This is a genomic window from Sphingomonas colocasiae, assembly GCF_019880585.1.
Taxonomy (GTDB): Bacteria; Pseudomonadota; Alphaproteobacteria; order Sphingomonadales; family Sphingomonadaceae; genus Sphingobium_A; species Sphingobium_A colocasiae.
Window position 1 is genome coordinate 461373 of sequence record NZ_JAINVV010000008.1, and the last position, 57671, is coordinate 519043.

50 protein-coding genes and 1 pseudogene (2 of these 51 cut by a window edge) are annotated in these 57671 nt (G+C 65.3%); 15 read left to right on the plus strand and 36 right to left on the minus strand.

Annotated elements, in window-relative coordinates:
* Both K7G82_RS17770 and K7G82_RS17775 read right to left on the minus strand, forming a co-directional pair.
* Positions 1-875 carry the 5' portion of an NADP-dependent oxidoreductase gene (locus K7G82_RS17770; protein WP_222991245.1) on the minus strand. 154 nt of this gene lie to the left of the window's left edge, so only the first 875 of its 1029 coding nucleotides appear in the window; it begins with the start codon at positions 873-875; its stop codon lies off the left edge, out of view.
* Positions 876-885: 10 nt separating this feature from the next.
* Complete coding sequence (locus tag K7G82_RS17775; RefSeq protein ID WP_222991246.1) at positions 886-1725, minus strand: hypothetical protein; 840 nt, start codon at positions 1723-1725, stop codon at positions 886-888.
* Positions 1726-1976: 251 nt separating this feature from the next.
* Between K7G82_RS17775 and K7G82_RS17780 the strand changes: the two genes are divergently transcribed.
* A complete protein-coding gene (locus tag K7G82_RS17780) occupies positions 1977-3425 on the plus strand; it encodes a spinster family MFS transporter (RefSeq protein ID WP_222991247.1) in 1449 nt (482 codons plus the stop codon).
* Here the strand turns inward: K7G82_RS17780 and K7G82_RS17785 are convergent.
* From K7G82_RS17785 to K7G82_RS17800, 5 genes are all read right to left on the minus strand, one after another.
* A complete protein-coding gene (locus K7G82_RS17785; protein WP_343228599.1) occupies positions 3410-4159 on the minus strand; it encodes an SDR family NAD(P)-dependent oxidoreductase in 750 nt (249 codons plus the stop codon). The genes K7G82_RS17780 and K7G82_RS17785 overlap by 16 nt on opposite strands.
* Positions 4156-4743 (minus strand): isochorismatase family protein, encoded by a 588-nt coding sequence (locus tag K7G82_RS17790; protein WP_343228600.1) that lies wholly within the window; start codon positions 4741-4743, stop codon positions 4156-4158. Before K7G82_RS17790 ends, K7G82_RS17785 begins: the two co-directional genes overlap by 4 nt.
* Positions 4740-6464, minus strand: coding sequence for an N-acyl-D-amino-acid deacylase family protein (locus K7G82_RS29855; RefSeq protein ID WP_246623650.1), 1725 nt, complete (start codon positions 6462-6464; stop codon positions 4740-4742). Before K7G82_RS29855 ends, K7G82_RS17790 begins: the two co-directional genes overlap by 4 nt.
* 52 nt (positions 6465-6516) lie before the next feature.
* A complete protein-coding gene (locus K7G82_RS17795; RefSeq protein WP_222991249.1) occupies positions 6517-8718 on the minus strand; it encodes a TonB-dependent receptor in 2202 nt (733 codons plus the stop codon).
* Between the two features lie 206 nt (positions 8719-8924).
* Complete coding sequence (locus tag K7G82_RS17800) at positions 8925-9737, minus strand: hypothetical protein (RefSeq protein WP_222991250.1); 813 nt, start codon at positions 9735-9737, stop codon at positions 8925-8927.
* A 166-nt stretch (positions 9738-9903) separates the two neighbouring features.
* Here K7G82_RS17800 and K7G82_RS17805 point away from each other — a divergent pair, with 166 nt between their 5' ends.
* The 4 genes and pseudogenes from K7G82_RS17805 (at position 9904) to K7G82_RS17820 (ending at position 12839) form a co-directional block, all read left to right on the plus strand.
* Complete coding sequence (locus tag K7G82_RS17805; RefSeq protein WP_222991251.1) at positions 9904-10524, plus strand: TetR/AcrR family transcriptional regulator; 621 nt, start codon at positions 9904-9906, stop codon at positions 10522-10524.
* Positions 10525-10591: 67 nt separating this feature from the next.
* Positions 10592-11338 (plus strand): annotated as a pseudogene (locus K7G82_RS30045) (MFS transporter); the annotation flags it as partial.
* Between the two features lie 56 nt (positions 11339-11394).
* On the plus strand, positions 11395-12108 hold the full coding sequence (locus K7G82_RS30050) for an MFS transporter (RefSeq protein WP_281423017.1): 714 nt from the start codon (positions 11395-11397) through the stop codon (positions 12106-12108).
* Entirely contained in the window at positions 12105-12839 is a 735-nt protein-coding gene (locus K7G82_RS17820) for an SDR family NAD(P)-dependent oxidoreductase (protein ID WP_222991254.1), read from the plus strand. The genes K7G82_RS30050 and K7G82_RS17820 overlap by 4 nt, the downstream gene beginning before the upstream one ends.
* Here K7G82_RS17820 and K7G82_RS17825 read toward each other — a convergent pair whose 3' ends face one another.
* The 5 genes from K7G82_RS17825 to K7G82_RS17845 form a co-directional block, all read right to left on the minus strand.
* Positions 12840-14096: a thiolase family protein gene (locus K7G82_RS17825; RefSeq protein WP_222991255.1), complete on the minus strand. Its 1257-nt coding sequence runs from the start codon at positions 14094-14096 to the stop codon at positions 12840-12842.
* Positions 14086-15681: an AMP-binding protein gene (locus K7G82_RS17830; RefSeq protein ID WP_222991256.1), complete on the minus strand. Its 1596-nt coding sequence runs from the start codon at positions 15679-15681 to the stop codon at positions 14086-14088. The genes K7G82_RS17825 and K7G82_RS17830 overlap by 11 nt, the downstream gene beginning before the upstream one ends.
* 268 nt (positions 15682-15949) lie before the next feature.
* A complete protein-coding gene (locus K7G82_RS17835; protein ID WP_222991257.1) occupies positions 15950-17416 on the minus strand; it encodes an amidohydrolase family protein in 1467 nt (488 codons plus the stop codon).
* A gap of 237 nt (positions 17417-17653) precedes the next feature.
* Positions 17654-18928 carry an MFS transporter gene (locus tag K7G82_RS17840; protein WP_222991258.1) on the minus strand — a complete coding sequence of 425 codons (1275 nt, stop codon included), beginning with the start codon at positions 18926-18928 and terminating at the stop codon, positions 17654-17656.
* Between the two features lie 13 nt (positions 18929-18941).
* Positions 18942-19739, minus strand: a complete 798-nt coding sequence (locus K7G82_RS17845; RefSeq protein WP_222991259.1) for a 2-keto-4-pentenoate hydratase — start codon at positions 19737-19739, stop codon at positions 18942-18944.
* A gap of 102 nt (positions 19740-19841) precedes the next feature.
* On the opposite strand from K7G82_RS17845, the gene K7G82_RS17850 reads away from it, so the two are divergent.
* The 5 genes from K7G82_RS17850 to K7G82_RS17870 all read left to right on the plus strand — a co-directional run bounded on the left by K7G82_RS17850 (position 19842) and on the right by K7G82_RS17870 (position 25494).
* Positions 19842-20900: a LacI family DNA-binding transcriptional regulator gene (locus tag K7G82_RS17850; protein ID WP_222991260.1), complete on the plus strand. Its 1059-nt coding sequence runs from the start codon at positions 19842-19844 to the stop codon at positions 20898-20900.
* 88 nt (positions 20901-20988) lie between these two features.
* Positions 20989-21831 carry a 5-dehydro-4-deoxy-D-glucuronate isomerase gene (kduI, locus tag K7G82_RS17855; protein ID WP_222991261.1) on the plus strand — a complete coding sequence of 281 codons (843 nt, stop codon included), beginning with the start codon at positions 20989-20991 and terminating at the stop codon, positions 21829-21831.
* Positions 21831-22586 carry a 2-dehydro-3-deoxy-D-gluconate 5-dehydrogenase KduD gene (gene kduD / locus K7G82_RS17860; protein ID WP_222991262.1) on the plus strand — a complete coding sequence of 252 codons (756 nt, stop codon included), beginning with the start codon at positions 21831-21833 and terminating at the stop codon, positions 22584-22586. The genes kduI and kduD overlap by 1 nt, the downstream gene beginning before the upstream one ends.
* Before the next feature lie 4 nt (positions 22587-22590).
* Positions 22591-23598 (plus strand): sugar kinase, encoded by a 1008-nt coding sequence (locus tag K7G82_RS17865; protein ID WP_222991263.1) that lies wholly within the window; start codon positions 22591-22593, stop codon positions 23596-23598.
* A 432-nt stretch (positions 23599-24030) separates the two neighbouring features.
* On the plus strand, positions 24031-25494 hold the full coding sequence (locus K7G82_RS17870) for a serine hydrolase (RefSeq protein ID WP_222991264.1): 1464 nt from the start codon (positions 24031-24033) through the stop codon (positions 25492-25494).
* Between the two features lie 197 nt (positions 25495-25691).
* On the opposite strand, the gene K7G82_RS17875 is transcribed toward K7G82_RS17870, so the two are convergent.
* Genes K7G82_RS17875 through K7G82_RS17885 form a run of 3 tightly spaced genes read right to left on the minus strand, consistent with a single transcriptional unit; the run spans position 25692 to position 27708 of the window.
* A complete protein-coding gene (locus K7G82_RS17875) occupies positions 25692-25853 on the minus strand; it encodes a hypothetical protein (RefSeq protein ID WP_222991265.1) in 162 nt (53 codons plus the stop codon).
* Positions 25854-25867: 14 nt separating this feature from the next.
* The gene (locus K7G82_RS17880; RefSeq protein WP_222991456.1) at positions 25868-26284 is read right to left on the minus strand and encodes a cupin domain-containing protein; all 417 of its coding nucleotides are present in this window, start codon (positions 26282-26284) and stop codon (positions 25868-25870) included.
* A 41-nt stretch (positions 26285-26325) separates the two neighbouring features.
* Entirely contained in the window at positions 26326-27708 is a 1383-nt protein-coding gene (locus K7G82_RS17885) for a pectate lyase family protein (protein ID WP_222991266.1), read from the minus strand.
* 249 nt (positions 27709-27957) lie between these two features.
* Here K7G82_RS17885 and K7G82_RS17890 point away from each other — a divergent pair, with 249 nt between their 5' ends.
* On the plus strand, positions 27958-30795 hold the full coding sequence (locus K7G82_RS17890) for a TonB-dependent receptor (RefSeq protein ID WP_222991267.1): 2838 nt from the start codon (positions 27958-27960) through the stop codon (positions 30793-30795).
* Between the two features lie 109 nt (positions 30796-30904).
* Here the strand turns inward: K7G82_RS17890 and K7G82_RS17895 are convergent, their stop codons facing one another.
* The 9 genes from K7G82_RS17895 to K7G82_RS17935 all read right to left on the minus strand — a co-directional run bounded on the left by K7G82_RS17895 (position 30905) and on the right by K7G82_RS17935 (position 40207).
* Positions 30905-31732 (minus strand): NAD-dependent epimerase/dehydratase family protein, encoded by an 828-nt coding sequence (locus K7G82_RS17895; protein WP_222991268.1) that lies wholly within the window; start codon positions 31730-31732, stop codon positions 30905-30907.
* Entirely contained in the window at positions 31729-32835 is a 1107-nt protein-coding gene (locus K7G82_RS17900) for a lactonase family protein (RefSeq protein ID WP_222991269.1), read from the minus strand. Before K7G82_RS17900 ends, K7G82_RS17895 begins: the two co-directional genes overlap by 4 nt.
* A 1-nt stretch (position 32836) precedes the next feature.
* Complete coding sequence (locus K7G82_RS17905; RefSeq protein ID WP_222991270.1) at positions 32837-33550, minus strand: ribonuclease activity regulator RraA; 714 nt, start codon at positions 33548-33550, stop codon at positions 32837-32839.
* A 22-nt stretch (positions 33551-33572) separates the two neighbouring features.
* The gene (locus K7G82_RS17910; protein WP_222991271.1) at positions 33573-34358 is read right to left on the minus strand and encodes an SDR family oxidoreductase; all 786 of its coding nucleotides are present in this window, start codon (positions 34356-34358) and stop codon (positions 33573-33575) included.
* A gap of 34 nt (positions 34359-34392) precedes the next feature.
* On the minus strand, positions 34393-35511 hold the full coding sequence (locus K7G82_RS17915; protein WP_222991272.1) for a mandelate racemase/muconate lactonizing enzyme family protein: 1119 nt from the start codon (positions 35509-35511) through the stop codon (positions 34393-34395).
* Positions 35512-35619: 108 nt separating this feature from the next.
* On the minus strand, positions 35620-36492 hold the full coding sequence (locus tag K7G82_RS17920) for a TauD/TfdA dioxygenase family protein (RefSeq protein WP_222991273.1): 873 nt from the start codon (positions 36490-36492) through the stop codon (positions 35620-35622).
* 109 nt (positions 36493-36601) lie between these two features.
* Positions 36602-37903: an MFS transporter gene (locus K7G82_RS17925; protein WP_222991274.1), complete on the minus strand. Its 1302-nt coding sequence runs from the start codon at positions 37901-37903 to the stop codon at positions 36602-36604.
* 96 nt (positions 37904-37999) lie between these two features.
* The gene (locus K7G82_RS17930) at positions 38000-38908 is read right to left on the minus strand and encodes a helix-turn-helix domain-containing protein (protein WP_222991275.1); all 909 of its coding nucleotides are present in this window, start codon (positions 38906-38908) and stop codon (positions 38000-38002) included.
* Positions 38909-39067: 159 nt separating this feature from the next.
* Entirely contained in the window at positions 39068-40207 is a 1140-nt protein-coding gene (locus K7G82_RS17935) for an aromatic ring-hydroxylating oxygenase subunit alpha (RefSeq protein WP_343228601.1), read from the minus strand.
* A gap of 268 nt (positions 40208-40475) precedes the next feature.
* On the opposite strand from K7G82_RS17935, the gene K7G82_RS17940 reads away from it, so the two are divergent.
* From K7G82_RS17940 to K7G82_RS17950, 3 genes are read left to right on the plus strand one after another with little or no spacing between them, the layout of a single operon-like run.
* Positions 40476-41636 (plus strand): thiolase domain-containing protein, encoded by a 1161-nt coding sequence (locus K7G82_RS17940; RefSeq protein ID WP_222991276.1) that lies wholly within the window; start codon positions 40476-40478, stop codon positions 41634-41636.
* Entirely contained in the window at positions 41633-42340 is a 708-nt protein-coding gene (locus K7G82_RS17945) for a CoA transferase subunit A (protein ID WP_222991277.1), read from the plus strand. The genes K7G82_RS17940 and K7G82_RS17945 overlap by 4 nt, the downstream gene beginning before the upstream one ends.
* On the plus strand, positions 42340-42975 hold the full coding sequence (locus K7G82_RS17950) for a 3-oxoacid CoA-transferase subunit B (protein WP_222991278.1): 636 nt from the start codon (positions 42340-42342) through the stop codon (positions 42973-42975). Before K7G82_RS17945 ends, K7G82_RS17950 begins: the two co-directional genes overlap by 1 nt.
* Here the strand turns inward: K7G82_RS17950 and K7G82_RS17955 are convergent.
* The 7 genes from K7G82_RS17955 to K7G82_RS17985 all read right to left on the minus strand — a co-directional run bounded on the left by K7G82_RS17955 (position 42900) and on the right by K7G82_RS17985 (position 51804).
* Positions 42900-43577 carry a helix-turn-helix transcriptional regulator gene (locus K7G82_RS17955; RefSeq protein ID WP_222991279.1) on the minus strand — a complete coding sequence of 226 codons (678 nt, stop codon included), beginning with the start codon at positions 43575-43577 and terminating at the stop codon, positions 42900-42902. The two genes, K7G82_RS17950 and K7G82_RS17955, sit on opposite strands and share 76 nt — an antisense overlap.
* Positions 43578-43622: 45 nt before the next feature.
* Complete coding sequence (locus tag K7G82_RS17960) at positions 43623-46079, minus strand: TonB-dependent siderophore receptor (protein ID WP_222991280.1); 2457 nt, start codon at positions 46077-46079, stop codon at positions 43623-43625.
* Between the two features lie 258 nt (positions 46080-46337).
* Positions 46338-46829, minus strand: a complete 492-nt coding sequence (locus K7G82_RS17965) for a VOC family protein (protein ID WP_222991281.1) — start codon at positions 46827-46829, stop codon at positions 46338-46340.
* Between the two features lie 19 nt (positions 46830-46848).
* Positions 46849-47193, minus strand: a complete 345-nt coding sequence (locus K7G82_RS17970; protein WP_222991282.1) for a cupin domain-containing protein — start codon at positions 47191-47193, stop codon at positions 46849-46851.
* 11 nt (positions 47194-47204) lie between these two features.
* Entirely contained in the window at positions 47205-48749 is a 1545-nt protein-coding gene (locus K7G82_RS17975) for a hydantoinase B/oxoprolinase family protein (RefSeq protein WP_222991283.1), read from the minus strand.
* Positions 48750-48751: 2 nt separating this feature from the next.
* Positions 48752-50818: a hydantoinase/oxoprolinase family protein gene (locus tag K7G82_RS17980; RefSeq protein WP_222991284.1), complete on the minus strand. Its 2067-nt coding sequence runs from the start codon at positions 50816-50818 to the stop codon at positions 48752-48754.
* Complete coding sequence (locus K7G82_RS17985) at positions 50815-51804, minus strand: IclR family transcriptional regulator (protein ID WP_222991285.1); 990 nt, start codon at positions 51802-51804, stop codon at positions 50815-50817. The genes K7G82_RS17980 and K7G82_RS17985 overlap by 4 nt, the downstream gene beginning before the upstream one ends.
* Before the next feature lie 16 nt (positions 51805-51820).
* On the opposite strand from K7G82_RS17985, the gene K7G82_RS17990 reads away from it, so the two are divergent.
* Entirely contained in the window at positions 51821-52606 is a 786-nt protein-coding gene (locus tag K7G82_RS17990) for an HpcH/HpaI aldolase family protein (RefSeq protein ID WP_222991286.1), read from the plus strand.
* 16 nt (positions 52607-52622) lie between these two features.
* Here the strand turns inward: K7G82_RS17990 and K7G82_RS17995 are convergent, their stop codons facing one another.
* The 5 genes from K7G82_RS17995 to K7G82_RS18015 all read right to left on the minus strand — a co-directional run.
* Positions 52623-53102: a VOC family protein gene (locus K7G82_RS17995; protein WP_222991287.1), complete on the minus strand. Its 480-nt coding sequence runs from the start codon at positions 53100-53102 to the stop codon at positions 52623-52625.
* Positions 53103-53248: 146 nt separating this feature from the next.
* Positions 53249-55021 (minus strand): allophanate hydrolase, encoded by a 1773-nt coding sequence (gene atzF, locus K7G82_RS18000; RefSeq protein ID WP_222991288.1) that lies wholly within the window; start codon positions 55019-55021, stop codon positions 53249-53251.
* On the minus strand, positions 55018-55524 hold the full coding sequence (locus tag K7G82_RS18005; protein ID WP_222991289.1) for a flavin reductase family protein: 507 nt from the start codon (positions 55522-55524) through the stop codon (positions 55018-55020). Before K7G82_RS18005 ends, atzF begins: the two co-directional genes overlap by 4 nt.
* The gene (locus K7G82_RS18010) at positions 55509-56900 is read right to left on the minus strand and encodes an amidohydrolase family protein (protein ID WP_222991290.1); all 1392 of its coding nucleotides are present in this window, start codon (positions 56898-56900) and stop codon (positions 55509-55511) included. Before K7G82_RS18010 ends, K7G82_RS18005 begins: the two co-directional genes overlap by 16 nt.
* A gap of 35 nt (positions 56901-56935) precedes the next feature.
* Positions 56936-57671, minus strand: partial view of a DODA-type extradiol aromatic ring-opening family dioxygenase gene (locus K7G82_RS18015; RefSeq protein WP_222991291.1) — the 3' portion only. It continues 110 nt past the right edge of the window; 736 of the gene's 846 nt are visible here — the last part of the coding sequence; its start codon lies off the right edge, out of view; the stop codon is at positions 56936-56938.

Below are 57671 nucleotides of genomic sequence, written 5' to 3' on the forward strand. Positions count from 1 at the left end.
GCAGCGGCATATTCGGACGCGTAGTTGCGCACGATGAAGCCCTCCATGCGGATCGAGCGGGCGACCAGCTTGAACAGATTGGTCAGCGGCGGCGGGGGTTCGGTGGCGTTGTACTGGCTGATCAGGCCGCACACCGCGATCCGGCCGCGCTCGTTCATGCAATCGATCGCGGCGTCGAGCTGGATGCCGCCGACATTCTCGAACAACAGATCGATGCCTTCGGGCGCGGCATCGCGGATCGCGGCGGTCAGGCCCGCCAGGGTCTTGTCGCGATAGTCGATCCCGGCATCGAAACCATATTCCCCCGTAAGCCTCGCCGCCTTGTCGGCGCCACCCGCGATCCCGATGACCCGGCAGCCTGACAGCCTGGCGATCTGCCCGGCGACCGACCCCACCGCGCCCGCGGCCCCGGTCACCAGCAGCGTCTCCCCCGCACGCGGGCGCGCCACGCGCGTGATGCCGAAATAGGCGGTGAGCCCGGTCGGCCCAAGCACGCTCAGGAAATGGCTGAGCGAGGATGCGGCCGACGGGTCGATCGTCCGCGTCACCGGCCCCGCCGCCGTAAGCCAGTAATCGGCGATGCCATGATGGCCGACGACATGGCTGCCGACCGGGTAAGCGGGATCACGCGAGGCCGCGACCACCCCCACCGTGGTCGCGGTCAGCACCTCGCCGAGCTCGATGCGCGGCACATAGCTGTCGGTCAGCGTCAGGCGCTGGCGGAGCGCGGGGTCGAGCGACGCATAGAGATTGCGGACGACGAACTGCCCCGGCCCGGGCTCGGGCATCGGCGCGTGTTCGACGGCGAAGTCGCCGACATGCGGCAGGCCGTCCCGCCGGGCACGCAGCACCAGCCGGCGATTGATCTCGGTCATGTCGGAGACCTCAGCCCAGATCGGGCAATGTGAAGATCAGGATCTCCGAGGCTTCGTCACGGCCGGTGAAGCCGACCACATCCGCCTCCTCGGCGAAGGTTCCGGACCATTTGGGAAGCACGGCCCCCTGCACCGCGACCTCGCCGGTCAGCACGAAGCCGACCACCAGCCGGCCCGGCTTGTCGACGATGGCGGTGGCGCCCTTCGGAACCTGCAGAGCCTCGATCGTGAAATCGCGCTCGCCGAACCGGCCGAGCGTCTTGCGCATCGTGCCGCCATCGGCCGGCAGCCATTCGAACGAGTCGATATTCATGTAGATCGCGTCCACGAAGCGCGGCGGATCGACATAGATCATCTTGCGGCCGGTGACGTGTTCCCACGACGCCTGATAGCCGTCGATCTTCGGGCTGCCGTCATCGGGATAATAGAAGCCCTTTTCGAACTTGCCCTTCCGGCGCAGGACCTCGGTCGCCTCGTCCATCCGCGCCAAGGTCACATAACCGCCATGGCTGGCGCCGTCGAATTGCATGATGGCGCTGACCGACGGGCCGTCACAGGCCATCGGGCCATACCAGGTGCCCTCCGGATAATAAGCGACCGTGCGCGGCATCAGGCGGCTGCGCGTCCCGTATTTCATGACACCGTCGAGGCCGATGCGGATCTGATCGAAATTGTGCCGATGCGCCGGGCTCCAGAACTCATCGCCGTTGAACGCCGTGATGTTGAACTCGACGCTGCGATTCTCGACATCGCGCTGGAACACGTTCTGGACGGTGATGCCACGGGAGCGGTGCGGCGAATTGACCACCCATTCAGCGTCCGGCCGGATTTCCTTGATCAGCACCGCCATTCGATCTCTCCCAAATCCCGCGGACATGCCGTCCGATATGTGAAACGATTTTTGCCTTTCTGGTACCAGTTATGGCCTCGTGTCAACCCTGGATGTGGACGACATGCCCGTCTTATCGGCCTCATATTGCATGCGCAGCATAGACCGCCGGCCGTATATGGGAACCAGAATCACGATTCTGTTACCATTTGAGCTTGCGGGCAGGCACCGCCCCTGCCACAACGGCCGCAACGAGCGGGAGAGGAGCACGCATGGCGCATCCGGGCGCGACGCCGAATATGAGCCGCGGCTATCGCGGCTGCGTCCTGTTGCTGCTGATGCTGTACAGCCTGTGCAGCTGGGCCGACCGCACCGTGCTTTCCACCATCGGCCAGGCGATCAAGGTCGATCTGAAGCTGAGCGACGTCGAACTCGGCTTCCTGCACGGATTCGCGTTCAGCATCCTGTATGTGACCCTGTCGGTGCCCGCGGCGCGGCTGTCCGAGCGCTTCAACCGGGTCAACATCATCGCCGGCAGCATCGCTCTCTGGTCGCTGTTCACTTCGTTGTCGGGCTTCGCGCGCACATTCGGGCAATTGCTGCTGTGCCGGATCGGCGTCGGCGTCGGCGAGGCGTGCGGCAATCCCCCGGCCTATTCGTTGATCACCGATTATTTCGGACCGCGCCGGCGCGCGACCGCGCTTGCGATCTATCAGCTCGGCCTGCCGCTGGGCATCATGGCTGGCGCCATCGCGGGCGGCGTGCTTACCCAATATCATGGCTGGCGAACCGCCTTCATGGTGCTGGGCCTGCCCGGCCTCGTCCTGGCCCTGCTGCTCAAGCTGATCGTCCGCGAAGTGCCGCGCGGCCATTCGGACGCGCTTGCCGGCCGCGTCGCGACATCCGACGTCTCACCCTCGACATGGCAGACCGCCAGGCGCGTCTTCTCCATCCCGACCGCGCGCCACATGATCATGGGCGTCACCCTGTTCACCTTCGTCAATTATGGCGCGGGGGCCTTCATCGCGCCCTTCCTGGTGCGCGCCTATGCGCTCAACTATGCCGAGGTCGGGCTCATCATCGGCTTCGCGATCGGCGCGTCCAATGCGGTCGGCACCTTCGCCGGCGGTTATCTCGCCGACCATTTCGGCCGCTCGAACCCCCGCGCCTATGCCTATGTCCCGCTCATCGGCCTTGTCGTCGCGACACCGCTCGCCATCGCCGCCTATCTCCAGTCGGACTGGCGGATCGCGGTGGCGCTGCTGGCGGCGGCGGGGGTGATCCAGTTCGTCTATTTCAGCCCGACCTATGCCGCGATCTACAATATGGTCGATGCGCGGATGCGCGCCACGACGACCGCGCTGATCTCGCTGGTCGCGAGCCTGGCCGCGCTGGTGATCGGCACGGTCGCCGCCGGCGCGCTCATCGACGCGCTTTCGGGCTATTATTTCGGCACGGTCGAAGGCGCCGGCTTCGCGACATTATGCCCGGGCGGCGTCGCCGCACCGGATGCACCGGCGCTGATCCAGGCCAGCTGCCGCGCGGCGATCGATCAGGCGACGCGCACCGGACTGGCCTTCTGCACGCTCGGCCTGCTGTGGGCGGCAGTGCATTTCATTCTCGCTTCGCGGACGATCACACAGGATTTCGCGCGTGCGACCGGCGGCCCGCAGCCCCGATCGGACGAGCCCCCGGCCGAAGCCGCTCAGGCGGCGGTATAACCGCCGTCGACGAGCAGGCTGGCGCCGGTCACGAAGCTTGCCGCATCGCTTGCGAGAAACGCGATCGCTTCCGCCACCTCTTCGGGTTCGCCGAGCCGGCCGATCGGATGAAGCGCGATCAGCGCCTCGGCCTGCGCCGGACTGTTATGCGCCACCAGCGGCGTGCGGATGACACCGGGGCAGACGGCGTTCACGCGGATGCCGCGTGCGCCATATTCGAGCGCGAGCGCGCGCGTCAGATTGACCACCCCCGCCTTGGCCGCACTGTATGCGGCACGCTCCCCCAGGCCGACATGGCCGAAGATCGATGCGACGCTGACGATCGCGCCGGCGCCCGAGGCGACCATCGGCCGAAGCGCTGCACGGCTCATGTAGAAGACAGCGTCGAGATCGAGCCCGATCACGCGGCGCCAGTCGGCGTCGGTGAGCTCATGGCTCGGCCCGCGCCCGCCGATCCCGGCATTGTTGACGAGGATATCGAGTCGCCCGAACCGGGCAAGCGCGGCGGCAACGGCGGCATCGGCGCTCGCCGACCGCGTCAGATCCGCCGCAAATGCTTCCGCCGTGCCGCCGCGTGCGGCGATATCATCGCATATCCGTCGCGCGCCGTCGCCATCGATATCGGCCACCAGAATCGACGCCCCGCGCGCGGCGAGCAGCCGCACCGTCGCCGCACCGATACCCGAGGCCGCGCCGGTGACGAGCGCCACGCGGCCGGCGAACCCATGGCTCACCCGTCCCGCCCGAAGGAGATCACCGAACTTGCGCGGACGCGACCAACACGGCGCAGCACCTCTTCCACCGCGAAATCGTGCATCCGCTCGGTGAAGCTTGTCGTCAGATCCTGCGCCACCACCACGGCATAGCCATGTTCGAATGCTTGGCGGGCGGTCGATTCGACGCCGAAATTGGTGGCGATCCCGCCCAGTATCAACGTGTCCAGCCCGCGCCGGCGCAACTGGAGATCGAGATCGGTGCCGTAGAATCCGCCCCATTGCCGCTTGGTGACGATCACGTCGCCGGGCTCGGCCAGCCCATCGACCAGTTCGGCCCAATCGTCGGGCAAGGGCCCTTCGGGATGCGCGATCGGCGTATCGACCGGCTGGTGAAGCGCCGCGCGCGGATCACCGCTCATGTCCGCGCGCACCAGGATCACCGTTCCGCCCGCCGCGCGCATCCGCGCGGCGAAGGCGATGGCGCGCGCCGCCAGCGCCCGCCCAGCCAGCGGCGCGAGCGGCAGATCGACGATCAGAGTCTGCAGGTCGACCAGCACCAGCGCGGTGCGGGACGGATCGAGCAGGAGCGGCGCGTCTTTCACAGGACCGGCGTGTGCGTATCCTGCCCCGAACGCAGGATGCGCCCGGGATGGTTTCCGACGAAGTCCTGGCCGCGGATGATCTCGGTCCCGTTGACGATGACATGGGCGATGCCCAGCGCATCGGCGTAGAGCCGCGCCGCGCCGCCGGGCAGATCGTCGCGCATCTCCACCGGACCGCATGCGATGGTGTCGGGATCGAAGATGACGAGATCGGCCCAGGCGCCTTCGCGGATTTCGCCGCGATCGTTGAGGCCGAGATGGTGCGCGGGGATCGAGGTGATCTGCCGCACGCCTTCCTCAAGGCTGAAGATGCCGCGTTCGCGCACGCCCTCGCCCAGGACCATGGTCGAGAAGGCGAAGGTGTCGATCATGTCCAGATGCGCGCCGGCGTCGGAACCGCCGACGATGGTGCGGTCGTCCCGCCAGGATTCGGCGCGCAGCCGCCAGCTCTCCTCATCCTCGCCGGCCGGCGGCGGCAGGAACGATGTCTTGAGATCCTCGGCGACGGCGATATCGAGCAGGGCGTCGAGCGGGGTCTTGCCTTGCGCCGCCGCGATCTCGCCCATGGTCTGTCCCTTGAGCGCCTGGTTCTGCGACGTGAACGCCTGATCGATCCTCCATTTGGAGAAATCGGTCATCATCGCCATCATGCCGCTCTGATTGGCGGCGCCTTCGGCCAGGCGCCGGCGCACCGCGGGATCCTGGAGCGCGCGCTTCCGTTCGGCGACAGGCAGACGCATCGTCGGCTCCCAGCCATCGAACAGATCGAAGATGAAACCGCTGAACAGATTGATGCGCGTCGTCATCGGCTGGCACGACGCCAGCGCGGTGACATGCGCCCCATGCGCCTTTGCATGATCGCTCGCGGCCAGTTGCGAGACATGGCGCTCATATTGGTCGCCCACGCTCAGGAACAGGTTCCAGTTGAGCGGGCGCTGCCCGACCACCGCGACCCTGGTCATCCGCTCGACCTCAGCCTCGCTGAACGGCCCCAGATTATTGGGCTGGAACTCCAGGCATGTGCCCTCGAACTCGCTCACGACCGAAGCCAGGGCATAGACTTCCTCGTCGGTCGCCCAACGCGAGGGGATGGGTTGCCCCTCGCCGTCGGTGTGGACCGGCGCGACCGTCGTCGAGAAGCCGAGCCCTCCTTCGCGGATCGATGCGCGCAGCAGATCCTGCATCGCGGAAACATCCTGCTCGCTCGCCTGTTCGCCGACCGCCCGCGCGCCCATCACGGAACGGCGAAGCGCGCAATGCCCCACCATGAAGCCGGCATTGACCGCGAGCTTGCCGTCGAGCTTGCCGAGATAGGATCCGAACGACGTCCAGTCCCACGGCACGCCGGTCTGCAGGCTTTCGAGCGGCATGCCCTCGACGCGTGAGAGCATGCGGACGAGATATTGCGCGTCCTCGGCATTGCCGTTGAGCGGCGCGATGCTGAAACCGCAATTGCCGCCGACGATGGTGGTGACGCCATGGAAGGAGGATGGACCGACGGTCGGATCCCAGAACACCTGCGCGTCATAATGGGTGTGGATATCGACAAAGCCCGGCGCCACGACCTGGCCCTTGGCATCGATTTCCTGTTGGCCGGCTGCCTCGATCGTGCCGATCGCTGCGATCCGGCCGTCGCGCACGCCCACATCGGCGCGGAAGCGCGTCTTGCCGGTTCCGTCGATCACCCACCCGTTGCGGACGACCAGATCATAATTCGCCATGCACATTCTCCCGTCCGCGCCGCCATGCGTGTGGCGGCGCGGCCCGCAATGATCAGAATCTGAAGCTGAGCTTGGCGCCGAAGGTCCGGCCGATATCGTCGATCTGGAACGCGATCAGGTTCGACGGTTCATTGCCATAGGCCAGGAAGCGCTGATCGAGGAGATTGTTGGCATAGACGCCGAAGCTGATTCCACGGGCGTTGATGAGATCGGCCGACAGATCGACCGTCGCGAAGGAGGGCTGATGACCGACCGGGCTGGGCGGCACCGCCGAGGAAATCTCATATTCGTCGGTGAAGCGCAGCCGTGCACCGATCCGCGCCTTTTCGAAGCCCAGCCCCTCCGACAGATGCCACTCATAGGTGGGGTTGACCGATACAACATATTTGGGCGCGAACTGGAAGGGCAGGCCCGACAGGTCGATGGAGTTGCCCGCCGCATCCTGGCTCAGATAATCCTTGTAATAGGCGTCGAGATAGGACGCGCTGATCGACACGTTGAAGCCGTTGATCGGGCGCAGGACCGCCTCGATTTCGACACCCTGGGTCACGGCATCGGCGGCATTATCGATGACCTGGACCAGCGTGCCGCCCGCCCCTGTACGCGCGACCTGCTTCTGCAGATCGGTGAATTCGGTGCGGAACAGCGTCAGGTTGAACTGGAAGGCGCGATCGAGCCATTCGCTCTTGAGGCCCACTTCGTAGGAGCGCGAGGTTTCCGGACGATAGGAGCGCGCGGCCGCAACCGAGGCGGGCGTGCCGAGGAAGCCGCCGCCGCGATAGCCTTCGGCGTAGCGCAGATACAGCATCTTGGTGGAATCGAACTTGTATTGCGCACCCGCCTCGATCGAGGTGTTCTCCCATTTGCCCTGTTCGCGATTGATCGGGTCGGGCGGCGTGGTGCCCGGGATCGCCGGCGCGAAATAATGGACCGTCTTGTCCCAGCTGTGGCGGATGCCGCCGGAAACCGTCAGCTTGTCGGTCAGATCGAAATCGAGCCGGCCGAACAGCGCGAAGGTGTCGCGCACGGACCGCTGCGCCACCATCAACTGGTTGCCGAAGACGTTCTGGCCATTGTTCTGATAGGCGTCGCTATGGCTGTAATAGCCCGCGAGCAACCAGGCGAGCCGGCCGTCAAGATCGAGCCCACCCATCTCCTCCGAGGTGATGCGCACTTCCTGCGAGAACATCTCGAGCGTGGTATCGGCACGATAGAGCTCGAGCGCCGGAAACGGCGTCTTGTCGAAGTCGTTGGCGTTGAACTCGTCGAAGTTGCGATAGCCGGTGATGCTGGAGATCTTGACCCCACCCAGTTTCCAGTCGCCGACACCGGTGATGTTGATATCGTCGACGCGCGGCTTGATCGTGTTGCCCGACCGGGTCGTGCCCAGGCGGAAATCCTGGGTGCATTCGCCATAGACCGCGCAGATGCGGTCGCGCGGCAGCGGCACCGGCCGGCCGCCCATTTGCGACGAACGGTCCCAGATATAGTCGGCGGTCAGATAATAGGTGAAATCCGCGCTGGGGGTGAAGAGCAGCGCGGCACGCACCGAACCGCGCTTCTCCCCGCCCATGTCGCCGCCCGGTACCGCGAGATTCTTGACCCAGTCGTCGCGGCGGCGGAAATTCGCATAGACCTTGCCCGCCAGCACGCCTTCGGCGATCGGGAAGTTGATAAGGCCCTGCGCCTGAAAGAGATTATAGCTGCCATATTCGACGTTGAGACGCCCGTCGAATTCGCCGGTCGGGCGCGAGCGCGTGACGAGCACGGCGCCGGCCGAGGCATTCTTTCCGAGCGTGGTGCCCTGCGGGCCGCGCAGCACCTCGATCCGATCGACATCGAAGAGATCGGACATCGAGCCCGAGATGATCGGCTGATAGACGCCATCGATATAGACGGGCACGCCCGGTTCGATCGAGATGTCGGCCGCCTGGGTCAGGAAGCCGCGCAGGCTGATCACCGGGTTGGCGGGTGCGGTGCCGAGCGTGGAAACGGTAAGATTGGGCACATTGCCGCTGAGCGCGATGAGGTTCGAGCCATTGAGCGCCTCGACCTGGGCGCTCGAGAGCACCGCGACCGCGACGGGGGTCTCCTGAACCGATTCCTGCCGCAGCCGAGATCCGGTGACGACGATATCCGACCCGGCTTCGTCAACGGTCGCGTCAGCCGCGGCCGCCTGGGGCTCGGCCTGCGCGAACACCGGCACGGGCAGCATGATCGCGGCTCCGAGGCATAGTTTCGCAATGCGTGTCATCTTTGATCCTCCCCATTCCGCCGACATCACCGGATCCTTTTGGGTACCAAATGAGGACGATACGTCTCCATCGATACTCCAGCGAACACCCCCTTTGTGTTGGGATATTCTGCTGATCCGGTCGATTATCGGTAACAGTTTTCTATTGTTGGTACCGTATATGGACAAGCGACATTGTCAAGCACCGATTGCGTGAACGGCAAAACTCAGCCGCGCGCGGGCGCCAGACGGGCGATCGAATCGATCAGATTGCAGCTCGGGCAGTTCGAACGCCCGAACAGCGCATCGACCCCGGCGCGCGCCGAAACGAGCGCCCGGCCGAGCGGCCCCGGCGCATCGGCAGACTCAAGCCTTGCCGCATCCGCGCGACCATGGTCGCAGGTCTCCGCCGCGTGAAGGTGATGGCCGGGCAGATCGGGCGGCCAGCGCGTGCCGGGAAAGATCGTCGCCGGCGGAAACAGGCTGGGCCAGCAGGTTTTTTCCTCGACATCGTAATAGAGCCGGTCCTCCACCTTCATCGGCTCCGCCGCGGTGAAGATCAGTTCGCAATTGAGCGCGCCGGTTTCGTTGTTGTGCGAATGGATCGAGCGCGGCGGCGGCGGCATCCATGTCGTCCGCCCGCGCGGCAGGAAGATCTGGTCGACAAGCTCGAGATCGGCATAGCCGGCGATCGATCCATCGTCCTTGCGCTCGTACATGTCCCAGCGATCGACCCCGCGCCAGCCACAGGCGATCACCCAGAAATCGCCATGCTCGTGCACGGGCGAGAGATAATGCGGATCGAACTGGGAAAGGCCCAGCAAGGTGAAGGGCGGTTCGAAGCCAAGCAGGAAATTCTGGGTCGATCCATCGGCCGGACCGATCGGAATCGCGAAGCGTGTGAGATCGTCGCGCTGCGAGAGCAGCGACATGCGGTCGGCGATCTCCGCCTGCTTCTCGGCCAGAGGCAGATCGGTCTCCAGGATACGCTTGGCATCCTGCATGAAGCCGGCCACCGTATATTTGCCCGACCTGCTCATCTCACCCTCCACGAACTGGTACCATTATTGATATCTGGTACCAATGCGCGAGCGCGGCGCCACTGTCAAGCTGGCACGCCGCTCCGATCGACACGAGCAGATGACAGCATGGGAAATTGCGGGTACCCGTTCACCCAATGGATAACCGGACGGGGCAGGGGACGCGATGGCGGTGACGAACGGCGCAACATCGGATCGCAAGGCGTCGGCGGCGGAACGCCGGCTCGACAAGCTCGAGCAAGTGTTTCGACGCGAAGGATTTCGTCATCTCAACGTGTCGGACATGGCCGCCAAGCTGCAATGCTCCAAACGCTCGCTTTACGAACTCGCCGCAAGCAAGCAGGCGCTGATCGAACTGGTACTCAAACGGCGCTTCGCGAAAATCCGCCAGGCCGGATGGGATGCGGCGGCGCTGCATTCGTCACCGATCGCGCGGACCTGGGCGTTCCTGGAAGTGGGCACAAACGCATTGGTCGAGATGGGCGACCGGCTGCTCATGGACATCGAAAAAGACCCGGCGGCCTCCCAGATCTTCAGCGAGCACCAGCGGCGGCGTGCCGACGGCATCCGCGCGATGATCGAGGAAGGCGTGCGCGAAGGCTATTTCACGGGTTATCACCCGCATCTGGTCGCCGAGGTGATCATGATCTCGTTCCGCCGGATGCGCGACCCGACATTCCTGCAGGAAGTCGGCATCTCGCTCGCCGACGCATGGGACGAACTCACGCGCCTCATCCAGAACGGCCTGTTCCCCAGAACCGAGGCGGACATCGCCAAGCGCGATTGACTCCGGTACCATTTAATATGTTATAGTACCCCAAGGGCGACCGCCGCGTCGCGCTTGAGGGGACGGGATGAGCACGGCTTCGGCGATCGCGCCGCTCATGATTGCGCGCTTCCGCCGGTTATGGTCCGCGAACCTGCTCGCCAATATCGGCGCCATGGCGCAAGCGGTGACCGCCGCCTGGCTGATGACCGAGATGACGGCCGGCGACCCGACATTGGTGGCCGCCGTCCAGACATGCGCCTCGCTGCCGCTTGTCCTGCTCTCGTTGCCCGGCGGCGCGCTCGCCGACCTGTTCACGCCCCGCCACGTCATGCTCGCCGCGCAGGTGCTTGTGCTGTGCGCGGGCGTCACGCTTCTCGCGCTGGCCGCCAGCGGGCGGATCGGCCCGGCTGCGCTACTGTGCTGCGTCTTTGCCAGCGGCGCCGGTTTCGCGCTCGCCAATCCGGCGTGGCACGCGTCGATCCGCGACCAGACCGGTGATGACCGACTACTCGAACCCGCGGTGCTGCTCAACGCCGTCGGCTTCAATCTCGCCCGCAGCCTCGGCCCGGCGGTGGGCGGTTGGCTTATCGCGCTTGCCGGGCCGCTGGTGGCGCTTGCGGCCAGCGTCACCGCCGTCGTTCCGCTGATCGCGGCCCTGTGGGCATGGCGGCCGGCCATCGCCGGACCGATACAGCGCGAACCGCTGCGTGCGGCGATCCACGCCGGAATCCGATACGTCCGCTGGCGGCCGAGCCTGGCGGCGCTGATCCTGAGGGCCTGTCTTTTCACCTTTTCGGGCGCCAGCATCTGGGCACTCGCGCCACTGGTCGCACATCAGCGGCTGAGCGGCGGCGCGGCGGCGCGGCGATGCTGGGCGTGCTGGTCGCCATGTTCGGGCTCGGCGCCTTCGCCGGTGCGCTGGTGCGTGCACGGTTCGTACATTGGCGTCGCGCGACATTCCTGTCGGCCTGCACATTGCTTTACGCGCTCGCCACGATCCTGCTCGGCCTGGCCCAATCCCCCGCCCCCGCGATGCTGGCGATGGCCCTCGCCGGCGGCGGCTGGGTGGCGGGGCTGAGCGGCCTCAATGTCGCGATCCAGGTCCATGCCGCGCGCTGGGTCGCCGCGCGCGCCATCGCGCTGCTCCAGGCCGCGCTGTTCCTTGGCCTCGCATCCGGCAGCCTGATCTGGGGCCTGCTCGCCGACCGGTTCGGGCTGGGCGGCGCCCTGATCCTTTCGGGAGCATCCATGCTCGCGACATTGGTGCTCGGCCGCTGGCTCCCGATCGTCTCGAACGATGCGGTCGACCTGTCCCCCGCCCCCATTCCTGCCTCCGACGCCCCGGTCGCGCAGCGCCGAACCTACCGGCCGCGCGCGGCACGGCAGGCCGAATTCCAGGACCGCATGCGGCAGCTCGAACGGGCCCGTCGCCGCGACGGCGCCGTGCATTGGTCGCTCAGGCAGATGGCGGATGGCGGCTGGGTCGAAGAGTTCGCGTTCAACCACGCGGACGACGCGCGGCGCCACGCCGCGCGCCGGACGCGCGAGGACGAGCGACTGGAACAGGACATCGCTGAACTGCTGGAAGGATGTGGCGAATGAACGAGATGAACGGCAAGGTCGCAGTGGTCACCGGCGCGGCAAGCGGTATCGGCGCCGCGACGGCGGCGCTGCTGGCAAGCCATGGCGTGAGCGTCTGGCGATTGGACCGGGCGGCGGCATCGGACGCGCAGAGCCTGGCGGTCGACGTCACCGATCCCGCCGCGATCGCCGCGGCGATCGCCACGATCACCATGCACGGCCGGCACATCGACATACTGGTGAACAGCGCGGGGGTTTACGGCCTGCAGGGCTGGGGCGAGATCGATGAGGCGGATTATCGCCGCATCTTCGACGTCAATGTGCTTGGACTGACGCTGATGACGCAGGCGGCACTGCCCCATCTGCCGCGCGGCGCGAGCATCGTCAACATCGCCTCGGTCGCCGGTCGCAAGGGCAATGCCAGCTCAGTCCTTTATGCCGCGAGCAAGGCGGCGGTGATCAGCCTCACCCAATCGGCGGCGCTCGCATTCGCCGCGGCGGGCATCCGCGCCAACGCGATCGCGCCCGGCCGCGTCGAAACCGCGATGTGGGATGACGTCATGCGCCGGCGCGCCGATGCGACGGGCAAGCCGGTCGCGGAACTCAGCCGGACCATGGCCGACGGCATTCCGCTCGAACGCATGGCCACCGCCGACGACATCGCGCGCGCGGCGCTGTTCCTGGCCGGACCGGCCAGCGCCTATGTCACCGGCCAGACGCTCAACGTCGACGGCGGGCTCCAGCTCAACTGATCAGCGTTCGAGGATCGTGACCGCGCAGGCGCCCTCGTCGAAACCGACGACGCCGCCGCCGGTTTCGGCCAAGGCGATGCGGTGTCGCACGGCCTGACGCGCGCCCGCTTCTCCGCGCAGTTGGCGCACCAGTTCCTCGATCATCATCAGGCCCGTCGCGCCAACCGGATGCCCCTTGGATTCGAGGCCGCCGGACAGGTTGATCGGCAGGCTGCCGCCCAGCGCGGTCGCGCCGCTCCCGGCCAGCGCCCCGCCCTCGCCCGGCGCGCAGAAGCCCAGCATCTCGCTCTGGTAGATCTCGCTGAACGCCGTCGCGTCATGAACTTCGGCGAGGTCGATCCGGGCCGGCCCGATTCCCGCCATGGCATAGGCGCGCTGCGCGGCGACATGGCTGAGGCTCGGCTCGTCGAGGCCGCGATATTTGCCGCTGGTGAGCGCGGTGCCCGCGATCCGCACCGCCCGCGCCTGCACAGTCGCGGGCGCCCGATCGAGCCAGGCCTGCGAACACAGGATCGCGGCCGCCGCGCCGTCCCCCAGCGGCGCGCACATCGCGCGGGTGAGCGGATAGCTTACCGGGCGGTCCGCGAGCACCTGCTCCACCGTCATGGGGAAGCGATATTGCGCCTTGGGATTGTCGACCGCGATGCTGTGGTTCTTGGCGGCGACCGCCGCGATCTGCTCGATCGTCGTGCCATAGCGCGCCATATGGTGCGCCGCCTGCATCGCATAGGTGTCCATGAACACCGTGCGGTCCGCACCCGTTTCGAACCGCTTGCCCGCCACTTCGCCGGCGCGCGCATAATAATCGTGCCATTCATGGGGATCGAACTGATCGATGCCGCCATTGAACAGCGCCGCCGTGCGTTCGGGCGCGTCGGGATAGAAGGTGCGTTCGGCCGCGACCGCGAGCGCGAGGTCGACGTCGCCGGCCGCGATATCCTTGCGCGCGCCCTGCAGCGCCATCGCCGCGCTCGCACAGCCGCCCTCGATGTTGAAGATCGGCAGGCGTTCGGCGAGCAATCCGTCGCGGATCAGCGGCGTCAGCATCACCTGGCCACGAATGCTGCCCTGCCCTTCGACCCACATGCCGCAATTGGCGAACCAGGCGCTTCCGATCTCGCGGCTTTGCTCCAGCCCGGCATCGGCGACCGCCCCCTCGACCGCTTCGCGCGTCAGCGACTTGAGGCTGCGATCGGCGAAGCGCCCCACCGCGGTCGCGTGGACGCCGACGACATAGACGGCGCGACTAGCCGACATTGCGGCGCGCATCCTGCCAATAGGGCGCGCGCAGCGCCTGCTTGTCGGGCTTGCCGAGCGCGGTCTGCGGCATCGCATCGAGGATATCGATCGACTTCGGCGTGCCGACCGCGCCCTTGCTGCGGCGAACGAAGGCGATGATCTCCGCGACATCGGGCGTGCGGCCCGGCCATGGTACGATCGCCGCCTTCACCGCCTCCCCCCATTTGGCATCGGGAATGCCGAACACCGCCGCCTGCGCGACATCGGGGTGGCTGGCGAGAACGTCCTCGACCTCCTTGGGGTAGACGTTGAACCCGCCGGTGATGATCATGTCCTTCTTGCGATCGACGATATAGAGATAGCCGCGCTCGTCCTCGCGCGCGAGGTCGCCCGTCCGCAACCATCCGTCGCGAAGCGCGGCGGCGGTTTCCTGCGGCCGCCCCCAATAGCCGTCCATCACCAGCGGCCCGCGGACGCAGATCTCGCCGATCTCGCCGAGCGGCACCGCCGCACCGGCATCGTCGAGCAGTTTCACCTGCACGCCGACCATCGGAAAGCCGCATGACAGCAATTGCCCCGGCCTGTCCGGATCGTGATCGGCGCGCGACAGCGTCGTCACCGTCATCGGCGCTTCGGATTGCGCATAGAGCTGAAGGAAGATCGGCCCGAAAATCTCCATCGCCTCTGCGAGCAGCGAAGGACTGATTGGCGCGGCGCCGTAAATGACCAGCTTGAGGCTCGACAGATCGGCATCGCGGATGCGCGGATGCGTGGTGAGCGCATAGACCATCGTCGGCACGAGAAAGGCGGCCGAGATCCGCTGGCGCTCGACCAGGTCGATAAAGGCGCCGGCATCGAAGCCGTCGGTCAGGAACACGCAACCGCCCTTCACGAACACCGGCGTCGTCAGGAGGCCGGCCGCATGCGCCAGCGGCGTCGTCAGCAGAATCCGGGGCGCGGGCGGCCAATCCCATTCGGCGAGGCACATCAGCACATTGGCGACGAGCGTCCGGTGCGTATGGATGATGCCCTTGGGCCGCCCGGTCGTACCGCCGGTATAGGTGAGCCCGGCAATGCCCGCGGGATCGGCGCGACATGCGAGCGGCTCCGCCGGGCACGCATCGGCCAGATCGAGCAGATCCGGCATCTCGCCCGCAGGCCCGACCGACAATGTGCAGCGGACCCCACCGGCGGCAACGATCCCGGCGGCCTCACCGGCGAAACGATCCTCCACGATCAGAAAGGCCGCCTGCGAATCGCCGGTGATGAACTGATGGTCGGCACTGCTTCCCAGCGGGTTGAGCGGGGTGAAGCGGGCGCCGAGCAATTGCACGGCCAGGCGCAGATAGATGGTTTCCGGGCGGTTCGACATGAGCACGCAAACGCCCATGTCCGACCCGACGCCCCTGGCGGACAAAGCCTGGACGAATTGGCTGACCCGAACGCCCATATCGGCGTAGCTGATCATTTCATTCCGGTACCAGATCGCCGGGCTTCGTGCATAGCGACGGATGGCACGAACGGTCAGCTCGCCAAATGACGGCCCGTCATGCAATCGATCGGGTACGCTCCCATCCGGTGACAATTGCGCAATACCCTTCATAACGAGCGCTCGCTCCTTGCTTCGGACATCGCCTCGCGATCCGAAGCCAACGCGGCCGCCTCAAACTCCGCCATCACACCCCCAAAGTGGTACCATATTTTTCTTCTGGTACCGTTACACTGCAAGGGGCGGCTGTCAATATGGATCGGCGCTTACGCGCGACGACCTGCGGGCACGGCGCCTCCACCGCCTCGCCGGCAAGGGACGACCGGGACACGCTTTCGCGATGGCAGAGTGGCAAGGATCAAGGCGCCCGATGCGCGCGCCGTCACGCGCGACGGATATCACCCCCGGGATGCAGCCCGTCGACGAACCTGCCGCGATCATAGACAAGCGCGCCGTTCACCAGCACCGCCGCTATGCCCGCCGAGGGCTGGTTGGGCTGCTGATAGGTGGCGCGATCGGCGATGGTGGCGGGATCGAACACCGTGATGTCGGCATAGGCGCCCAGCCGGATCCGGCCGCGATCCCGCATCGCCGGCGCCGACTGCTCCATCCGCTGCGCGGGCAGCAGGGTCATCCGGCGCAACCCGTCCATCAACGGCAGGATCTTCTTCTCGCGCACATGCACGCCAAGAATGCGGGAGAAGGTGCCGGCACCGCGCGGATGGCCACGGCCGCCGGGGTCGATCCAGCCATCGCTGCCGACCGCGACGATCGGGGACCGCAGCGCGATATCGACATCGCCCTCGGGCATGGCATGGCCGATCACCCACAGGGATTGATCGGCCTGGCGATTGTCGCTCAGCGGCGGCGCCTTGGCGCGCAGCGCATCGAACCGCGCCTTTGTCAGGCGCTCGCCCGTCGAGACCAGTTCGATGTCCTGATAGGTCATCCTGAGCTTCTGCTGGAAACCATCGTCGAAGATGGTGCTGCCGATATAGGTGGACCAGGCGGTGTAAGGATAGACGCTCGCGCCGATATCGATCCCCCGGGCGCGGGCGCCGTCGATCATGCCCAGCACCGTCGCCATCCTGTGCGTGGCGCCGGCGCTGTTGAGGTGGACGATCTCCGCGCGCGCGCCGCTGATCGCGGCGGCGGCGATCACCTCGTTCACCGCCGCGATATTGCGATCCACCTCCATGTGGCGGACATGGACATGGTTGGGCACGCCATGCCGCGCCGCGACGCGGAACAGTTCAATCGTTTCCAGCGGCGAGGCGCCCGGCGTATATTCCAGGCCATAGCCGATCCCGACCGCGCCATTGCCGATCGCCTGCGCGGCCAGCGCCTTCATTCTTTCGAGCTGTTCGGGAGAGGCCGCTTGGAACCGATCGGCAATGCCTGCCGCATCGCGCAGCGCGCCATGGCCCACCACCGTGCCATAATTGGTCAGCACCCGCCCGGCGAGCCCCTTGTACCAGCCATCGACATCGACCGGCCCGGCATGCATCTGCATCGTCGTCGTCACGCCATCGGCGATCTTGGCGCGCTGCCCGATGATATCGGTGGTCGGATAACAGAGAAGATCGATGAAGCCGGGCGCGACGACCTTGCCGGCGGCGTCGATCGTCTGCCGCCCCTGCAACGGCTGCCGGCCGATCGAAACGATCCGCTGGCCGCGAATGCCGATATTCGCGATCTCGTCGCGCCCCGATTCGGGATCCATCACCCGGCCGTTGGCGATCACCACATCATGGATGTCGCCGGGCGTGCGGGCGACGCCCCTGCCCGCAAACCCCAGCGGCACCGCCGCCGCCATCGACAGGCACAGGGCGCGGCGATCGATAAGCATCGGGACGGATCGACTGTTCCTGCGCATGTCTGTTCCCCGGCTGGAGCATCGTGCGGAAAACGCCCGCCCCGTCAAAAAGCTGGCGGCAGCAGCCGGTTTCCCGCAAGTCGATGCGATAACGAACGGCGACAGCGGACCGCGCGATCGAGGTTTCGCGCGGTCCGGTGTCGCCGGGGGCAATACAATGATTTTCGCCCCGCTTGTCCATATGGACAAGCGGGGCTGATCGATCGCCGTTCAGGCGGCGCGGGCCAGTTTCGGCGACAACAGGTGGATCGCCAGCACCGCGAGGAAATATACCAGTGTGCATGCCGCGAAGATCAGCGTGTAGTTCCCGTCCGTCGCGTCGAGCACCAGGCCGGTGGATTTCGCCATGATCATGCCGCCGATACCGCCCGCGAAACCGCCAAGCCCGACCACCGAACCCACCGCGCGCTTCGGGAACATGTCCGGCGGGATCGAGAGCAGATTGGACGAGAAGGACTGGTGCCCGGCCAGCGCGATGCCGATCAGCACCACCGCCAGCCACATATTCTCCAGGCTGGTCACGAACAGCAGGGGGACCACGCAGCAGCCCGAAGCGAGCATCGTCACCTTGCGCGCGAAATTGGCGGTGCGCCCCTGCTGGATCAGCTTCGACGACAGCCATCCGCCCGCGATGCTGCCCGCATCCGAAAGCAGATACATCACGATCATCGGCAGCAGCACGATCTTGAGATCGACCGCATAGGTGGTGCTGAAATATTTGGGCAGCCAGAACAGCATCAGGAACCAGACCGGATCGGTCAGGAACTTGGCGACCGCGAAGGCCCAGGCCTCGCGCGTGCGGACCACTCCCGCCCAGCCGATCCGCTCCACCCGTTCGGGCGGATCATGTTCGATCCAGGCCAGTTCACCCGCGCTGACGCCCGATTTCTCGCGCGGGTTGCCATACCACCACCACCACAGGCCGAGCAGGATCAGACCGAACAGCCCGGAGAAGATGAAGGTCTGGCGCCAGTCCAGCCCGAGCACCGTCATGAACAGCCAGATGGTGGGCGCTGTCAGGATCACGCCGATGGTGGTGCCGGAATTCACCCAGCCGATGGCATAGGCGCGCTCCTTTTGCGGGAACCATTCGCTGCTGGCGCGCACCACCGATGGGAAATGCCCCGCCTCGCCCACGCCCAGCGCCATGCGTGCGGCCATGAACGATGCGATCGAGCCGGCGAAACCATGCGCGACATGCCCCACCGTCCAGATCGAAATGGCGATGGCATAGCCGATCTTCGGCCCGAAGCGATCGACCAGCCAGCCCATGACGAGGAAGCCCACGGCATAGGCGGCTTGGAAGGCGGTGACGATATTGCCATAGTCGTTCTCGCTCCAGCCGCGTTCCTGGCCGAGCGCCGGCGCCAGCAGGCCCAGCATGGTGCGATCGATGTAATTGACCGTCGTCGCGAAGAAGAGCAGCGCGATGATCGACCAGCGATGGCGGCCTACGCGTTCGACGGTGCCGCGTGCGATATCCATGGCAATGATCCCCTCATGATACCGGCGCCGCTTTTATCGTACAGCTTACCGAATAATCCGAACCGAAGCGCGCCTCCACCGTCTGGCCCGGAGCCACGACATGCACGCCGGTGACCGCACCGCTCGACACCCAGCAGCCATCCGCCACGGGGATGCGGCGCGCGGCGAGGTTTTCGAGCAGGAAGCGGACCGATCCCACCGGCCCGTCGGGAAAGGCGGCGGCGGTGCCGCTGCCATGTTCCACCCCGTCGATCAGCAGCCGCACGCCCCAGTCGGCGAAGCCGCAGTCGCGCCAGTCGGCGATCGCATCGCCGATGATGATGCCGTTATTGTTGCCGAAATCGGAAATTGTGACGAGCGGGCCGAGCGCGTTGATGCCGGGAAAGGGCGAACTGGCGATCTCTATGCCGACATGCACCGCGACGATATGCGCCGCCGCGTCGGCAAGCGAATAGCTGCGCCGCGCCGGATCGATCCCGCCGCCCAGCCGGATCAGGAATTCCGCCTCCGCCGCGCCGAACCCGCCCGAAAAGACCAGTCCGGCGGCGCCAGCATCGGCACGCGCGATCGCGGCGGAGAAGATCGGCCCAGCCAGGCGATCGGCGCCCAGATCGTCGGACAGCGGCGGCATGATGCGGCCGACCTTCCAGCCGCCGATACTGCCCCCGAACCGCGCGATCGCCGCGTCCTGCACCGCATAGGCCGAATCGAGCGTGGCCGGCGGCGTGCCGGGATAATCGGGCAGGGCAGCGCCGGCATGGCGCGCGGCGACGAATTTCCCGGCAATCTCGGCTTTGGCCGCTTCGTTCACCCCTGCATCCTTTCCCATTGTTCGGGGAGGGCTATAGGAAACCGGTGTCATTTACAAGAATGCTTGGCTGGCGGCTTTGCGAATTCCTGTTATGAGTCGGGGATGAGCAAGGCCGTTCCTGCAGAAAAGCGCGCTTCAGCGAAGCCCACCATCAACGACATCGCCCGGCTGGCCGGGGTTTCGAAGAAAACCGTGAGCCGGGTGATCAACCAGTCTCCGCTGCTGAACGAGGATACGCGCGAAAAGGTGAAGGCGGTGATCCGCGACACCGGCTATGTGCCCAATCCGCAAGCGCGCGCGCTGGCGCTGGGCCGCAATTTCCTGATCGGCATCATCCACGACAACCCCAATGCGCAGATGATCCTGAACATGCAGCAGGGCATATTGGAGGCGCTGCGCGACACCGAATTCGAAATGGTGGTGCGCCCGGTCGATCGCGGATCGGCGACGATGATGGACGATATCCGCAGCTTCATCATGCGCCAGCGCCTGTACGGCGTGGTGATCATGCCGCCGATTTCGGAGAATGACGAGATCGCCCGGCTCTGCCGCGAACTGGGCTGCCGCTATGTCCGCATGGGATCGGCCAGGCTGGACGACGACGCGCACATGGTCGCCTCCAACGATCGCGACGTGGTGGCGGAAGCGACGCGCTACCTGATCGCGCAGGGGCATCGCCGCATCGGCCTGGTCGCCGGGCCGCACGGCTTCCGATCGGCGCGCGAGCGGCGCGAAGGCTTTGAATCGGCGTTGGCGGAGGCGGGCATCCGGCTGCCGCGCAACCTGATCGCGGACGGCCAATATACGTTCGAATCGGGGATCACCGCCACCGAAAGCCTGCTCGACCAGTCGCCGCCGCCCACCGCGATCTTCGCATCGAACGACGAGATGGCGGCCGCCGTGCTCTATACCGCGCGCGAACGCGGGATCGCCGTGCCGGAGGAGCTTTCGATCGTCGGGTTCGACGATACGCCGATCGCCTCGCGCGTGTGGCCGCCGCTCACCACGGTGCGCTGGCCGATCGTGGCGATGGGGCGTTCGGCGGCGCTGAAGCTGATCCGCGGGCTCGATTCGGGCGATGACGAAGGCGGCGAACCATCGACCTTCCTCTCCACGCTGGTGCGTCGCGGCTCGGTCGCGCCGCCGACCCGGACGGATTGACGCCGCCTCTTGCGGCTTTGTTTGACACCGGTTACCATCAACGCGTCCACGGGCATGTACCCGCCCCGGACCACCGATCGGAGAGGCCATGTTCGACAAGACTTTCTACGCCACGCATCCCGACATGATGGAATGCGTTTCCAACGAGGAATTGCGCGACCGCTATCTGATCCAGGGCCTGTTCCGCGAAGGCGAATGCGTGCTGAACTACACCCATGCCGATCGCTTCGTGATCGGCGGGGTGCTGGTGGGCGCGGCGCCGGTCGCACTGCCGGCGCAAACCGAGCCGCCGAGCGCGGCGGGCCATCCGTTCCTGGAGCGCCGCGAGATGGCGGTGGTGAATGTGGGCGGCGTGGAGGGCACCGTGACCGTCGACGGCGAGGCATTCGTGCTGGGCAACAAGGATTGCCTGTACGTCACCATGGGCGCGGGCGAGGTGGTGTTTTCGGGCGCGGGTGCACGTTTCTACCTGGCATCCTGCCCCGCGCACCGCGCATTCGCGACGCGCAAGCTTGGCATCGCCGACGCCAATGCGCTCGATCGCGGCAGCCTGGCGGAATCGAACGAGCGGACCATCTATCAGCTCGTCATCCCCGGCATCTGCGAATCCGCGCAGCTGGTGATGGGGCTGACGGTGCTGAAGCCGGGCAGCGTGTGGAACACGATGCCGCCGCATATCCATGAGCGCCGCAGCGAGATCTATTTCTATTTCGAGCTCGACAATGTCGACACCGATCGCGTCATGCATTTCATGGGCGAAGGCGAAGCGACGCGCCATATCGTGATGCAGAACGAGGAGGCGGTGATCTCTCCTCCCTGGTCCATCCATATGGGTGCGGGCACCAAGGCCTATGCGTTCATCTGGGCGATGGCGGGCGAGAACCAGGACTATACGGACATGAACGTCCTCGACATCTGCCAGCTCGCCTGATGCGCGGGCCGTTCGATCTTTCCGGCCGAACCGCGCTGGTGACCGGCGCGAACACCGGGCTGGGTCAGGCGATCGCGCTGGCGCTGGCCGAGGCGGGGGCGGATATCGCGGCGGTGGGCCGCACGCCCGCAGAGGAAACGGTGGCGCAGGTGCGCGCCATGGGCCGCCGCGCGGAGATGGTGCCCGCCGATCTTTCGACGATCGAACCGGTACAAGGCGTGGTGGACCGGGTGATCGGCGCATTTGGCGGGCTGGACATCCTGGTCAACAATGCCGGCATCATCCGCCGCGCGGACTCGGTGGATTTCACGGAGGCGGATTGGGACGCGGTGATCGATACCAATCTGAAATCGGTGTTCTTCCTGTGCCAGGCGGCGGGGCGGCACATGATCGGGCAAGGGCGCGGCAAGATCATCAACATCGCATCGATGCTGACATTCCAGGGCGGCATCCGCGTGCCGAGCTATACCGCGTCCAAAAGCGGGGTGGGCGGGCTGACGAAGCTGCTCGCCAATGAATGGGCGGGCAAGGGCGTGAACGTGAACGCGATCGCGCCCGGCTATATCGCCACCAACAACACCGCCGCGCTGCAGGCGGACGAGACGCGCAACCGCCAGATCGTGGAGCGCATTCCCGCCGGGCGCTGGGGCCGGCCCGCCGATCTGGGCGGGGCGGCGGTGTTCCTGGCATCCGCCGCGTCCGATTATGTCGACGGCCATATCCTGGCGGTCGATGGCGGCTGGCTGGCGCGATAACCCGATGACGAGGATCGTCGGCTTCGGCGAATTGCTGATCCGTCTGGCGGCACCCGAACGGCGGCTGCTCAGCCAGACACAGAGCCTGGACGTGCATGTCGGCGGGGCGGAGGCAAATGTGCTCGTCGGCCTGGCGTGCCTGGGCCATGAAACGGCGCTGGTGAGCGCGGTGCCGGCCAATGCGCTGGGCGACGGCGCGATCGCGGCGATGCGCGCGCGCGGCGTCGATACCGGCGCGGTGCAGCGCCGGGAGGGGCGCATGGGGCTGTATTTCCTGAGCGTGGGCGCGGGCCTGCGCGCATCGGAGATCATCTATGATCGCGCGGGATCCAGTTTCGCGCGCGCGACCGCGGCGGATTTAGACTGGACGGCGCATCTGCGAGGCGCAGGCCTGCTCCACCTTTCGGGTATCACCCCGGCGCTTGGCCCCGCATCGGCGGACGCCACGCTGGCCGCGGCGCGCGCCGCGCGCGCGGCGGGCGTGCCGATCAGCTTCGACGGCAATTACCGGGCGATGCTGTGGGATGCGTGGGACAGCGATCCGCGCGCGATCCTGGGCGAACTGGTCGGCATGGCGGACATCATGTTCGGCAATCACCGAGACATCTCGCTGCTGCTGGGTCGCGATTTTTCCGGCGACGGCGCGGACCGCCGGCGCGAGGCGGCCGAAGCCGCCTTCGCCGCCTTTCCGAACCTGACCCTGATCGCCTCCACCGCGCGCCATGTCGACGATGCCGATCATCACCGCATTTCCGCCCGCATCGATCGCCGCGACGCGGCGGCGCAGACGCGCGAAGTGACGGTAAGCGGCATCATAGACCGCATCGGCGCCGGCGACGCCTTCGCCGCGGGCGTGCTGCATGCCCATCTGACCGGCGCCACGGCGGAAACCATGGCGGAAACCGGCCTGGCGCTGACCTGCCTGAAACATTCGCTGCCGGGCGATGCGAGCCTGTTCGGACGGGGGGACATCGAGGCGTTCATGGCCGGAGGGATGGACGTTCGGCGATAGGGTGCGGGCTGCACATGCCAGCTTGTGGCCCCTCATCCCCGAAAGCTGCCGCGCTTCGGGGCCGTACCCTGATCTGGCCTGGGCCGGGTGCCGACCGGCAGCTTTCAGATCGGGTTGAGCGGAAGCGGGCGTTCGAACCACCGACCCGCTCGGTGTAGCCGAGCTGCTCCGGCCATCGCGTTGATCGGGGTCGCGCCGTCAATATGGCCTCCTCGTCCGATCAACACCACCGCTGGGCCCGCAGGTTGCACCAACAATCATGGCTGGCCATGGCGTTGGCCAATAGCCCCATCAGGATAAGTTTGTCCCGATTGGAAACTTGTGCTTGACTTGAGAGATCGCGGCGACCTAGCCAATCCGCAGAAAAGACGAAGCGAATCGCAAGAGGGTTCGCACGGGAAAGCCGGGGTTTCGGCAAAAAGGAGGGCTACGATGATCCGTCGCTACGTTTGCTTGCTCGGCTTGCCGGCGCTTTTCGCTTTCCCCGGATCCGTGGCAATCGCACAGAGCGCACCGAGCGCCCAGAACGCGCCGAGCGCCAAGAACGCACGTTTCGATCTTGCGAAGACACAAGCGGTTCTGACCACCCTCATCAAGCGATCGCTCGCCGACAATGGCATTCCGTCGATGTCGATCGCGCTGGTTCGCGACGGCAAGATCGTTTGGACGGCGGCGTTCGGCTACGCCAATATGGCCACCCGCACGCCCGCCACCACCGATACGATCTACAGCACCGGCTCGTCGTTCAAGTCGGTTACCGCGACTGCCCTCATGCAGCTCGCCGAGCAAGGCAAGCTCAGGCTGGATAGCCCGATCAACAATTATCTGGGCGAAGATACGGTGCAGGATCGGCTGCAGAGCGAGAAGCCGGTGACGTTCACCAATCTGCTGTCCATGTGGTCCGGGCTGATCGGCGGCGCGAATACCCAGCCGATCTGGGGCCGGACATTGCCGAAATCCATGGAGGCATTCACCGGCAAGCTCTATTCGATCCGGGCAGCCGAAACGAAGTGGGAATACAATAATTTCGGCTACGGCACGGCGGGTCTTCTGGTGCAGAAGATTTCAGGGGTCGAGTACGAGAAATACGTGGTCGACAATATCCTGAAGCCGATCGGCGTGACGACGCCTCACCCGGTATACCCCTCGGCCGACATGGTCGAGCGGCTGGCGCTGCCATATTTGGCGGGTGGCTCGCATGGCCAGCCTGTGCCGACGGCCCAAGTGCATTTCGACGTGTATCCGGCCGGCGACATATATCTGCGCCCTGCCGACATGGCGCGCTATCTCATCGCGCAACTCAATGGCGGCGTCGTCGACGGTCAGCGGATCCTGTCGGAAGAGTCGGTGCGCGAGATGCACAAGCCGCGCTTTGGCGGCGACTATGGCTTCGGGTTCTGGAGCGTGCGTGATCCGGTCTCCGGCCACACCATGATCCATCATGGCGGGGCCATCCCGGGCCAGCGGGCATTCCTGGTCGGCGATCTCGATGCCAAGGTCGGCCTCTATTACATGACCAATTCCGATTCCCTGCCCGATGAGGCTCCGCCCGCCTGGTCGGATGTGACGGATGCAGCCCTCAAGCTGCTGCGCGGAGAGGATTATACCATCCCGGCGGAACGCAAGGGCATCGCCGTGAACGACAAGCTGCTCGACAGCTATGTCGGTACCTACGACATGGAGCACGGGAGCTTCGTCATCAGCCGCGAAGGTCGCGCCCTCGTCATTCAGCAAAAGGGCAATCCGGGAAAAAGTGAACTGCTCGCGGCAACCCCGGAGCGCTTCTCCCAGCGGGGCAGCAGCCGGACGGTTACCTTCGAAGGCGATGGCGGCAAGATCGACAGGCTCGTCCTGGAGGTCGGCGGCAGACGCATGACGGCGACCCGCGCCAAATAGCTCGGAGCGCTCCACGCAGGACAACGGAGAGCCTGCGGGATGAGCGGCGGCGGTTCTGCATTGCGGCGGAAGTGCACTTGATCCCTTCAAGCGCAAGGAGCCATAACGTCCTTCGATTGAACGCGCTGTCGCCGTAATTCCATCGCTCGATTGTCGCGTTCAAGCGATGTGGGTGACCCACATCATCCAGGCGACGATCAGTGAAGCGCAGCCGATTCCAAGCGCAAATTGGGTCGCGCTTGCGCGCGGAAGGCACCGGCAAATGTCAGCATCGCGCCTGTAAAGACCTGGATCAGCGGAAAGCCGCCCATGCCCGTCTGATTGAGCGCTTCATTGAAGCCATCACTGACGCCGTTCAAATAGACGGCTCAAATTATTCCGCCTTCTTCCCCGCCACCGGATACGAGATAATCAGCGACAGCGGCTCGGCCCCCAACTGCCGGATGCCCACCTGCGCGCCGGCGTAGAGATAGGCGGCCATGCCGGGTTTCAGGCGGTGGGTTTGGCCGTCGGACGTCACGTCACCTTCGCCGGAGAGGACGTAATAGACCTCGTCATGGTCGATCGGGTGGATGCCGATCGCGGCGCCGGGGTGGAGCACGCGGCGGCGGAATTCCATCGTTCTTGGCCGGGGCACGGCATCGGAGATGCGATAGGCGGTGCTCATGCCGATCGCGCCGTGCGGCGGCGGTTCCTGGCGGGCAACATCGCGTTCGTCGATGATCACGGCGGGCGGAGCGCTGGTGGATTGTGCACCGGCGGTCGGCTGGCCAGTGGGCCGCACTCCCATTCCCATGGGCGACAGCAGGAAAAGCGGGAGGAAGGCGGCGATCATCGCCGTATCGCCCGGTCGCGATCCGACAGCACTTCCTGCACCGGGCCGCTGGCACCGGGATAGACGCCGTTTTTCGGCTCCATCGAGGCGAGATCCCAATCCTGTTCCACAAAGGGCGCATGGACGGGCTTCACCACCGGATAGGCGCTGACATCCTTTTCATCATCGATGATCGCACCGCGCCCCTCCGCCACGAAGAACAGCACGCGCAGATCGTCCGCGTCGCGGTCCCACGGCCGGGCGCCGGCGCGGGCGAGCACATGGGTCTCGACGTCGCGCGCGGCCAGCATGTCCAGCCCGACGGGCAGGCCGCCGGGCGGCGGCGCCTTTTCCTCGATCAGCCGCGCGCGCGTCTCGCCATAGCGGCCGAACATCGGCAGCGGCCGGCCGTGGCGATCGACCGCGATATTGTCCCGCCCGTAATAGCGCAGGTCGCCATCGCCGCCGAGCATCAGGAAAGGCAGACCCTCATCGGTGGAGGGGCCGCCGCGCATCACATTGCCGACGGCCGACAGCCGCCCGTCCTGATAGGCATGGCCCGCCCATTCCAGCGCCATCAGGTTGTAATGCACCGCGCGCTTGCCCGGATCGTAGATCAGGTTGTTGACCAGCGCGGCATGCACGCCGCCCTTCAGCAAAGGACTGCGCTCCACATTATGCGCCCAGACATTGCGGTAGAACAGGATGTTGGCGGCATTGTCGTGCACCAGCGATCCCTTGCTGTGCTCGCCCTTGGGATGGCTGGAATCGGCGAGCCCCTCGGCTGCGAGATTGTAGGAGAAGGTGATGTCGTGCGATGCGCCCCTGCGCCATTCGTCCGGCGTGTTACCGGTGAAGCGGGGGCCGCTGGCGGACATGTTCTCGTCCACCCCCCAGGTGAAGGTGCAATGATCGACGATCACATTATAGGCGCCGATCGTGGAGAAACTGTCCGCTTCCCAGCCGCTGCGCTTCGCCTGCCCGTCAGCCCCCGTGCGTACGCGGATATGACGAACGATCACGTCGTGCGTCTTCAGATCGATGCCGCCCTTGATGATGGTGATGCCAGGGGACGGCGCCGTCTGGCCCGCGATGGTGAGATAGGGCTCCGTGATCTCGAGCGAACTGCGGCCGAGATCGATGACGCCCGCCACTTCGAACACCACGATGCGCGGCCCGCGCGCCTCCAGCGCGGCGCGCAGCGTGCCCGGCCCCGATGCCGCCAGGCTGGTGACGCGGATGATCCGGCCGCCGCGCCCGCCCGATGTTTTCGCGCCCCAGCCAACCGCGCCGGGAAAGGCTGTCGCTTGCGATGGCGCAGGGGCGGATGCGGGCAAATCGGCAGCCGCGACGGGGACCACCAGCAGCAATGCGGACAGGAATGCGGGGGTTTTGATCATCGGTCATCCTTCTCCAATCGCCTTCTTGACACGAACGCCATAACTGCACAATATTCTTATGACACCGGTATCTATGACGGAAAATCGTCGGTTGCCGGCTCCACTGGGCGCGTTGCCCACGCGGAAAAACGGGGGAAAACGCCTGAAAAGCGCCCCGGAATGGAGAGATGCAGGCGCGTCGCTTTACGGCGCGAATCGAAAAGACACCGGTGTCAAAACAACCGGTCGACGATAGAAGGGGAAGGTTCGATGAAATCCGCACTGATCGCCAGCCATGTCGCCAGGCTGTTCGCCGCCGCCTCCCTGGGCGTGATCGCCATCGGGCAGGCGCAAGCACAGGCCCAGACGCCGCAAGCCGATGCGCCCGCGCCTGAAAATGAAGACATCATCGTCACCGGCTTTCGCGCATCGCTGAACGCCGCGCTGGATGTGAAACGCGAATCGATCGGCGTGGTCGACGTGATCAAGGCTGAGGACATCGCCGATTTCCCCGACAACAATCTGGCGGAATCGATCCAGCGCATCCCCGGCGTCGCGATCAACCGCGATCAGGGCGAAGGGCGCAACATCTCCGTGCGCGGGCTTGGACCCATCTTCACGCGCGTGCGCATCAACGGGATAGAGGGGCTTTCCACCACCGGCGGTTCGGACGCGTCGGGCGGCGCGAACCGCGGGCGCCAGTTCGATTTCAACACTTTCGCGTCCGAACTGTTCAATTCGATCACGGTGCGCAAGACGGCCTCGGCCGATGTCGAGGAAGGGTCGCTGGGCGCCACCGTCGATCTGCAGACGGCGCGGCCGTTCGATTACAAGGATGATTTCACGCTGGCCGGTTCGGCGGCGGTGGGCCTCAACGATTTCTCCAACGCGGTCGATCCCAAGCTGGCGGGCCTGGTTTCCGCCAAGTTCGCGGACGGGCGGATCGGCGTGCTGCTGTCCGCCGCCTATAGCGAGCGCGGCATTTTCGAGGAGGGGCCGTCGACGGTGCGCTGGGAACGCGGCACCGACAATGGCGGCTTCGCCCCGGCATCGACGTTGCCGACAGGCGCCACCCAGGGTTATGCCTTTTTCGCGCCGCGCATCCCGCGTTACGACAGTTATCGCTACAGCACCAAGCGGCTGGGGCTGACCGGATCGATCCAGTGGCAGCCGAGCGACGCGACGCTGCTGACCTTCGACGCGCTCTATTCCAACTTCAAGTCGAACCGCGCCGAACAATATCTGGAGGCGATCTCGTTCAGCCGTTCGGGCACGGGCAAGCCGCAGACGGTGATCCGGCCGGGCGCGGTGGTGGATGCCACCAACAGCCTGGTGAAGGGGGTGTTCGACAATGTCGATATCCGCGTGGAATCGCGCTATGACGAACTGGAAACCGAATTCCAGCAATATACGCTGTCGCTGCACCAGGAATTTGGGGACCGGCTGCGGCTGGACCTGCTGGGCGGCTATTCCAAATCCGATTTCTCCAACCCGATCCAGACGACGATCGCGCTCGATGCCAACAATGTGCAGGGCTACAGCTTCGATTTCACCAGCGGGCGCAACCCGATCTTCAACTATGGCAATCTGAACGTCGCCAATGCCGGTGCCTGGACTTTGGGCGAGATCCGCCTGCGCCCGCAATATGTGCAGAATGATTTCAAGAACGGTCGCTTCCAGTTCGAATATGACGCGACGGACGCTGTGAAGCTGCGCCTGGGCGGCGATTACAAGAAATACAGCTTCGATTCGCAGGAATATCGCCGCGCGAGCGAAACGGCGGTGCCGGCGCTGGCGCCGGGCCAGCTCGCGGGGCTGACCCGGCTCTATTCGATGAGCCCGGACACGCCGACCAACGGCACGCCATCCAGCTTCATCATCCCCAATCTGGGCGCGTTCGCCGAAGCCTTCGGCATCTATTCGAACAGCGGCATCTATGCGCTGACAGGCACCAACAACAGCAACGCGCAGGGCAATTGGCGCGCGGTGAGCGAGCGCGACATCGGCGGCTATGTGCAGGCGGTGGGCGATTTCGACCTGGGCGGCATGCGGCTGCGCGGCGATGTGGGCGTGCGTTATGTCGACACGCGCCAGCGTTCGGCGGGCTATACCGGCGGCGCGCTGGCCGTGCTCGTCGCCGACGAGCGCAGCTATGGCGAATGGCTGCCCTCGCTGAACCTGAGCCTGGAGCTCAATCGCGACATGATCGTGCGCGGCGCGGTGGCGCGGGTGATGACGCGGCCGAACCTGGGCAACCTCAATCCCACCGGCGCCTTCAGCATTTCCGGCGGCAACCGCACCTACAATATCGGCAATCCGGCGGTGGAGCCGATCATCGCGGTGGATTACGACCTGTCGTTCGAATGGTATTTCGCACGCGAATCCGCGCTGGTCGTCGGGCTGTTCTACAAGGATATCTCCAGCTTCGTCGCCAACACCGCGCAATCGATCCCGTTCAACCAGCTCGGCCTGCCCGATTCCCTCATCACCGGCCCCAACGGCCAGTTGCTGATCCAGCCGACCGACCTGATCACGGTCACCCAGCCGCTGAACAGCAAGGGCGGCACGCTGAAGGGGCTGGAGGTCGGCTTCCAGACGCCGTTCCGCTTCCTGCCCGGCTTCCTGAGCAATCTGGGCGTGCAGGCCAACTACACCTACGTCAAATCGAACATCGAATATCCGCTGTCGACCGCGGCGGGCGCGCCGGTGGTGATCCGGCCGCTGACCGACCTGTCGAAGCACAGCGCCAATGCGACGCTCTATTATGAGGACAAGCGCTTCAGCCTGCGCGGATCGGTCGCCTATCGCAGCGGCTATGTGCAGGCCGGCGGCGTGCCGGGCCGCAACGGCGTGGCGCCGGGTGCGGGGCCGAATTTCAACCCCAATGCCGGCCAGCCGACCTTCAACGACGTGGAGGGTGTGCATTCGACGATCAATGTCGACATGTCCGCATCGCTGAAGGTGACCGAGAATGTCACGCTCACCTTCGAGGCGATCAACCTGACCGACGAATATATCGACCAGTATATCGACAGCGCCGCCGACCGGCTGAGCGTGTATCACCATACCGGCCGGCAATTCTATTTCGGCGCGCGCTTCAAATTCTGAGGGGGGCGACAGCCGGCATGCTCGCGGCTTCGGCAGCGGGCATGCCCCTCACTCCATCATGATCATCGCGATTGCGAGTTGCGTGCTTCACGCTTCGCGCGGCCCGCTATCATCGGCCGGCCGGCAGGTCGCGGGTATAATATTTGCGGCAGAAGCCGGCGCCCTGATAGCGTTCCGCGACGGGATCGCCGCTGGTGAGCCCTTCGATCGCGGAGGCATGGGGATCGGCGCTGTCCTGCGGCTGCCAGCCGATCACTTCGCGTGCATCGCCTTGCCACCATGTCATCCGCCGGTTGTTCGATACGCCCCAGATCGGGATGCAGCCGACCGCTTCCGCCAGCACGCTGCGCTCGACCAGACGAACCAGATCGGGATGCGACAGCCAGGTGGTGAGCATCCGGTCTTCGGTCGGCTGCGGGCGGCTGACGCCGATGCGGACCAGCACGCTTTCGACGCCGTGCTTGTCCCAATAGAGCCGTGCCATCATTTCCCCGTAAGTCTTGGACAGGGCATAATAACCGTCGGGCCGCATCGGGCTGTCCGCCGTCACCGTCACGCCCCGCTCGTAAAAGCCGGCGACATGATGCGAGGATGCGAAGACCACCCGCGCGCCCACCTGCCGCGCCGCTTCGTAGACATGATAGACGCCCCGGATATTGGGGCCGAGCACGGCATCGAAGGGTTCCTCCATCGAGACTCCGCCGAAATGGAGGATGGTCCCGCATCCCTCGGCCAGGCTGCGGATCGCGGCCTCGTCCTCCAGATCGGCAAGCGTGAATGCCGCCCCGTCGGGCAGCGCCGCGAGAAAGGCCAGCCGGTCGGTAAGGCGCAACTGCCAGCCTTGGGCCGACAGGGCCTGGGCAAGCATGGTTCCCAGCGCGCCTGATGCGCCGGTCAGCAGCACCGGCTTCGATGGTCTCTCCGATATTGTCGTCATCCAGCGTCATCCTGGCTTGGGGGGACATCGCAAAAGGCGATCGCGCTCGGGCTCCCGCACTGTGCGACGACTGCCCTGAACGAGAGCCGGCCATCGCCCGGAGCGCATGCGAACGCGGAAATCCGCCCCTCGCCTTCGGACGCGACAAGCAGATCGCCATTCCCGGGATCCGGCATCATGAAGCGCGGGCATGCGCCGTTCGCCGGCACCCACTCCACCGACCGGATCCGCATCGCCGCAGAATCGAAGGCGAACTGGGCGATGCTGTCATGCCCCCGGTTGGAGACGTAGAGGCTGCGTCCATCGGGCGAGATCACGATCGCCGATGCGGTGTTGGCCGCGAACATGTCCGCCGGCAGCGTCGATGCCAGGCAGAGCGGACGGATGCTGCCCGACGCCGCATTCCAGCCGCACAGGACGAGCGAGCACTCGATCTCGTTGACGACGAACAGCACGGGAAGCGTCGGGTGGAAAACGAGATGCCGGGGCCCGGCGCCCGGCCGCATCGCCGCATGACCATCATCGCGCAATCGCAGCCGGCCGCGCGCATCGTCGAATTCGAAAACCAGCACGCGATCGAGCCCCTTGGCGGGCACCAGCAGATAGCGGCCCGACGGATCGAACACGACCTGATGCGGCTGCGCGCTGAACTGCTCGGATCGCGGTCCCGATCCGGCGGGCAGGTCGACATGTTGTGCAACCGCACCCAGCGCGCCGTCGTCCCCCACCGGCAACAGGCTGAGCGATCCGCTGTCATGGTTCGCGACGATCAGGAAACGCCCGCTCGGATCGAGCGCATGATGCACGCCGTTGAGGCCGCCGGTCGATGCATGGTTGATCAGCCTGAGCCTGCCGGCGACGGGATCGATCGCGAAGGCGGACGCATGGCGCCCGTCACCATAGATGCAGAACAAGCGGTTGCGCCGCGCATCGACGCTCAGAAACGACGGATTGTCGAACGCCGCCAGGCCGGGGAGCGCGCGCCATGCCGGGGCGTCGGCATGATAGGCGGAGATGCCCGTCCCGCGCGCCCCGCGATGTTGCGTGGTGAAACATCCCACGAATGCGGTGCGGCGCGGGTGCGATCGGGCAGGCCTCGCCACCTCAGGCCTTGGCCGCCAGATGCTCCTTGAAACGGCGCTTATTGTCCTCATTGGGCGGATAGAGACCGGGCAGGCTGGCGCCGGCGCGGACTTCGCCGAGGATCCAGTCCTCCAGCTTTTCCTGTTCGATCGCGAGATCGGCGATCTCCGCCGCGATCGCCTGGGGCACGACCACCGCGCCGTCGCTGTCGGCGACGATCAGATCGTCGGGGAATATGGCGACGCCGCCGCAGCCGATCGGCTCCTGCCAGTTGACGAAGGTCAGCCCGGCGACCGAAGGCGGCGATGCCACGCCGCTGCACCAGACCGGCAATTCGGTTTCGAGCACGCCGGCGACATCGCGCATCACCCCGTCGGTGACGAGCGCGGTCACCTCGCGCAGCTTGATCCGTTCGCAGAGAATGTCGCCGAAGATGCCGGCATCCTGCACGCCCATCGCATCGACGACGACGATGCAGCCCGCCGGCATCGCCTCGATCGCGGCGCGCGTGGAGATCGGCGATCCCCAGGATTCGGGCGTGGCGAGATCCTCGCGCGCCGGCACGAACCTGAGCGTGAACGCCGGCCCCACCAGCCTGCCCTGGCCGGGCTTCAGCGGCATCGCGCCGCGCAGCCAGACGTTGCGCAGGCCCTTCTTCAGAAGCACCGTCGTCAGCGTCGCGGTGGAAATGGTCGCGAGTTTCTCGATCACGGCCGTCATGTCTGTCTTGCTCATAAGCTGTTCCATCTGCTGATCGTCAAACCGTGGGGATCAGGCCGCCATCGACGCGGAGCGTGGTGCCGGTGACATAGGCGGCACGCTCGCTGGCCAGGAAGGCGACGCCATTGCCGAACTCTTCCGGGCGACCGTAACGGCCCAGCGGGATCGACGCCTCGCTTTCCGCCGAAACCTCGCCGACCGAGCGGCCTTCCCGACTGGCCTTGGCCTCGTCCAGTTGCGTGATCCGCGCGGTGGCGATCCGGCCGGGCACGATGATGTTCGCGGTGATGCCGTCGGCGCCGACCTCGCGCGCCAGCGTCTTGGACCAGCCGAGCAGCGACATGCGCAAGGTGTTGGACATGCCGAGATTGGGGATCGGCGCGACGACGCCCGACGAGGTGCTGGTGATGATGCGCCCCCATTTGCGCTGGCGCATGCCGGGCAGGACGCGATCGGTGATCGCGATCACCGACAGGATCATCGCCTGGAATTGCCGCGCCCATGTGGCGGGATCCTGATGCGAGACCGGCGTCGGCGGCGGACCGCCGGTGATGTTGACCAGGATATCGACGGGGCCGAGCCGGCTTTCGATCGCGGACACATTGCCCTCGATGGCCGAAAGGTCCGCCAGATCCCATTGCAGGCCAAGGCTCTCGCCACCCATCGCAGCGATCTCCGCCTCAGTCGCGGCGGCCGCGTCGGCATTGATATCGGCGACCGCCACCCTGGCGCCTTCCTGCGCCAGGATGATCGCGGTGGCGCGGCCCAGGCCACCCCCGCCGCCAAGCACGAGCGCCGTCCTGCCGCTGATCCCCAAATCCATGTCCGATCCCTTTCCTGTGTCTGGTCGCGCGGCGTTATCGCCAACCCTCGCTGTCGAAGCGCGCGATGCTCTTTTCGTCGAACCGGTATCCCAGGCCCGGTTCCTCGGGCAGCGCCAGGCCGCCATCGCGGATCTCGAGCTGGCGATCGATCAGTTCGCGGAAATTGAGGACCTTCGCATCGGGGAAGAATTCGACGAACTGGCCATTGGGCGAGGATGCGACCAGATGGATATGCAGATCGTGGAACCAGTGGGGGCACATCGTCACGCCATGGGCGTCTGCAAGCGCCGCGATCTTGCGGAACTCGGAAATGCCGCCGCACACCGCCGCATCGGTCTGCAGGATCGCCGCGGCATCCTTGTCGAGCAATTCCTTGAAGCGCCAGCGCCCGGCCTCGATCTCGCCGGTCGCGACCGGAACATGGGTGAACGCGGCAAGCTTCGCGTGATTGTCGATCTGGTCCGGGCCGAAAGGCTCCTCGATCCAGTATGGATCATAGGGTTCGTAGCGTTCGAGGAAACGCAGCGCGGTGGGAACGTCCGCCCAGGCATTGTTCGCATCGAGCATCAGCAGCACATCGGGCCCGATCGCGTCGCGCGCGGCGGCGATACGCGCCTCCTCCGACCTCAGATCGCCGCGGCCAACCTTCATCTTCACCGCGTTCAGGCCGAGCGCGACATAGCTCGCCATTTCCTCGCCCAGCATTTCCGGCGATTTGCCGTCGAGATAATAGCCGCCGCTGGCATAGGCCGGGACGCTGCCCTCGAACGCGGCGCCGAGATAGCGATAGAGCGGCAGGTTGGCGGCGCGGGCATTGCAATCCCACAGCGCGATATCGACGATGCTGAGCGCGCGCATCACCGATCCCGCGCGGCCGTGCAGCAGCACTTCCTGATACATCTGCTTCCACAACAGCTCGGTTGCCGTCGTATCCCGGCCGATCAGCATCGGCGCGAGCAGTTCGCGCACCGCGACCGCCACGACGGCGCCGCCCGCATGGCCGGCATAGCAATGGCCGATGCCCTCCACCCCGTCTTCGGTCCGGATCCGGACCAGGCAATAGTCGCGGCCATGGACCTGCCGCTGCGCGAATGCGGTGGGCTGGCCAAGCGGCATGCGGACGGCGCGCGCTTCGACGGACGTGATTTTCATGTCTATTTCCCCGGATTGCTGGCGCGGGCCGTCGCAGCATCCGATGCGCTGCGACGGTTCGCGATATGGCTGTTCATCGGACGGGCGCGCGCGCCCCTCCCCGCTTCGTCAGGCGGCTTCGGCGACGCCGATCGGCTTGTCGCCCTTTGCCCAGAGGCGGTACATCAACCGCGTATATTTCTTGTCGTCGTACAGCGTGCCGGTGTGCAGCGTGCAGCGGTTGTCCCACACCAGCACGTCGCCGACGCGCCATTTGTGGCGGTAGACGAACCTGTCCTGCGTCACGAATTTGACGATGTCCTCCAGCAGCTCCAGCCCTTCCGGATTGGGCATGCCGATGACTTCCTTCACCGTGCCCGTGCTGACCCACAGGGCGCGGCGCTCGTTGCGGGGATGGACGCGCACCAACGGGTGGATCACATCGGGATTGTCCGCGATCAATTCGGGCGTATGCGCCTTGCGGCCCAGCTCGCGCGTTTCCATGAAATGCAGATAGCTGTGATGCAGCGACAGTGAATCGTAGAAGCGCCGGCGATCCTCCGGCAGTTCGTCATAAGCGGCGCAAAGATCGGCCAGAAGCGTATCCGATCCTTCGGGCGGAACCTCCACGCCATAGAGCATCGTGCACATCACCGGATTTTCGCGGAAGGAATAATCGGTGTGCCAGCCGACCCCGTCATTATGCGCGCCGACCGGTTTCCCATCGACCACCTTGTTCGACAGAAGATAGATTTGCGGATGCTCGGGCATCGTGAATTGCGTGATCGTATGCCCTTCGGGCTCGTTGAAGCGGGAGATGAAACGGATCAGGTCGTCCGGCTCGAGCTGCTGGTCGCGCAGCAGCACGGCGCCCCGCAGGTTGAAGACCTCCACCACCGCATCGAGAGTCTCGTCCGAACTCCGGGCGAGATTCACATCGAGGATTTCCGCACCGAAGCCCGGCTTGAGCTCTGCTGTTTCCAATCCCGCAACTATCACCATGTTTCTCCCGACGACTTTCAACGACAGTTGAACCGACCTAATCCCCCGATGATTTCACGTCTTGTCGAGGGGTGTCGGCGGAATTGACCATTTGTCCTTGGCGACGATTTCAGGCGGGATTGCGCAGGACTGTGCCTGTATTCCCGGCCTGGGGCGCAGCGGCATCACCGCCTGTGGCCGCGAAGACCGGCATGCGCATCAGCCAGACGGGCAAGGCCAGGACCAGCATGACGCCGCCCAGGCCATAGAATATCGGCGTGAAGCTTCCCCAGCGATCGGCGACAAGGCCGGCGACCAGCGGCCCCGCGGCCGAAAGCGTCGTCGCCAGCCAGACGCCGGACAGGATGCGCGGCCCAACGGTGCGGCCGAAATAGCGGATCAGCAGCACCGGACCCGCGACATAGGTGAAGCCCCAGCCCGCGCCGAAGGCGATCGCGGCGAGCAGCTGCACGGCGGGCGACGCGGCGAAGGCGAACAGGATATTCCCGATCATTTGCAGCAACAGCCCGACGGCGGCGATGGTTTCTGGCCTGATCTTCTCGCAGGCCCAGCCCGCCGCCGCCTTCACGAAGGTGGCGACCAGCCCCAATATGCCGAAGATGAAAGCCGCGCTGGTGGGGGTCGCGCCGTGATCGACGAGATGGCGGATCACCATGCTCGACAATGTCAGCACGCATGCCATCGTTCCCGTCATGGCGGCCGCGACCAAAATGAACTGGCGGGTCATCATCGCCTGGCGCGGCGTCCATGATTGCGCGTCCGGCGTGCCCGCGGCCGCGTTCTGCTTGCTGCCCGCCGCCGCATCGCTCGCTCTGTCGCGGACCAGCAGCAGGCAGATCACGCCGAGCAGGCCGGCGACGACCGCCATCGCCGTCCAGTGGCCGCGCCACCCGAGTTCCTTTACGATCCAGTCGACGATCGGCGGACCGAAGGCCGCGCCCAGTGCGCCGAACATGAAATAGAAGCCGATGGCGCGCGACGAATATTTTTCGAACCAGCCCGCGATCAGATAGACGCCAGGCACCGTTCCGCTGAACGAAAATCCCGCGCCGATCATGGTCATCGCGATGTAGAAGCTCACCAGCGTATCGCCGTTGGCGCAGAGCCAGAAGCCTGCGGCCAGCACGATGGAGCCGATGCACAAGGTTGCACGGCTGCCGAACTTTCTGATCGTGAGCGCGGGCAAGGGACTCATCAATCCGCAGGCAAGGCCGAGGAAGACGAAGCTCGAGCCCGCCGCCGTCTGCGACCAGCTCAATTCGGCGACCATCTTGAACAGGACGACGCCCAGCGTCTGGAATGTCGCCAGGTTCAGGAAGAAGAACATCAGCGAAACGCAGAGAAACGCCGCCCAGCCCGGCAGGGGCGGTTGCGATCTCACGTCGGAATCGGCCAGATCCGTCACACTCATTCCCCTCCGGATTGTTGTTGTCTCATCGATGCGACCCGGTGGTCGTCATGATCGTCACGGCGCGCGGCCGCGCGTCGCGCTCAGGTTGCGCACACGTCAAAAGGGATCGCCGGGTTCGACGACATCATCGGCCTGCGCACCGGCGGCGCGCCGATATTCGCGGGGCGACATGCCATATTGATTGCGGAACGCGCGGCTGAAATGCGCGGAATCGTTGAAGCCCCAGCGAAAGCAGATTTCGGAGATCGACAGCCGCATCCGCATCGGGCTGCCCAGATCCAGCCGGCACCGCTCGAGCCTGCGCACGCGGACATAATGGCCGAACGTATCGCCCGCCGATGCGAACAGCTTCTGGATATAGCGCGGCGAGGCATGGGCCTTGTCGGCCAGCCGCCGCAGCGAAAGATCGGCATCCGGCAACAGGGTTTCGATCATCTGGCAGATGCGATGGAGATAGGGCGACATCGCGCCCGCCTCGCCATTGCCGTTCTCGCTCACCACCGCCAGGCTGGCCGCGAGAAGCTCGGTCAGCGCCAGCTCCACCGGGCGCAGATCGTCCGCCGACAGATCGGGCAAGGCGTCGGCGGTCGAGCGCAGGAAGCCGGACAGAATGCCCGAAACGCCCAGCCCCGCCTCCAGCCGGCCGATCTGCAGCCCGCGCACCGACACCAGCCGATGATCGAGCGCCACGCGCGGCGCGCTGACGAAGAGGATCCGGCACGCCGTGTGCAGCGCCAGCGTCGCTGTTCGCCCCGTCGGCCCATAGGCCATGTCGCCGATCGCCATCGCCAGACTGTCTTCGCCGTCCTGGATCGTGGCTTCGCCGCTCAGCAAGACCGCCAGCCAGATCGCGGCGGGAAGATCGGTGCGCCGCCCGCTGATCGTCTGGGCGTCCGCATCGATCAGCGCGAACTCGATGCCGAGCGGCGACGTCAGGCACGTCACCGATGCTTCGGGTGGGTCCCGGTCTTCAAGCTCCCCCACCGGCAAGCCGAGCCGGCTCATCGCATCTCGCCAGGCCGTGGCCCGTTCGAGCGGGGGATAGGAATCGGTGCTGAATCGCCAAGCCTCCACTGATTTTCAAACCTCTCCTGCTTCGTCGGCTGTTTGCCTCACGATATATTTCGGCGCGCTCGCGATCGACAAGCCGCCAGACCCCGATGATTACGCCCCCTGTTCGCCCCGCGCCTTCAGCGCCTGCCACGCGGCGAGATATCGCAGGATCAGCCAGCGGTTGAACTGCGATTGCGCACCTTCCTGCCATGAATAGCGGCCGCGCGTGGCGAAGCGCGACCGCAGCCCCTGCTGCACCAGCTCGTCGACATGCATGTCCTGCGCGATGATCTTGCGCGAGGACGTCATGATCATTTCCAGCCGATGCTCGAACGCGGGATCCTTGCTGGCGCCGGGCGCCACCAGAAAACCGGTATCCTGCTCCATCGTCTCCGCGCCGTCGGGGCGAAGGATCAGATAGATGACGAGATCGCTGGTCATCACCAGCGACAATGTGGGCGGCACATTGGCGAAGGTCATGCGGCCACGATCCTCCGCGACCAGATCGGGGAAGATCGGCAGCACCGCGCGCTGCGTGGGATTGAAGCTCGCATCGGGATGAAGCGTGCCGTTGAAGCGCAGGAAACCCGCATCGGCCGGATCGGAGTCCGGAAAGACCGCGCGCTCGCTGGGCACGAAATTGTGCAACGGCCCCTGGTGAAGCCGGCTGGCGTGATAACCGTCATTGTTGTTTTCGAACATCACCTTCCAGTTCCACGGGAACTGCCCGGTGAAGGGCGTCAGCGTCTCCGCCTCGTCGAGGCGGTAATTGGCGATCGCCTTGCCGACTTCAGCCAGCCTCGGCGCCAGCGGCGCGGCATCGCGATCGAAATTGATGAAGATGAAGCCGAACCAGATCTCGACCTTGAAGACCGGCAGGCCGGCGGACGATTTCTCGAAATCGCAGGTCCGGCCCATCGCCGGCGCGCCGACCAGATCGCCGTTCAGCCCATAGGTCCAGTGATGATAGGGGCAGACGAAGCTGCGCGCATTGCCCGCCCCTTCGGCCACGAGCATGGCCCGGTGCTGGCAGACCGCCGACATGGCATGGATCACCCCGGCGCGATCGCGCGCGACGATGATCGGCTCGCCGATGATCCGCGTCGTGAAATAATCGCCGGGCTTCGCGACCTGCGCCTCGCGGCCGACACACAGCCATTCGTGATTGAACAGCGCTTCCTGTTCGAACCGATAGAAAGCGTCATCGGTATAGCAGGCCGGAGGCAGCGTGTTGGCCTTCTCGAGCGCCACGTTCGAACTCCCGAGAGACTCGAAGAATGCGTCGCTGAGCACGTCTGAATTCACGTCCACCCCCAAATACTGTCCTTATGCGGATGTGAATTTAGGGAGCATCGCGGAGAACGGTCTTGCTTCCAGATGCACGGCAATACTGCGCGAACCGACCTGCGGGCAGGAATCCACGGCGCCACGCCGATAACCGTAGAAATACAGTCTTGGCGGGTTTGCGCCGCTTCGGCATCGAAAGGCCGCAGCGGCACAAGGTGAGGAGCGCATCGCCATGGAAGCATTGATCGTCGGATGGGGCCATACGAAGTTCGGGCGGCATGACGGGCTGGACATCGAGGCGCTGATCCAGTCGGCCGCGCGCGAGGCGCTCGACGATGCCGGGATCGGCGCGGGCCAGGTGGACGCGGTATGGCTCGGCCATTTCAACTCCGGCATGGTCGCGGACGGTTTCTGCTCGTCGATGATCCTCGGGATCGATCCCGCGCTGCGCTACAAGCCCGCGACGCGCTGCGAGAATGCCTGCGCATCCGGCTCCGCGGCGCTCTATTCGGCGATCGATGCGATCCGCAGCGGCCGCGTGCGCGTGGCGCTGGTGGTCGGCGCGGAGAAGATGAGCGGGCTGGATACGGCAGGCATCACCCGGGCGCTTGGCGGCGCATCCTATCAGCGCGAAGAGGCGGGCGTCTCGTTCCCCGACATCTTCGCGCGCTTCGCCCGGGCCTATGGCGAGCGCCATGGCGATCCCGCGGAGGCGATGGCGCATATCGCGGTCAAGAATCATCAAAACGCGCTCGCGAATCCGCTGGCGCAGATGCATCGGCCGCTGACGCTCGATTTCTGCCGCACGGTTTCGGACAGGAATCCGATGATCTCCGATCCGCTGAAGGTCAGCGACTGTTCGCTGATCTCGGACGGCGCGGCGGCGATCATACTCGTCGCCGACGACATGGCGGGCGATTTCGCGAAGGCGGTCCGCTTCCGCGCCACCGCCCATGTCAGCGACCTGCTGCCGCTTTCGAGCAAGGATCCGGCGGCGTTCGAAGGGCCGGCGCGCGCGATCGCGCAGGCCTATGCGCAGGGTGGCGTCACCGTCGACGATCTCGACCTGGCCGAAGTGCATGACTGTTTCACCATCGCCGAATTGCTGTTCGTCGAGGCGCTGGGGCTGGCGCCGCCGGGCGGGGGCGGCGGCGCGGTCATCGATGGCGCGACCGGGCGCGGCGGCAGGCTGCCGATCAACCTGTCCGGCGGGCTGAAGGCCAAGGGCCATCCGGTGGGCGCGACCGGCGTTTCGATGCACGTGATCGCCGCCCGGCAGGTGACCGGCCAGGCCGGGGACATGCAGCTTCCCGGCGCGGAAATCGCGATGTGCGTCAACATGGGCGGCGGCGCCGTTACCACCTATGCATCGATCCTGGAGGCGATGAAGTGAAGCCGATCTATCACGACGCGGAGACCGCGCTGCGCGACATCCTTCATGACGAGATGACCCTTCTGGTCGGCGGTTTCGGGCTGTGCGGCATTCCGGAAGCCCTGATCGGCGCGATCGAGGCGCTGGGCGCCAAAAGCCTGACCTGCGTTTCCAACAATGCGGGCATCGACGGGATCGGGCTGGGCCGATTGCTGCGCACGCGCCAGATCGCCAGGATGATCTCCTCCTATGTCGGCGAGAACAAGGAATTCGAACGCCAGTATCTCGCCGGCGAACTGGAGCTGGAATTCTGCCCGCAAGGCACGCTCGCCGAGCGGTGCCGCGCCGGAGGTGCAGGCATTCCCGCCTTCTTCACGCGCACGGGGGTCGGCACGATGGCGGCCGACGGCAAGGAATTGCGCGATTTCAAAGGCGTCACCTATGTGATGGAGGAAGCGATCCAAGGCGACCTCGCCCTGATCAAGGCTTGGCGCGCCGACGAGACGGGCAATCTTCAGTTCCGCAAGACGGCGCGCAACTTCAACGCCTCGATGGCGGCAGCAGGCCGGATCTGCATCGCCGAGGTGGAGGAGATCGTGCCCGCCGGATCGATCGATCCGGACCAGGTTCACCTGCCCGGCATCTATGTCCAGCGGCTGCTGCTCAATCCGGCCCCCGTCAAGCATATCGAGTTCGTCACCAATCGCCCGAGGGAGGCCGTTTGATGCCCTGGACCCGCAACGAGATCGCCGCCCGCGCAGCACAGGAATTGCGCGACGGCTATTATGTCAATCTCGGCATCGGCATCCCGACGCTGGTCGCCAACAACATCCCCGACGGGATGATCGTGACGCTGCAATCCGAAAACGGCATGCTCGGCATCGGCCCCTTTCCCTATGAGGGAGAAGAGGATCCGGACCTGATCAACGCCGGCAAGCAGACGATCAGCGCACTGCCCGATTCCAGCTTCTTCTCGTCGTCGGACAGTTTCGCGATGATCCGCGGCGGCCATATCGACCTGACGATCCTGGGCGCGCTGGAGGTTTCCGAGACCGGAGACATCGCCAACTGGATCATACCCGGCAAGATGATCAAGGGCATGGGCGGCGCGATGGACCTGGTCGCGGGCGCACGGCGGGTGATCGTGACGATGGATCACCTGTCCAAATCGGGCGAATCCAAGATCAAGCGCGCCTGCACGCTGCCGCTGACCGGCCGGAATGTCGTCGACATGGTGATCACCGACCTGTGCGTGCTGCGCCGCGCGGATCCCGCCTCGCCCTTTCAGCTCGTCGAATGCGCGCCCGGCGTGACTGCCGACGAGGTGGTCGCCAGGACCGAGGCGCGCATCCGCGTCTGAAATTCGGCGCCGTGCGGAAAGGCCGGACGCAAGCGGGACACCAGTTCCGCGACATTCCGTACCGAGAGCGTGGCCTTGATCCGCGCGAGATAGGCTTCGACGGTGCGGGGCGAAAGATTGAGCATATGCCCGATATGCTTTGCCGTGTGCCCCGCGCAGACGAGCATCGCCACATCCCGGTCGCGTGGGCGGAGCGCGCCGATATTCCATTGGCGGGATAGATCCTGGAAACACCACACGGTCTGCGCGAACGGATCCTGCCGCTGCAATGCCCGGCCGGTGACGGCACACCAGAACAGCGATCCGCCCTGGCGCCGCATCACGCGCTCGTCGGCATGGCGGCCGGTGGCGCGCAGCGCGCGGCCGGCATTGCCGGCCACGCGTTCGGACTCCACGATCGCGGGATAGAACAGCTCCATCGCCAGCCCGAAGAGGCGTTCGGCGGGAAGCTCGAACATCTCGGCAAATGCAGCGTTGCCATGTTTCACCACGCGATCTTCGGTATAGATCGTCGCGACGGGCGAACATTCGAAAGCCAGCGCCGCCAGCGTGCCGGACCCGCGACCCGACATCGCATCCATCCCCTCACCGACCCCGATCATGCCGCGCCATCCCGACGATCGCCCGGCATGATCGAACGGCGGGCGTCAGAACTTGCGCTTGAGCGTGATCCGCCACTCGCGTCCACGGCTCGGCAAGGCGCCAAGATCGGCGATCACCCCGGCATCCGGCGTGAAATAGAGCTTGTCGAACAGGTTATCGACGTTGAGCGTGACGTTCCACGGGCCATGCTCCGCGAAGATCGAGAAGTTCGCGACGGCATAGCTCGGATAGACGACGGCGCCCGGCAGGATCCCCGATGTCTTGGAAGCGCGGGACACGCCCGCCGTCGAGCCCCAGCGCCCCCAGGACAGCGGGTCGCTGGTATAGGTGGTGAACGCACTCACCACCGACTTCGGCACCAGCGTGTTGATGTAGTTGCCCGGCACGCCGCCATATTGCGAGAAATCGAAGGTCAGATACGCACCGCCAAAGCCATTTTGCGGCGACACGCCGACGATGCGCGCCGGCAGATAGATGGTGCTCTTGTCAGGACCGATGATCTTGGTCTGCTGGACATTGCCGACCAGCGTGAAGCTCAGATTGTCCGTCGCCAGCCAGCGGAATTCATATTCCAGGCCCTTGCCGATCGTCGGCTGCACGATGCTCGCAAGCCCGCCCAGCTGGGTGCGCTTCTGCCGATACACGTTGAGCGCGCCCAGCAGCGTATTGTCGAACAACTGGAACTTGATGCCGCCCTCGATCAGCGACGAATCCGAGACGAAGCTGTTCGGGATGTTCGACGGGCGGATATCGCCGGCCTGCTCGACCTCGAGCGCCGCCGAGCGCGCATAGGTGATATAGGGCATGAATCCGCCGGGCAGCTTGTAGGTCGCGCTGCCGCTATAGGTGAACTTGTCCTTCTTGCCCTCGACCCCCGTCTTGAGTTCCGGCGGGCCGAACACGAACACGCCCAGATCCTTCGACTTGGCATAATAGGAATCGTAACGACCACCGACGATGAGGTTGAGCCGGCCGATGACGATGTCGCTGGTCAGGAAAATGCCGAAATCGTTCCACCGGCTTTTGACGTCGGTTTCCCAACCGAGCCCGCCCTGATTGTCGAACGGTGAATCGAAGATGTCGGTGGCCGTCGGCCCGAAGACGAGATCGCGGCGATCGAGCGAAAGCAGCCCGCTATTGTAGGATTCCTTCTTCCGGCCGCGATAGGTCCGATAGGATACGCCGACAAGGTTCCTGGAGGTCAGCCCGCCGTCGAACAGGTCGAGCGGGAAGGTGACGCTCAGGCGCGATTCCGCGGTCCAGGAATTATAGTCGGCGGGGTAGCCGTAGCTGACGAAGCGTTCGTTATCGAGGCTGTCGTAGAATTGCTGCAGCTTGATCTCGGAATTGTCGCCCAGCGACTTCACCAGATCGAAATAGAAGGTGTAGGTACTCGTCCGCGAGAAATCCGCATCGCTCACGAACACCGTGCGCGGGCTGATCTTCGCGGTTCCGAAACCCGTATCGAGAACGAAGCGGGGATCGGCCGCCGGCGTGAAGCCGAAATAGCCTTTGTAGAGCGAGGTCGTGAACGGATAGGTGCCACCGGGGCTGATCTCGGTGGGCTCCAGCCGCCCGTTGCCATTGGCGTCGACCAGCACCGTATTGCGGCCGGTGATGTAATTCTGGTTGTCGATCAGGTCCTGCGTCAGGCGGTTCCAGCCCGGCGTCTGGATATCGCCCTTGGAGTGATAGGCCATCCCGCCGAACGCGACGCTCCAGTCGGATCCCAGATCGAGATCGACCGAGATCTCGCCCAACTGACGGCGCGGATTGATGCCGCGATAGAAGCTGTGCGAATCCTCGACTTCGCCATAGGCATAGATGCCGCCCTGAACGCCGCCCAGGCGAACCGGAAGTCCGATCTGCGCGGTTGCATTCTTTTTCTTGTAGCTGCCCGCGGTCAGGGTGATCTCACCGGTGGCTTCGGTCAGATATTTGCCTTCCTTGGTGGCCGACTTGGGGATGAAATTGACCAGGCCGCCGATCTTGCCGGGGCCGAACACCGCCGCCGGTGGGCCACGCAGGATCTGCAATTCCGCAGCGCCGCCGATCGGCGTGGAGAAGGTGCCCTTGTTCTCGATCCGCTTGAAACCGCGAAAATAATTTTCGGCCAGCGTGCCCCGGATCTGCACCGCCCCGGCAATGCCGAAATAGCTGGCGGTGTAGGTGCCCGGCGAAATCGCGGTCAGCTTGTCCAGCGTCTGGATGCCGTAGCGATCCAGCGTCGTATCGCTCACGAAGCTGGCTGATCGCGGCGTTTCGATAAGGGGCTTGTCCAGGCCGAACACGGTGTCGTTCGGTACCCTTTCGAGCAGGCCGACACGGTCGGCCGTCACCACGATCTCCGGGGCATCGGTCTCTTGCGGCGGCGCCGCTTCCGCCGATGCGGGCGCCGCCTGCTGGGGCTGCGCGATCGCCGCGCCGCCGGCCAACAGGCCACCGACCGCGGCGGACGCGCGCATCAATGAAACGACAAAAGAAATCCGACGATTCAACATTGAAGCCCCTCCCTACCGATCGTTCGGCTGAATTCGAAGCCCAGCCAAATCCAATTCTAATTAATATTGATTCAGATCATCGCTCTTGTCTAAGCGCGCATCGAAATTTGCATTCGATTACTTCAGAGACAAATACATCCCATCCGCCACGAACACTTTTGCTCGACGGATTGTTACACGTTCACACTTTGTCGATTTTGCTGACTTGACCTGATTCGAACCGCGATCTTTCTTTTCTGCCTATCCGCCGAAACTCGACTATTCGCGCGTATAGTCCGATGGAATGACAGGATTTTCGCCCGCTTTCACCCACAGGATGATCTCGTTGCCCCATGGATCGGCGAACGCGTGATTGAAGCCGTTGAAGGTTTCCCAATAATGGTTGCGCCACAGGATCGAGGCGCCGCGATCGACCGCGCGCTGAAGAATATCCTCGTGCGATTGCCCGTCGCCGACCAGTATCCAGATGCGCGCCTTGCGCCCGCCCACCGCCAGGGTGCGCGGTTCGACGCCGGCGGCCTCGGGATGCGGACGCGCATTCGCCGCATCGAAAATGCCCAGGTGCAGATTGCCGATCTGGCTTTCGCTGCCATCCGAATTGAGGAAGTTCCCGCCCGGCACCATGCGGTGAAACACGCCATGGGGGCGATCATCATCGCGCCATCCGAAGACTTCATTGTAGAATTTTCCGGCGGCAGCCGGATCATCCGACGCCAGATCGACAAAGATAAGCGTATTGGGAGTAGTCATTTCCGCTCCTTCTTGATTTTCAACCTAAATATTCGTCACGCTTGGGCGTGAATATGTCGAGATTGAGCACCGGGACGTCGCCGACGACCACGCCATAATGTTCGATATCGGGTGGCAGCACGAGCAACCCGCCCGGCCCGAGATGATGGACGGCACCATCCTTCCCGACATGGAAATCGATCCGGCCCTCAAGGATGTAGACGATCTGTTCGTGGACATGGCTGTGCGGGCGCGGCTCGTGCCCGGGCTGCAACCGGTTCAGCGAAACGGTCGCGCCTTCGCCGGAGAAGACCTTGCGCTGCACGCCTTCGCGCACATCTTCCCATGCCAGCGCTTCCCAGTTCGCGGCTTTCAGATCGAGCATGCGGGGCCTCCTCAAGCCAGGCCGTAGCCGCCGCCGCCGGGCGTCTCGAAAAGCACGACGTCCTCGGGTCTCATCGTCATCTTCCGCGATTCCGAAAGCGTTTCGCCATTGACCAGGAACCGTCCCGCGGCGCCCTTCTCGCCGCCGTCGAGCCCGTCCGGACCGTCATCGAGGCGGCTCGGCACGGCATTCAGCAGCCAGGGTTCGCTGGTATTCATGTGGAAGCCGATGATCTGGCCATCGCCCCCGCGCGAACGCCCTTTTCCGCCCGAGCCGCGCCGCAGTTCGCGCCGATCGAAGACGATCGGCATCGCCGCTTCGAGAATTTCGATCGGCACCGCGGCCACACCCGTGGGATAGCAGGTCGCGCTGGGGCCGGGCTTGCTCGCGCGCGCGCCCATGCCGCCGGAATAGTTGAACATGGAGGAGGTGAAAGCCTCCCCGCTCGCCTGCTTGCCCTGGATCTGCACGGTCCAGACGGCGCCGGACCCTTCGGCGATCACGCGATCCGGGATCACCTGATGCAACGCCTTCAGGATCGGCATGGGCACGAACATGCCCACGACGTGACGCGCATTGAGCGGAGAGGGATAAGCGGCGTTGACGATGCAGCCCTCGGGCGCCTTGACCCGGATCGGCGCGAGCGAACCGTAATTGTTCGGCTGTTCGGGATTGAGGCAGCTCCGCACCGCGAAGGTGGAATAGGCATGGGTGTAGTTCATCACCACGTTGATGCCGAGCGGGCTGGCGCCGCTGCTTCCGGTGAAATCGATCACGACCTCACCCTGCTCATTGTCGATCGTCACCGCCGCCTTGAGCGTGATCACCTCGCCGCCGGGCACGTCGAAGCGGCTCTCGCCATGCCAGGTTCCGGCGGGCAGGGCACGAATGGCGTTGCGCGTCGCGGCTTCGGAACGACTGATGATCTCTTCGGCGAGATCCTCGATATCGTCGAGCCCAGCGCGTTCGCAGAGAGCGATCAGGCGCTCGCCGCCAGCGCGGCCGCTGGAGATCTGCGCGGCCAGATCGCCCAGCACATGATCGGGCGTGCGCACGTTGCGGCGGATGATGTCGTGCAGCACCGGGTTCGGCTCGCCGGATTCGTACAGTTTGAGCGGCGGGATCCACAGCCCTTCCTCATGGATGTCGCGCGCACCGGCGCCGATGCCATAACCGCCGATATCGGTGTGATGGATCGTCGAGCCGACGAACCCGATCAGCCGGTCGTCCCAGAAGATCGGCGTCAGCACCGTGATGTCGAAGAAATGCCCCGCCGACAGCCAGGGATCGTTGGTGATCAGCACATCACCGGGCACCAGCCGGTTCGCGAACATGTCCGCCAGCGTCTTGCCGGCGGCGGCAAGCGAGTTGATATGCCCGGGCGTGCCGGTATTGGCCTGCGCCACCATGCGGCCCCGCGCATCGAACAAGCCGCTCGCCAGATCGCCCGCCTCGCGCACGATCGGGCTGAACGCGGTGCGCTGCAGCGCCTTGGCCTGTTCGCTCACGATCCCGATGATGTTCGACCACAGGATTTCGAGTTCGATTCCGTCCATGCTCATTTCCTGATTTCCGCGACGATGCAGCCCAGTTCGTTGATTGCCGCATCCCAGCGCGGGGGCAGCACGATCGTCGTCTCGCGCTCCTCGATCAAAGCCGGGCCGGGGATGATCTGGCCCGCCGCAAGCGTCGCCCGCTCATAGACGGGCACCGGCCCGGCATCCGGCCACAGCGTGGTCAGGCGCTCGCGCTTCGCCGCGCCCTGCACACCCGCCGCCGGCGGGGTTCCCCTGAAATCGATATCGGGGCCGACGGCGGTGAGGCGCCAGTTCACGATCTCGAGCGCGACATGCGATGGATTGACGCCGTACTGCGCGAAATAGGCCGCCTCGAAATCCGCCTGGATCGCCGCGATATCGCGATGCTGGCGCGGGTCACCCGCGAACATGATTCCGAGTTCGTTCTGCTGGCCGAAATAGCGGAGATCGGCGCCGAAGATCAGGCGCACCGATTCATGATCGCAGCCCGCCTCGGCAAGCGCGTCCATCGCCTCGGCCACCATCTCGTCAAGAAGCAGGCCGACTTCCTGCCAATCGAGCGCATCGAGCCGCCCCAGGCAACTGCGCACCAGATCCAGCCGAACCGGCGTCACCAAGGTGCCGAACGCGGACAGGACGCTCGCCTGTGGCGGGAAGATCACGGCGGAGCTGCCGAGCAATTCCCCGACGGCACAGGCATGCACCGGCCCGGCGCCGCCAAAGGCGAGCAAGGGAATGCCGCGATAATCGACGCCCCGATCGGTCAGGTGCGTGCGCGCCGCGCTGGCCATCGCTTCGGCGACGATGCGGTAAATGCCCTCCGCCGTGCGCGCGACATCGGCGCCAAGCGCTGCTGCAAGCGACGACATCGCCTGTTCCGCGGCAGCCCGATCGAGCTTCATGTCGCCGCCCAGGAAATTGTCCGCGTCGAGCAGCCCCAGAACGAGATCGGCATCGGTGACCGTCGGCGAGGTGCCACCGCGCCCGTAACAGGCCGGCCCCGGCATCGATCCCGCGCTATGCGGCCCCACCTTGAGCAGGCCAAGCGTATCGACGCTGGCGATGCTGCCGCCGCCCGCGCCGATTTCGATCATGTCCACCGACGGAATGAGCAGCGGCATGCCGCTGCCCTCGCAGAAGCGATACATGCGATCGACCTCGAACGTCCCGGTGACCAGCGGCTCGCGATTTTCGATCAGGCAGGCCTTCGCGGTCGTCCCGCCCATGTCGAACGACAGCAGCCGGTCGAGCCCCAGCCGCTCCGCATACCAGCTCGCGGCAAGCGCACCCGCGGCGGGGCCGCTTTCGATCATCCGCACCGGATTGCGCGCGGCGACATCCGCCCCGATGATGCCGCCCGAACTCAGCATGATCAGCACCCGGTTGGGGATGCCGGCTTCTTCCAGGCCGACCTGCAGTCCATGCAGATAGGGCTGGGTGATCGGCATGGCATAGGCATTGACGGCGGTCGTAGATGCCCGGGGATATTCGCGGATCTGTGGGGCGATCGCCGAGGATAGCGAAATATGGAGCCCGGGCGCCTTCTCGCCCAGGATCGCCGCCACCTCGCGCTCGTTCGCGGCGTTGCGGAAGCTGTTGAGCAGGCACACCGCCACCGAGGTGACGCCTTCGGCCCGCAGCCGATCGGCCAGCGCCTCGACCTCCGCCCGGTCCACCTGCTTCGAGATCGAGCCGTCCGCGAGCGTCCGTTCGGTCACGCCGAAGGTCAGCGCGTCCGGAATGAGCGGCGGGGCGAATTCGATCTGCGGATCGTACATCTCATAGCGATGCTCGTTCCGGATCGAGAGCACATCGCCGAACCCACTGGTCGTGATCAGCGCGGTCGGCGATCCCTTGCGCTCGATCAGCGCGTTGGTGACGATGGTGGTGGCGTGGACGACGACGCCGGTTACGTCCTTCGGGCTGACCCCGGCCTTGTCCAGGACCAGGCCGACGCCCCGGAAGAATCCCTTTTTGAGATCGTCATGCGTCGTCAAAGTCTTGTCGAGACTGAGCGAACCATCCTCACCGCGCAGAACAACGTCGGTGAATGTGCCGCCAATATCGACCGCAAGCGAATAAGTCATGCTACCTTTACTTTCCAGACAAAGTTACCCGAAGCCGCGGCGGCAGCCGCCAAGACTTCATCAAGTTGTTGCTGAGCAGGCGGATCAGTGATGAACTGCGCCGACCCGACCAGCGCTAGGCCACCGCACCAGTCTCCGCGATGATCGAACACCGGCGCCGCAAGGGCATTCACGCCCAGCATCAACTGGTCGGGCGCCGACGCCCAGCCCTGCCGGCGCACCTGTTCCACCGCGGCGATCAGCCCCTCTTCGCTGGTGATCGTCGCGGAGGTCCAGGCCTTGAGCGGCCCCTTGGCGACGGTAGGAAGAAGGTCGGGCGGCCCAAAGGCCAATGCCAGAAGGCCATGCGCGGTGGCATGATAATCCAGGCGCGCGCCCGGCTTCACGCCGAATTCGATCAGGTTGCGGCCGTGGAGAAACTCGAGGACGACGACCGCGCCATCGATGAACGCCGATGCCGTCACGGTCTGCGAGGTCTGCTCGCGCAGCCGCGACATTTGCGGCCGCATCGCGGCGAGCAGGTCGAAACGCTCGCGCACCGCATCGCCGAGCGTCATCAGCTTGATCGCGATTTCGTAACGCTCGCTCTCGGCGTCCTGACGCACATAACCGCGCGTCATCAGCGACCGGAGGTGACGATGCGCCCTGGCCTTGGAGATGCCCAGGTCGCGGGCGATCTCGGTCAGGCGGCAGGGACGCGGCGCCTCCGCCAGCAGTTCGATCAGGCTCAACACCAGATCGACCGATGCAAGGCCGGATTCCTCGTTTCCTTCTATTTTGCAAAGATTTGTCAAAATATTTCGGCCCGTGTTCCGCTGAGAGAAACGATGATCTGCTCTGCGATCCAAGTAACCAGCAACCGCCAAATCGGGCAATGGCGCGACTTGACCAATGGTGCACGCCGACATGTCGGGAGGTTGTTCTATTGCTGAAAAGTCCGTCCAGTGTTGCCATCCACGGAAAATGAAGGAATTTCGGCCGATCATTCCTGGGGAGCCCGCCTTGACCAGCCTGCGTGAACGAATTCGACGGCGGGAGCCGATTCTCGGCACTTTCCTCAAAAGCGCGTCGCATCATGTCGCCGAGGTGCTGGGCCGCGCCGGGCTCGATTTCATCATCGCCGATGCCGAACATGCGCCCTTCGGAATCGGCGAGATCGATCGCGTCGTGCTCGGCGCCCGCAGCGCGGATATCCCGTGCTTCGTGCGCCCGGCGGATCATTCGCCTGCATTCATCGGCCAATGCCTGGACCTGGGCGCTGAAGGGATCGTCGCACCGCATGTGATCGATGGCGACGGCGCGGCCGATCTCGTCGCGGCGATGAAATATGCGAAAGGCCGGCGCGGATTTTCACCATCGACGCGCGCGGCGGATTTCGGCGGGCATGCGGCCGGCATGCAGCGGGCCCAGGCCGATGCCCGGAGTTCGCTATGGTGCCAGATCGAGGATAAGAGTGCGCTGTCGCGGCTCGACGATATCGCACGAACCGACGGCGTCGATTGCCTGTTCGTCGGGCGCGCGGACCTGGCGATGTCCCTGGGTGCGGAGGGCAATGGCGATCCCCGATTGATCGAGGCGGTCGCCACCGTCGCACAGGCCGCGAAGCGCAACGCGATCGCCTTCGGGATCTTCATCACCGATGCGGGTGAGATTCCCGAGTTCCTGCAAATGGGCGCATCGGTATTCGTGTGCGGATCCGACCAGAGCTACCTGATCGGCCAGGGACGCGCCAATCGCACCGCGTTCGCGCATGCGATCGGCGCCGGTGGAACCGTAACCCTCGTTTGATCAGCCGGCGTGGCGCCTATGCGCCCCACACCTCGCGCGCCTTTTCGTACACGCCCTGATCGTAGGAGAACTCGACATTGTTGCCGTCGGGGTCCTTGAGCATGCAGATATAGCCGACATGCTTGGGCATCTGCTTCGGACCGAAACCAAGGCATCCATCGGCGCTCGCACGCGCGGCGACCTCGTCCACCGCTTCCTTGGTCGGCAGTTCGATGCCGATATGCGCGAACGGCGCCATCGGCGGATGCTGCGCCGGCGCGAACGGATCCTTGCCCTCGAAGAATTGCGCGAGCACCAGCACAAAGGGATTGTCGGCCGTCGTGGAGTCGCCGAGCCAGGCATTATAGCCCAGCATCTCCTGCCCGCGCTGGAGCAGCTTGAGATGGGTATAGCGTTCATACCAGGCGATGGTTTTCTCGATATCCTTCACGTGCAGCGCGATATGCGTCCAGCTCGCCCGGCGGGGGCGATGGTCGTGATTGATCTGATCGGACATGGTCGCCTCCGCTGACAATAGACTTCAATCGACTGATGACATCAAATGCGCCGACGTGACTTGGACGAGCGCGCACGACATCCTGCTCTGCATATTGATCGCATCGTTGTTGCGGAAAACCGGTTCCCACTTTTCCGCACGATGCTTTAGAGTTTTTCCGCCGCCGCACAAAAGGCGCGCCACCCGCCGAAGTCCGTAATGTTCCGGGCACCGACGATCGCGCGCGGTTCGCCGACAAATCCCTTCACCGGCTCGCCATCCTCCAGCGTCAGCGTGCCGATCGCGAGCGGCGCGGGCACCTCGGCGGTGAAGCTGCCGAAGGCCGGCAGCCCCAATTCATAGACTTCCACCTCTATGGCGCCGCCGCCATCCCCGACATGCACCAGCGCCGGCTTGGGCGGCACGCTGTCCGCCATCGCATAGAGGTCGTAGCAGGGGGCGGTCCGGCACTGGCGGACCAGTCGTGCGCCACGCGACGACAATTGCCAGTTGAGCGGCATGCCCGAAAGATGGGCGCCGACAACCGCCAGCCTGACCGTATCGGCAGGTGGCGCAAGATCCAGCTGGGGTTTTTCCATTGCGATGTCCTCGAGATCGCGGGCGAGATCGGCCAGCGCCGGGTCGCTCCATGCCGGGCCGATCAGCGTCACGCCGAAACCCGTTCCATTGTCGCGAAATCCGCATGGAATCGCGATCGCGCACAGATCCAGCATATTCACGAAATTGGTGTACAGCCCCAGATTGGCGTTCAGGCCGAACGGCTCGGCCAGCACCTCATCGATCCGATAGATGGTGGGCGCGGTCGGCAGGAGCAGTGCGTCGACCGTCCCGAAGATTTCACGGCAAAGCCGCTCATAGCCTTTCAGCGCGGCCAGGTCCTCGAACGCCTGCCCCGCCGTCATCTGGCCGCCGGGCGAGACGATCGCGCGCACCACCGGATGGATGGCGGCCGGATTGTCGCGCAACAGGTCCGAAACGACGCTGTGGCGCTCGGCCACCCAGCCGCCCTGATAGAGGAGTTTGGCGCATTCGAGCAGTGGCGCGATATCGACATCCACCAGGGCGAGGCCCGATTGCTCGGCCTTTCGGCGTGCCCGTTCGTAGAGTGCCTGCGACTGGCCGTCGCCGCACCAGTTCAGGTTGCGGGCGAGCGGAATGCCGATCCTCGCGATCGCGGCGGGCGCGCTCGATGCGGTGCGCGAATAGGGATCATCGCGATCATATGCCGTCAGCGCGCGATCGATCACCAGGGCGTCCGCGATCGTCGTGGTGAAAAGGCTGACGCAATCGAGCGACCGGCACGCCGGTACGACGCCGCGCTTGCTCCACCGCCCGCAGGTCGGCTTGAAGCCGATCAGCCCATTGAACGCGGCCGGCACCCGCCCCGATCCGGCGGTATCGGTGCCGAGCGCGAAGGGCACGATGCCCGCCGCCACGGCAACCGCCGACCCGGAACTCGAACCGCCAGAGACATAATCGCGATTATAGACGCAGGCACAGGCGCCATAGGGGCTGCGGCTGCCGACCAGGCCGGTCGCAAACTGATCGAGATTGGTCTTGCCGATCGGGATCGCGCCGGCATCGATCAGGCGCTGGACGGCGAACGCGCTTTCGTCCGCGACATATCCGAAGGCCGGACATGCCGCCGTGGTCGGCACCCCGGCGAGATCGATATTGTCCTTGATCGCGAACGGCACACCCGCCAGCGGCAGGTCTTCGCCCGCTGCAACACGCCGGTCGACCTCGGCCGCGCGTCGCAGGACATCTTCGCGCGACAGGCGGGTGATCCAGGTCTGCGGCTGCACCGCGTCATAGGCATCGGCCAGGGCCAATGTCTCTTCGGCGATCGCCACCGCCGATCGCCGGCCGGCGCAGACCTCTGCTGCGAGCGCCGCCACGCCCTGTCCGACACCGGTCACAGCGGCGCGAAATCCGGAAACCCGCCCTTGTGATACAGCAAGGGCGGCACATCCGAGGCGAAGTCGACACGAACGCCGCGACCGATGAAGATGACGTGATCGCCCGCATCATAGCTGTGTTCCAGCGTGCAATCGATGAAGACCGGCGCGCCGATGATCTGCGGCGAAGCCTCTTCCAGCGCGCGATGCGGCAGATCGGCGAAGCCGCTCGCATTCGGGCCGTTCGCAAAGGCGAATGCCAATGCCTGCTGCCCCCGGCCGAGGATGTTGACGCCGAACGCCTTACGTTCGGCGATGGGACCGAAGACACGGCTGTTGCGCCCGGAACAGATCGACACCAGCGGCGGGTCGAGCGACGCCGAGCAGAACGAACTGTACGTCGCGCCGATCGGCCGATCGCCCTCCCAACTCGTCACCACCACCACGCCCGAGGGGAAGGATCCCATCGCCGCGCGCCATTCCTCCTGTGTCGGCGCCACCGGATGCATCACAGGATCGGCCATACAGGCTGCCTGGGCAGCCTGGTCCGCGCGATGATCTCCGCGCCGCGCTGCCGGGCATCCGCCATCAGTTTCTCCTCATCGATCCGTGTCGCTCGCCCGCCCTCGATCACGCGGACGCCATCGATCCAGACGCTGTGCACCGGCCCCAAAGGCGCGCACAGCGCCAGTTGATAGACCGGATCGAAGATCGCGCTCCATTCCGGGCTATCGGTGTCGTGCAGAACCAGATCCGCCTTTTTGCCGATTTCGAGCGATCCGATCCTATCGCTCATCCCGAGCGCGCGCGCGCCGTTCAGGGTCGCCAGCTCCAATATGGTCGCCGGGCCGAAGATCGTGCGATCGATGCGCGCATCGCGGAACAGATGCGCCGTCAGCCGGGCCGACGCCAATATGCCGGTCGCCAGTCCGTCGGTTCCGAGCGCCAGGTTGACGCCGGCGGCAAGCATTTCGGGATAAAGCCCGTGCTGCGAAATGCCGAAGCCGCCCTGCAGCGCGGCATGTGGACACAGGATCGCCTGGGTGCCGGTCTCGATCAGGATATCGAGTTCCGACCGGTCGATATCGGCGAGATGGGTGAGGCAGATATTGGGGCCGAGCACGCCGATCGCCGCGAGATGCTCGAGCGGACGGCGGCCATGTCTCGCCTGGAACCAGTCGGGATCCGACGGCCGCGCGCTCATATGCGCGGACACGCGGATGCCGTGCCGATCGGCCAGCGCCTTCGCCGCCTGCCAGACCTCGTCCGAGTTCGTCGAATGCCCGACCAGAACCGGCCAGGCCGCAAGCCTGGCGTCTTCGCTCTCGGGGTAACGGGCGATCTCGGATTCGAGGATCCTGATCGCATCGGCGGATTTTCTGGGCTGGTCCTCCGGATTGGCCGCACGCCCCTCCACCCATTCGCCCACGCGCCCGCGAATGCCGGTCTGCGAGAGCCCCTCCATCACCGCATCGAGCTGGCGCACCGTTCCCGCCTCGAGAAAGCAGGTGGTGCCGTTCCGCATCATCGCCAATGCCGCGCATTGCGCCGAGATCGCCTCATCCTCAGCGGATTGCGCGCGGAAGATCGGGATCACCCAGCCGCCCATCACCTGCGACGGCGCCTCTCCCGGCCCGCCCCGCTTGAAGCCACGGGTGAGCGGATCGCCGGTGATATGGATATGCGCATCGACGAAACCGGGCGTCATCACGAAGCCGCGCGCGTCCACGACCTCCCTGGCGGTGACGCTGCGCGCCAGTGCGTCACGCTTGCCGATCGCGACGATCCTGTCGTCGGCGATCGCCACCGCACCATCCTCCACCACATGCCGTTCGGCATTCATGGTGATGAGGGTGGCGCCCGAAATCAGCAGATCGGCGACAATCGCATCTTCAGCCAAGCAGGTTCCTCCGAATGATCTTTTCCAAAACGCAGTCAGCCGAAGCGGAAACCGGAGAGATGCGCTTCCATGGCGACATCGCTGAACACCTGCTCACCCGGCGCATCGCCCGCGGCACCGGCCGCGACCATCAGCGGCAACAGATGTTCTTCGCGCGGATGCGCATTGCGCGCCGCCGGCGCTTCCGCCCAATGCGCCAGCCCGCGCCAACGCGAGCCCGCGTCCTCATCCCTCACAGTATCGGTCAGCCACCGGTCGAAGGCTTCCGACGGCGCGGTCGCGGCCGGGGTCCGGAATGCGCGCATATTGTGATAGCTCATGCCCGACCCGATGATGAGCACACCTTCCTCGCGCAGCGCCTGAAGCGCTTGCCCCGCCTTCAGATGCACCTCGGGATCGAGATCGCGCGTCAGCGAGAGCGGCACGACCGGGATATCGGCATCGGGAAAGATCAGCAGCAGGGGAATGAAGATCCCGTGATCGAAACCGCGCGACGGGCTGGTTCCGGCGGCAAGGCCGGCGCCCTTCAGCAGTTCGACGATGCGCGCCGCGACCTCGGGTGCGCCCGGTGCCGGATATTGCAGTTCATAGGTGTGGGGCGGGAACCCTGTATAATCGTAGATCATCGCGGGCGCCGCGGCGGTGGAAGCGGTGAACACCTCCTCTTCCCAATGGCCCGAAATCACGACGATCGCCTTGGGCTTGGCCGGCAGAGTGGCGGCAAGACTCCGCAGCCAGGCCGCCATCTTGTCCCAGGTATCCGCAGGGCCG

Bases quoted from the DNA above. Each gene is read 5' to 3' on its own strand.
- K7G82_RS17775 (WP_222991246.1), bottom strand. From the start codon at position 1,725: ATGGCGGTGCTGATCAAGGAAATCCGGCCGGACGCTGAATGGGTGGTC.
- K7G82_RS17780 (WP_222991247.1), top strand. From the start codon at position 1,977: ATGGCGCATCCGGGCGCGACGCCGAATATGAGCCGCGGCTATCGCGGC.
- K7G82_RS29855 (WP_246623650.1), bottom strand. From the start codon at position 6,464: ATGGCGAATTATGATCTGGTCGTCCGCAACGGGTGGGTGATCGACGGA.
- K7G82_RS17795 (WP_222991249.1), bottom strand. From the start codon at position 8,718: ATGACACGCATTGCGAAACTATGCCTCGGAGCCGCGATCATGCTGCCC.
- K7G82_RS17800 (WP_222991250.1), bottom strand. From the start codon at position 9,737: ATGAGCAGGTCGGGCAAATATACGGTGGCCGGCTTCATGCAGGATGCC.
- K7G82_RS17805 (WP_222991251.1), top strand. From the start codon at position 9,904: ATGGCGGTGACGAACGGCGCAACATCGGATCGCAAGGCGTCGGCGGCG.
- K7G82_RS30050 (WP_281423017.1), top strand. From the start codon at position 11,395: ATGTTCGGGCTCGGCGCCTTCGCCGGTGCGCTGGTGCGTGCACGGTTC.
- K7G82_RS17820 (WP_222991254.1), top strand. From the start codon at position 12,105: ATGAACGAGATGAACGGCAAGGTCGCAGTGGTCACCGGCGCGGCAAGC.
- K7G82_RS17825 (WP_222991255.1), bottom strand. From the start codon at position 14,096: ATGTCGGCTAGTCGCGCCGTCTATGTCGTCGGCGTCCACGCGACCGCG.
- K7G82_RS17830 (WP_222991256.1), bottom strand. From the start codon at position 15,681: ATGAAGGGTATTGCGCAATTGTCACCGGATGGGAGCGTACCCGATCGA.
- K7G82_RS17835 (WP_222991257.1), bottom strand. From the start codon at position 17,416: ATGCTTATCGATCGCCGCGCCCTGTGCCTGTCGATGGCGGCGGCGGTG.
- K7G82_RS17840 (WP_222991258.1), bottom strand. From the start codon at position 18,928: ATGGATATCGCACGCGGCACCGTCGAACGCGTAGGCCGCCATCGCTGG.
- K7G82_RS17850 (WP_222991260.1), top strand. From the start codon at position 19,842: ATGAGCAAGGCCGTTCCTGCAGAAAAGCGCGCTTCAGCGAAGCCCACC.
- kduI (WP_222991261.1), top strand. From the start codon at position 20,989: ATGTTCGACAAGACTTTCTACGCCACGCATCCCGACATGATGGAATGC.
- kduD (WP_222991262.1), top strand. From the start codon at position 21,831: ATGCGCGGGCCGTTCGATCTTTCCGGCCGAACCGCGCTGGTGACCGGC.
- K7G82_RS17865 (WP_222991263.1), top strand. From the start codon at position 22,591: ATGACGAGGATCGTCGGCTTCGGCGAATTGCTGATCCGTCTGGCGGCA.
- K7G82_RS17870 (WP_222991264.1), top strand. From the start codon at position 24,031: ATGATCCGTCGCTACGTTTGCTTGCTCGGCTTGCCGGCGCTTTTCGCT.
- K7G82_RS17880 (WP_222991456.1), bottom strand. From the start codon at position 26,284: ATGGGAGTGCGGCCCACTGGCCAGCCGACCGCCGGTGCACAATCCACC.
- K7G82_RS17885 (WP_222991266.1), bottom strand. From the start codon at position 27,708: ATGATCAAAACCCCCGCATTCCTGTCCGCATTGCTGCTGGTGGTCCCC.
- K7G82_RS17890 (WP_222991267.1), top strand. From the start codon at position 27,958: ATGAAATCCGCACTGATCGCCAGCCATGTCGCCAGGCTGTTCGCCGCC.
- K7G82_RS17895 (WP_222991268.1), bottom strand. From the start codon at position 31,732: ATGACGACAATATCGGAGAGACCATCGAAGCCGGTGCTGCTGACCGGC.
- K7G82_RS17905 (WP_222991270.1), bottom strand. From the start codon at position 33,550: ATGAGCAAGACAGACATGACGGCCGTGATCGAGAAACTCGCGACCATT.
- K7G82_RS17910 (WP_222991271.1), bottom strand. From the start codon at position 34,358: ATGGATTTGGGGATCAGCGGCAGGACGGCGCTCGTGCTTGGCGGCGGG.
- K7G82_RS17915 (WP_222991272.1), bottom strand. From the start codon at position 35,511: ATGAAAATCACGTCCGTCGAAGCGCGCGCCGTCCGCATGCCGCTTGGC.
- K7G82_RS17920 (WP_222991273.1), bottom strand. From the start codon at position 36,492: ATGGTGATAGTTGCGGGATTGGAAACAGCAGAGCTCAAGCCGGGCTTC.
- K7G82_RS17925 (WP_222991274.1), bottom strand. From the start codon at position 37,903: ATGAGTGTGACGGATCTGGCCGATTCCGACGTGAGATCGCAACCGCCC.
- K7G82_RS17930 (WP_222991275.1), bottom strand. From the start codon at position 38,908: ATGAGCCGGCTCGGCTTGCCGGTGGGGGAGCTTGAAGACCGGGACCCA.
- K7G82_RS17940 (WP_222991276.1), top strand. From the start codon at position 40,476: ATGGAAGCATTGATCGTCGGATGGGGCCATACGAAGTTCGGGCGGCAT.
- K7G82_RS17950 (WP_222991278.1), top strand. From the start codon at position 42,340: ATGCCCTGGACCCGCAACGAGATCGCCGCCCGCGCAGCACAGGAATTG.
- K7G82_RS17955 (WP_222991279.1), bottom strand. From the start codon at position 43,577: ATGATCGGGGTCGGTGAGGGGATGGATGCGATGTCGGGTCGCGGGTCC.
- K7G82_RS17960 (WP_222991280.1), bottom strand. From the start codon at position 46,079: ATGTTGAATCGTCGGATTTCTTTTGTCGTTTCATTGATGCGCGCGTCC.
- K7G82_RS17965 (WP_222991281.1), bottom strand. From the start codon at position 46,829: ATGACTACTCCCAATACGCTTATCTTTGTCGATCTGGCGTCGGATGAT.
- K7G82_RS17970 (WP_222991282.1), bottom strand. From the start codon at position 47,193: ATGCTCGATCTGAAAGCCGCGAACTGGGAAGCGCTGGCATGGGAAGAT.
- K7G82_RS17975 (WP_222991283.1), bottom strand. From the start codon at position 48,749: ATGGACGGAATCGAACTCGAAATCCTGTGGTCGAACATCATCGGGATC.
- K7G82_RS17980 (WP_222991284.1), bottom strand. From the start codon at position 50,818: ATGACTTATTCGCTTGCGGTCGATATTGGCGGCACATTCACCGACGTT.
- K7G82_RS17985 (WP_222991285.1), bottom strand. From the start codon at position 51,804: ATGATCGGCCGAAATTCCTTCATTTTCCGTGGATGGCAACACTGGACG.
- K7G82_RS17995 (WP_222991287.1), bottom strand. From the start codon at position 53,102: ATGTCCGATCAGATCAATCACGACCATCGCCCCCGCCGGGCGAGCTGG.
- K7G82_RS18005 (WP_222991289.1), bottom strand. From the start codon at position 55,524: ATGGCCGATCCTGTGATGCATCCGGTGGCGCCGACACAGGAGGAATGG.